Origin of the sequence: Legionella maioricensis (assembly GCF_023618015.1) — a bacterium.
GTDB lineage: Bacteria > Pseudomonadota > Gammaproteobacteria > Legionellales > Legionellaceae > Legionella > Legionella maioricensis.
The window spans coordinates 1-57,671 of the sequence record NZ_JAJKBJ010000020.1 but is presented as its reverse complement, the minus strand read 5'-3'; the positions used below and the strand labels follow the sequence as shown (position 1 = coordinate 57,671).

Genomic DNA, 57,671 nt, shown 5'->3' with positions numbered 1-57,671 from the left:
CCAACCATCAAAATAACAAAAGGGGATTCATCCGCTGTTTCCAAGGTCAAAAGCGGTGAGTTTTGGCCTAACAGATTCTGCAAATGAATTTTTAAGGCCTCATATACTGAATCACCGTTAGATAATTCTTTGCGCTCCAAACCGTCTGCTAATTGCTTCAATACCGTCTGGGTAGTATCAATCCCAATATCAGCACTGATTAATAGAGTTTCCAACTCCTCCATCAACTCAGGGCTAATTTCTTTTTTACCAAGCAATAAACGACCAATGCCATCACCTAATTGATGGCGCGTTTTACTTAAACCCCGCTTCAGGCGTGCAAAAATACCTTCTTTAGTGACCTCTGGCACAAGTTGAGCCGGCTCATCGGTTTCAGGTATCGTTTCAATGCCATTTTCAGCAGCGTTTTCTTGATTCTCTTTAGCCTCTGGGGCTTGATTTCGTTTAAACCATTTAATCATTTAGTGTACAAATCCTAAGAAATGTGAAATTCTATCACCTTTTTAGCCATGAGGTTAAGTTGTGCACAAAATACTCATTACCTTATTGATGGTACTATCTTGCCAGACCTTCGGCCAAGTTCAAGAGTTTATCTTGAATAATGGGTTAAAAGTATTGGTTAAAGAAGATCATCGTGCCCCCATTGCTGTATCAATGATTTGGTACAATATTGGCTCGGCAGATGAACCCGGAGGCATAACCGGTGTTTCACACGCGCTGGAACACATGATGTTCAAAGGCACCCCCAAATTTCCCTTAGGTGTATTTTCCAAAACAATCGCTGCACAAGGCGGCCAGGAAAATGCATTTACTAACAATGATTACACAGCTTACTTTGAAAAAATAGATGCGTCACGACTAGCAACCAGTTTTGAACTGGAAGCAGATCGCATGAATAATTTACTACTTGATGCAAACGAATTCGCTAAAGAAATTAAAGTCATTCAAGAAGAACGCCGCTTGCGTACCGATAATAATCCCCAAGCACTTGCCTTTGAACGTTTTTTATCCACTGCTCATTTAACAGCTCCTTACAGCCACCCGGTAATTGGCTGGATGAGTGACCTGAAACAAATGAACACGGAAGAACTTAAAAAATGGTATCAACGTTATTATGCCCCCAACAATGCTACCTTGGTGGTAGTAGGAGATGTAGCGCCAGAAAAAGTACATGCCTTGGCAGAGCACTACTTTGGCGCCATTCATAAGGGAGCAATTGTTGAGCGCAAACCACAAAAAGAACCTCCTGCTTTAGGTAAAAAAACAGTAACCATCCATGCCCCAGCAAAATTACCCCTGCTCATGATAGGATATACTGTACCTGGCGTGAAGACGGCGAAAAACGCCTGGGAGCCTTATGCGCTGGAAATTATCACGGGAATTCTCGACGGTGGTGAAGGTGCTCGTTTTGCAAAAAATCTAATCCGAGGGAAGCGTATTGCTACCGGTGCCGATGCCTATTACAACTTATACTCAAGATATCAGACGCAATTTATTTTGTATGGTGCGCCCAATCAAAATCACCAGATTAAAGATTTTCGTAAAGCACTTCTTGCCGAGATCAATGACTTAAAAAGTCATCCGGTAAGTGAACAGGAATTGCAACGAATTAAAAACCAAATCATAGCACAGAAAACCTTCGAAAAAGATTCAATTTTTGGCCAGGCAATGGAGTTGGGCCTATTAGAGACCGTAGGTATTGGCTGGAAAAATACAAAAAATTACGCTGATGCAATCAACAGTGTGACTCCAGCACAAATTCAGCAAGCGGCACAACGCTACTTTCAAGAAAACAACATGACTGAAGCGGAATTAATCCCCTTGAGAAACAATGAGGTGAAACCATGAAAAGATTCAGCACATTGATTACTGCTGTCATTTTAAGCATCTCTCACCAAGCATTAGGGAACACCTTCAAAACAGAAAAATGGCTGACCAATAATGGCGTTCAGGTAGTTTTTTATCAAGCTATGGAAGTACCCATGCTGGATATCAGCATCGCTTTTGCCGGCGGTTCTGCTCATGACGGAAATCAATACGGTTTAAGCGCTTTAACCACTCATATGATAAACCAGGGCAATTCGGGTAAAAATGCCACCGCCATAGCTGAGGCCCTGGCGGATACTGGGTCTCAATTTGATGCCGAAACCAGTCGAGATATGGTGACTCTAAGTTTGAGAACGCTTACCCGCAAAGAGGCGCTACCCCAATCCATCACGACATTTAATCAAATTATTAACCACCCAGACTTTCCTGATGAAGCCTTTGAACAAGAAAAGAAACAACTGCTCATGGCTATTGAGCAAGCAGACGAGTCTCCTGATGAAATAGCAAACATTGCTTTTTTTCAAGCTTTATACAAACAACACCCTTACGCTCATCCCGTCAATGGAACAAAAGCGACTATGAGTGCCATCAATAAAAAACAGGTTATTGAGTTTTATAAACGCTATTATGTTGCGAGCAACGCGGTATTAGTCATGGTAGGCGCAATTGATAGTCCAAAGGCACATCAATTAGCCGAACAATTAACTCAAGACATGCCCAAAGGCACGCCTGCAACAATGGTAGTCAAAGCAGCGCAGTTAACCAAAGCAGAAGATATTCATATTCCATTCCCGTCCTCTCAAACCATAGTGCGTTTGGGGCAAATTGGTATTGATCATCAAAATCCCAATTATTTTCCATTAATGGTCGGTAACTATATTTTAGGCGGCGGGGCTTTAACTTCCAGATTAGCTATAGAAGTAAGAGAGAAGCGTGGTTTAACTTATGGAGTATCCAGCCAATTTACTCCTATGCCCGGTAACGGTCCATTTATTATCAGTTTATCAACCAAAAACAACCAAGCGACTAATGCCCTTAAAATTACCCAAGATACATTGAGATCATTCATTGATAATGGTCCCAATGCTCAAGAGTTAGAAGCGGCTAAACAATACCTTACCGGTAGTTTTCCGCTATCTCTTGCGAGTAATCGGGCGATTGCCAGTTTGATATTACGTATGGCTTTTTATCATTTACCTGATAATTATTTAGACAATTATGTTGCCAAAATTAATGCGGTTACTATCGATGAAATAAAGCAAGCATTTAAGCAACAAGTGAATCCTGATAAATTACTGCTGGTTACGGTTGGTCGATCTTGAAACAAATCATTCGCATCATAGGCGGTTTATATCGAGGTAAAAAACTGCACTTTCCTGAAGTAGAGGGTTTAAGACCAACCCCAGATAGAGTGCGTGAGACCCTTTTTAATTGGTTAATGAACGACATTAAAGACGCCCGCTGCCTGGATGCTTTTGCCGGCAGTGGTGCGTTGGGTTTCGAAGCATTTTCAAGAGGTGCTGCAAAAGTTACTTTTATAGAACAGTCACCTCAAGCCCATGCCAATTTAAAAAAAATAATAACTCAATTTAACAGTCCTAACTTAAATCTGATTAAAGCGGATACCAGACTTTATCTTCAGCAAGGTACTGAGCAATTTGATATTATTTTTTTAGATCCGCCCTTTGCTCAAAATTATATTCCCCAGTGTCTGGATGCCATCGTGCAAAATAAACGGGTACCCTCTGGAGGATTGGTCTATTTAGAATCGCCTACAGCAATTGAAATAGAAACCAAGCAATGGCAGCAAATTAAATTAAAACAAGCAGGACAAGTAATATACGGATTATTTGAAAAAATTTAATCAAGATTGCCTCAGAAAAACCGCTTGTTTTTGTGGCACCGCCTAACTATATCTTGACAAGCAGCCCTGCTCCTGTTTCAATCAAACCAATACTCATAGATATTAAAGAACATTGAATGAACAACAAGATTGTCATAATGTTTATTGTTTCAGCGCTACTAACAAGTTGTGGTGGTACCTTTAGGAAACCTCCAGTGAATAACCCTAGTGACGACGCTACTATAAAATTAGCAGAAGCAGCTGTTTCAGTAAGTGATTCCATGCTCGAAATGGCCCGCATTGAAAAGGTAGTTACCCCTCCTCATCGAGACAATACGTTAACGATACCCAATGCATACAATCTGCAAGCAAGAGCTAGTGTGGACTGGTCAGGCCCCATAGAAGAGTTAACAGCCCGTATTGCTAAAGCATCGCACTTTAAGTTACGAATCTTAGGCAAGGCACCATCACTACCCGTATTAATTAGTCTAACTATTAAAGATCAAAGTCTAGCAGAAATCCTTCGTGATATTGACTACCAAGCAGGTAAGAAAGCCTATATTCACGTGTATCCTAACAGTCAGGTTGTAGAATTACGTTATGCCAAAATTTATTCCTAGTGTAGTAGTTATTATATTATCAGTCTTGCTGGGTGCTTGTTCTTCTTCTCGAGTAAACCTGGGAGATACCGGTTCATTGGCTGGAATACAGGCCATGGCCAACGGCAAATACAGCCGTGCCCAAAAGAAACAAAAAATGAGTAAAATTCGTGAAATGGCCCTTAAGGAAACAGCTTTAAGTCTCGGCGCTCAAGGAGGGCTGGCATGGAGAGCAAAACAAATTGATGAGGCACTTACGAAACAAGCCAGGAATCTGGATACCATCTATGATTTTAATGCCCTAATCCTGGAACATAATATTTTACCTCCGGTATTACTCGAAGGCAGAAACACGCTGAATCTGGCAGATGCTCAAAGCATACGCATTTCTGATCGTACCTATAAAGTAGCGAAACAGGCACGTTTTGTAACCACCCCACCTACTTGGCGCCAGTATCTTTGGATGGATTATTTAAAACCAGAAGCTCCTAACATTACTCTGCTGCCTAAAACCAAAGCGGAAAAGAAATTATGGTGCATCTATACCGCTCGAGGATGGAAAAAAGGTATAGACCAAGCCAATATTATTCTGGAAGAAAGCATCTCTCGGGTAAAAGAAGATTTCGGCGGGATGATTCTCTATAGAAAATTATTAGCAATGAATATGGTTTCGCCTCCTTATGTTTCCCATACTGATTTGGGCGTTACTGGTGATGCCTCTGAAATCCATATCGATGATAGAGTATTAAGGATCACTGCATTACCTGCACTTAATATCAACAGTAGTGAGTGGAGAGCCGCAGTCGCAAAAGATGAAAATGCTCTGGAACAGTTTAAAAACATGGAAAAAATTGCTAATCAGTCTAGAATTATAATTACCAATAAATCCTGGCAGCCTGTGATCGCTCCAGTAAACTGATAGTAAAAAAATATGACTAATGTTCATTTGATGCCTGACGAACCAACCCGTTTCACTCCAGTATTTATGGATAGAATGCTGGAGCATGCGGAAAGTCTAAATGCCTCGGATATCACCATACAAACAGGGGAGCCTATCTTTGCTGAGGTGTATGGAAAGCTGCTCAAAATTACTAACCGTCGGTTGTCTAATACGGAGTTGGGTGATTTAATCAACTCGATTTATGGCCCCAACGGTACAACTCAGCTGCTTTCTGGTAAGGATATAGATACTCACTATGAGTTTCGCCCCAATCGTGGCGTACGCTATCGTTATCGGGTTAATGGCACAGCTTGTCTGGTGGAAGGACATGATGCAATTCAGATTACTTTAAGAACTATTCCCACAACCCCACCCAAACTAAGCACAATGAATCTTCCTGATAATATTCTCGAGGCCATAGCACCACAAGAGGGAATTGTATTCATTACCGGAGCAACAGGTTCTGGTAAATCAACCCTTCTTGCCTCCATTATTCGCGAGCTAATAGAAACCTCGGATTCAAATAGAAAAGTATTAACTTATGAATCACCAATAGAATTCGTTTACGATGAAATTGAAACAATATCTTCAGTAGTAAGCCAATCAGAAATTCCACGCCACTTACCCAGTTTTGCTGATGGAGTGAGAAATGCGTTACGGCGAAAACCTCGTTTGATTATGGTGGGAGAGTGTCGAGATGCTGAAACCATTAGTGCTGCTCTGGAAGCAGCCCTGACAGGACACCCTGTATATACCACCTTACATACCTCTGGTGTAGCAGAAACCATGCGTCGCTTGGTTACCTCATTTGCAGGAGAGGAGCGTCTTGGAAGAACCATCGATATTCTGGAAACGATTAGACTGTGTATCTGGCAAAAACTGGTTCCCACTGTGGATGAAAGGCGAGTCGCCCTTAGAGAATACTTGGTATTTGATGAAGAGGTAAGAGACATCTTATTGGACGGAGATCCTAATGAAGTAACCTCTGCGACACGTAAGCTGGTAAGACAAAGAGGCCAATTAATGACTTTAGATGCCAAGATGAAATTTGAACAAGGCATTATTAGTGAGCGTGTTTATAAATTAATTATCGCGGGCGCTAAAGACTATCAACAACAATAGCATGCATATATAACCTCCTTCCTAATCGGCATTATCCTAAATAATAAAAAAAGATAAAATAATCAGGATTGGTGATAATGACCAAGGTACAGTGATTAAATACATTAAGCAGCTCCCCAAGCCTTCTGCTAACCGCCTAAGTTAAGAAAAACGTCATCTCGAGCATGGCGAGAGATCCCCTGAATATTGGGAGATCCTTCGTCGCAAGCTCCTCAAGATGACGAAGAAATTCCTTAACTTAATGGCAATGAGCCTTTGCTGTGGCAATAGAGGGCAGAATAAAAAATATAAGTCATTCGAGATAATGTTCCAATCATGGAGCTATAAAATAGGGGTTTGAATAGTAGGTGAAGGAAGGATAATATTCCCATTGGTAATAAGAATATTATTTGATATTTAATCAATGATTTAATGAGGGGCTGGTGGCCATTAATCCGACGTCCCGCGGCTTGTCTACAGAGTCAAAGAGCCAGGCACAGAGCAAGATTTCTAGATCCCGCGGACTAGCCGCGGGACGTAGGTGGGCTGGAATTGATTAATGCTACAACGCCGGCTTAAAATGAGTTATCAGCTGCCTAATAAAACAATAAAAGAGAAGCCATCATCGATAGAAATGCAATATGTTATTACAAAAGCGCACAAGCCATGTTTCTACCGGTAATCCCGGTAGATGAAATTAATGGATTTGCTCTAAAACTAGGTAAACATTCCTATCTATTTTGTGAGAATGAAACGCCATTTAATAGTAGCAGCAGCGCTCGTATTTCTGTTAATAAATACGTCAGTAATAAATTGCTGGAAATGGCAGGACTCCCCGTACCAAAAGCAATTGCTATACACGTGGATGAATTTAAGCAAAATAAGACCGAGGAAATGATAGCTCATTTAAAATTTCCCCTGGTGATTAAACCGGTGGACGGTTCGCTTGGTATTGGCGTCTTATGTAATATTCAAACGCTGGAACAACTTTTATTTTTTTTACCAAGCTACTTTTCATTATATGATAATTTGCTAATTGAAGAGTTTCATGGAAAATTAAAATCATATCGGGTATTGGTTTTTAATAAAAAAGTAATTGGTGTTGTTCAGCGCCATCCTGCTCGCGTAACTGGCGATGGCAAGCATAATATCCAGGAGCTGATTGACTTGACGAATATCCAACGTAAAGAAATTAATCCGTTCTTAGGTCCCATAAAGATAGATGATGAAGAGCAAATCAGGTTAAAAGAGCTTGGTATAGGCATAGATTATATTCCGTCAACTGGAGAACAAATCGTTTTATGCTATACCAGCAATGCGACCAGAGGCGGCAGCTACGAGGCTTTAGGCACGCAAATTTGCAAAGAAAATCGTAAGATAATGCGCCGGGTAGCCTCAGTATTAGACTTGGGACTTACCGGTATTGACCTTGAATGTGCCGATATCAATAGTCCAATGACTCAATCCAATGGGGTTATCCTTGAGGTAAATCACCGTCCAAGTATCAGGATTCACGAATTTCCACTCGCTGGGACGCCTCACTTGGTTACCAAACAGATCATGCGCTCATTTATTTTCCGTCATCCCCTATCCTATGTGTATTCACTCTATTCCAATAAGCCTACTGCATTTTATCTCAGAACGTTACTTACCCTCAGTATTATAGGAATGGTTTATTGGTTAGTTGCCTGACCAAATTAAATTCATAATCATCTTTTTACAATTATTTGACTCAAGATTCTAAGCTTATTGTCCCTATTTGTATTAGAATTATAACTAGAAGTATATATATTCGGGGTCATTCAATGAATTCAATTCAACTTTTAGATGCCTCATTAAGAGATGGGGGGCACCGAACAAATTTTCACTTTTCGGATGATGAACTACAAGGAGTTCTACGGCCTCTTGATAATTCAGGAATAGAATACATTGAAATTGGCTATCGAAATGGTTCCTTGCATCCCATAGAAAACCTTGGCAGAGCAGGATTTTGCGATAAAAACTATCTTCGCTTATGCCAATCATTGATTAAAAAATCAACCATTGCGGTGATGGCTCATCCTAACAATATTACTGAATCTGATCTTATAGAATTAAAAGATTGCGGCGTCGGTCTGTTGAGAATCTGTGTGCCTAAAAATGGTTTAATAGAGGCAATACCCACACTGCAACTTGCAAAGAAAATGAACTTGCCCGTTTCTATGAATTTTATTCATATGACTTATTACACTGACGACGAATTAGATGAGGTGGTTGACCAGGTGAGTAAGTACCAGCCTGAGATGATCTATTTTGCCGATTCAAACGGCAGCATCTTGCCACACAGAATCAAAACCATTTACGAAAAATATACCCATAATTATACAATCCCTTTTGGCTTCCATGCCCATGACAACATCGGTTTAGCCCAAATGAATGTTTTGACGGCAATGAGTTCCGGCGCTCAATTTATTGATGCCTCCCTAGCCGGTATGGGAAAAGGCACAGGCAACTTGAAAACAGAATTTTTGATTGCTTATTTACACGCAATTAATATAAAAAAATACGATTTACAAGCAGTTTTAACTGCAGCAAACTATGTGCGAGAAGCATTGAAGATAGGTCATGAAGCACTTGAAATGGGCGAGTTTATCAGGGGGATTTCCGATCTTTCAACAGCTGATCTCAAACTATTTAACTTGAATACTGAGATAAAATCATAGCGATCCGTTGGGTTATAACCCATAGTCGGCAGGCTAAGGATTTGTGTTGTTTAACTGCAAACAAGTCGCATGAAAATGTGTCATCCCCGCATAGGAGGCGATCCATTTATGCATTAGCATTGTACTAAAACAGCAATGGATTACCGCCTGCGCGAGAAGGACAATGACCTAAATTGTCTTAGACCACTGTGATTTATAACCCAAGCAAAGCGGTGGCGATTTGTGATTAAATTTATAGGATAAAAATGCAAAAGAAGAAGATATTAGTTATTACACCCGTTCAACACTGTCCCTCTTTCATTGAACCCATTATCAAACCTTTATCCTTTCTAGATGAAGAATACAGTATTCACCCCATCGACTCCCTAGCCCAAATGGACGATATTCCTAGTCAGGAGTATTATCATTATTGGCAGCAAGAACTAGCTAAATACATACCTCATTATGATGCCTTTTTTGGATTTTCCTTTGGCGGGATTATCCTACAACAATGCTTTTCTTTATTCACGAACAGCAATAAGCCCATTGTGTTGTTTTCAACCCCGACTTTTGCTGACCATTCCCTAACTAAAAAACTGGGAGAGGTGATCGCTTTGTGTCAGGAAAGCAAAATAGATGAAGCCCTTTCTGCTCTGTATCAACATGTCTATTACCCTAATAAAATACCCCCACAAGAAACGCAACCTTTCGATCCGGTAATTGCTGCAAAACGCATGATTTTTGGCTTAACTCGCGTATTAGAAACTGATTCAACTTCCGTTTTAAAAGAAAACGAAGTGAATCACCTGCATTTAATAGGAGAACTCTCTCATCTGGTGAATAAAGACAATGTGACTGCCGCTCCCAAAGGAAGGTTACTTAGCGTACCGGAAGCAGGTATGAGGATGCTGCGCGACAATCTCCCGTTTTGCAAAAAGGCTATATTGGAGACTTTAAATAGTGAAGCCTAAAGACAAGCTAAAGATAGCAGTTTTACCTGGTGACGGAATTGGGATTGAAGTAACCTATGCAGCTATACCTATAATTGAAGCACTTAATATCCCTTTCCAACTGACTTTTGGGGATATTGGCTGGTCTTATTGGCAAAGTGAGGGTAATGCATTCCCGGATAGAACATGGCAACTCATTGCAGAATCCAATTCAGTCTTGTTAGGGGCAGTAACCAGCAAACCCCTACGCGAAGCCAAGAAAGAATTAGCAACAAAATTTCAAAAAAAGAACCCCACTTATATATCGCCCATTATTCAATTAAGGCAAAAATTAGATTTATTTGCCAATGTACGTCCCTGCTTTTCTCTTAAAAATGGAGAAAAGAAATTTAATTTTTGTATCATTCGGGAAAACACCGAAGGTCTGTATTCCGGATTTGACTATTATCCCTTACCCGAGCCAATACAAGGATTGCTGGTCAACAATCAACGTTGGCAGTCCATTCCTGCAGATGAAATCAGTTGTGCATTACGTCTGCAATCCCAAACAGGATTATCACGCCTCTTCGAGTTTGCATTTCAACATGCCAATGCTAATGGTGTAACACGAGTAACTTTTGCAGATAAGCCTAATGTCTTGCGTCAAAGTAGTGAATTTGCCCGAGAAATTTTTGAAAAGGTATCGAGTTTATATCCTCATATTAATGCCGATATTCTAAACGTTGATGCAGTAGGCTTATGGATGATCCGACGACCTGAAGAGTTCGGTGTTATCGTGACCGAAAATATGTTCGGTGATATTTTATCAGATGTTGGTGCTGGCATCATGGGTGGTTTGGGCTTTGCACCCAGTGCCAATATTGGCCTCAAAGGCAGTTATTTTGAGCCGGTACATGGCAGTGGACTACGAATGAAAAATAATAGCGCCAATCCTAGCGCCATGTTTTTATCGATTAGCATGCTATTAGATCATTTTGGTTATCAAAAACAGGCAAAAAAAATTATTCATGCCGTGGCTGCGGTAGTGAATAAAAATCGTTTCGTCACTTATGATCTGGGCGGAAATGCTACTACCGCTGAAATGGCCAATGCCATTATTGAGCAATGCCTTAATTCTAACCAAGATCTTGATATGGCTTCATTTTCCATAAAAAAGGATGGCCTGAATATGATAGAACAGTTGCAAAAATTACGCTCGTTCAGCAGCGCAGAGATATCTGATGCACTCGATTCATGTGGTGTAGAGGGCGCCTTATTAGATATAAAACCGTTACTACAGGGAATGAAACTCATTGGGCCAGCATATACAGTGCAATACAAACCTAATGAAGAAAAAACATCCACTTTTAAAAATGCAGCGAACTATATTGATTCTATCCCTGCCAAATCAGTGATTGTTATTGACAATAATGGACGTAGTGATTGCACTGTTTGGGGCGATATTCTAACTCAGGTCGCCCTACAAAAAGATATTGCGGGCACCGTAGTTTACGGAGCTGTTCGAGATGTAGACGCTATCCGCACAACAAAGTATCCGGTCTTTAGTACCGCGGTATATATGCGTTCGGGTAAAAATCGTACCCATAAAACCAATGAACAATGCCCTCTAATCATCAATAAGGTGACTATTTATCCTGGTGATATTATTTTCGCTGATGATAACGGCGTATTAGTAATCCCTCAACATCTGGTTCTTGAGATCATTAACAAAGCAGACGCAATTAAGTTAACTGAAAATAATATCAAAGCCGCAATTAAATCAGGCTCTACACTGGAACAAGCAAGGACAGACTATCGCTATGACCAACCTTGGTTAGGTGCTGAAAAAAAATAGAGGTTCATGTGCACTCACTTTCTGATTATAAATTTATTGATATTCATTACCACGCATGTCCTGATCTTTATGACCGTCGATGGAATGCCATTAAAGCAGGACAACTTTATGACTCCCTGCATGGGGCCGTAGTTTTAAAAAGTCATTTGGGAGCGACAAGCGTGCAGGCAACTCTTGCCCAAAGACTGGACCTACCGGTTTTCTCTTCCCTGGTTTTAAATCATATTGCTGGAGGAATAAATTATCGAGTCATTCTACGTGCATTAAGTGAATATCAGCCATTAATTGCGGCAAAAATGATCGTTCATTTCCCAACCATTACCGGGCGTGCCTTTCAATCTAAATTATCGCGAACATTAACCCATCGCTGTCTAAGTAAACACAGTCTTAAAAGTGAAACACTTTTTAATACGAAGCAAAAATTACGAAAAGAAGTAATCGATATTTTAAAAATGGCTCAGGATTATCCCATTGTTTTATCAACCGGACACGCATCAAGAGAGGAAGTATACAGCCTGATTGATGCCTGTATTCAGTATCATGTTCCCGCATTATTATTAAATCAACCGGCTAATCCTCTGACTGGATTAAATGCGCAAGCACTCAGTTTACTGACCCAAAATAAGTTTATATGGGTCGAACAAACCGCTTTGACTTATTTATTAAATCATCAAGATAAAAAGGACTTCTCTACGGTTTTAACGTCCATACCCAGAGTCATTTATAGCTCTGATCTTGGTCAAACCGATCAAATGGATGTAGCAGATTGGCTTGCCTTTTCAAAACAAACTTTTAGTAAGTTAGGATTATCTGAACAAAGACAAGACGATTTAATGCGAGCGAACTCGTTGGCCTTACTTAGTTTATAACAAAATTTCTCGTAAAAAAGATGCCGTACTTTCCCAAGATCGAAGATCAGCCCTTTCATCATAATGCAACCCCATCTCATCATCATTTGCTTGCGGATTTGTAAAAGAATGCTGAACAAGGCCATACATATGAACTTGCCAATCTACCTTGCGTTCATTCATCTCAGCAGCAAATTGTTCTATCTGATCAGGGGGTACCAAGGGATCATCGTAACCGTGTAATACCAGTATTTTGGTATTTATGTGGGTATTAATCGCGCCTTCAGGCGCGGCAAGTAAACCATGAAAACTGACCACACCTTTAACATCAGCACCTGTGCGAGCCAAATCAAGTACGCATAGTCCCCCAAAACAATAACCTATGGCCGCAATTTTATCTTTATCAATTTGAGGTAGTTGAGTCAGGTGATTAAAGGCGGCAGTAATACGAGCTGCTAATTTTTGCCGATCTCGCATCAGAGGAGTCATTAGAGCCCTTCTTTCCGTCTTATCCTGTCCAAGTTGAGCGAGTCCATACATATCTATAGCAAAACCAACATACCCCATAGAGGCAAGCTGCACTGCCTTATTGCAAACAGCCTCGCCTCGTCCTCCCCAGTCATGGGCAACCATGACACCAGGTAATTTTTTTGCCGAACTGTTATACGCCATAAAGCCCTGACATACAGTTTCTCCATCGCTATAATTGATTTGCTCAGTGATTATCACTTTGATTCCTCAATGAAAAAGACTTATGAAAAACTGCAATGAATGAAACTATATCTATAAAATAATTGAGATACAAGCAGGCTATTTACGCCGATACAAAATCGAAACTGGAGACTATGCGAACAAGAGTCTCCACTCGCTCGCATAGTTTACCCTTCTGGAGGCGGTTCAGATTGTGGATTTTCCCCTGAAAGTTTGGCTTTTCCAGAGCCCCCAGGTTTGGAGATTCCTCCAAGTGCTTTCTGACCATAGCCGCCCAACTTATTGCCCATTTGCCCTTGAGCATCTTGAGTTGCTTTACCTGCTTCTCCGGTTTTGGTCTTCACTTCCTCGCCCCATTGGGTAGCTTCTTGACCGATACTTTCTGGGGTACCACCTATCCAACGTAAGACTTTATCAGGCAATAGGGAAATCAAAGTAAAGGACTTCTGCACAATCACTAAATACATGGTGGTATAGATTAATATGGAGAAGAAGTACGCATAAATACCTGCCCAGTCATTATATTGAGTACCCTGATAGACACCCGTTTGAGTTGCTGTTCCTGAACCTGGAGCGTTCATTGAGTTATTTAAATTAGGGTCCTCCCACGAGCCGTAGGAACCAGTCCAGGTGCTCTTACACATGCCCCAGGCAGAAGTTTTACACGCATTAGGATCCGCACTCGGACTACTTTGGATATAACTAATCGCATGATCAAAGCCTGCATTAAGCAGCCATACTCCAACGTAACAAAGAGCTATTGCTGCAATATAACCAATAATCATCAAAGCGGGTCTTAAGAAGATATTCATTAAGATCATAATTGCCGCCTCACCCTTACCAAAGGCATCATGTCCCTCAGGATGAGTAACCCCTAACGCTACTATAGGCGCCGCAACCATAGCCTCTATTACAGAAATCATCCAGGCTAAAGTTCCAAAGGTAAAAATCATATACGGCAAAATAGGAATATAATAGGCTGTTGTAAACCCGACACTGACCATAATACCAATCCAGGCTAGCAAAAGAGGCATGGCCAAGGCGATTAAGGCAAAAATAAACAAGCCGAAAAGCGGGATGATGGCGCTGGTTACTGCTAAATTCAATAGCATCAGCCACAAATTAGCAGAAAAGTTAATATACATCACACCCATATTGGCCAAGGCGACAATCGGATTAACTCCCGGAGCGTTTACCGTTTGTAATCCCTCTTGGAAAATACTTGCCATTCCCTGTAGTGGAATCATCAAGAAAGCCATAATTACTTGATTAATAATCTGGGAAAACATAGCAAGGAAAGCGTTGTATATATAACGGAATATGACGTTGTAAAACAAGTTCCCCATCATCCTTCCCAGACAAAATGAGAAAAATACAATTTTCACAGAACCGCAATCAAAATTCTGTTCTTTTAAATAATAGGTTTGGGGATCCACACTAAAATGAATCATATTGGCAAATTGTAAGGGAGCCAATCCGGGTTGCCCCTGTACCTGCATCATCATGGAGTTATTAATAAAGCCATACACGGATGAAGAAGCAAGCGTGTTTACAACACTGCTTGACGCAATTGAATTGGTATCTAACTGGGGCGCTGGTTGGGCTGTTCCTGCAACAGGAACTCCATTCACCGCTGAAGCATAAGTCCCATCCAATGCTGCCTGTACCTGAACAAGGAGAGTAGTACTATTGCCAACCCAGGTACATAATAAAGGATAAGTCCCATTATTACAGGTACCCGAAGTAACCCCGTTAAAACCAAAAGTACTGGAATCAAGGCCGGTACCGGTATCTGTTTTAGCGGAAGTATCCGCAGCATTTCCATTTAAAGCAACCAAATCAAAAAAGTAAGAACCAGCCATTATCCAGCCCTGATTGGTGGCATTGTTAATAAAGGCACGAGTGTTAGTTTGATTTGAGGACTGATTTGCCATGTTCATCAAATTGATGGTGGGGGTCATGATGCCGTTATAATCACTAATTGCCCCCTGAAATTCTGTCCCGTTAAATAATACACCGCTACCCGAAGTAAGAGGGCCCCAAATAACACAAGTATCACTATACTTATTACAAATGGTGCCTCCAGAAGTTAGCGGTACGCCAAATTGCTCTCGGGCGATCAATGAATAATTGTTATTAGTAGTAGAAGTCGTGCTACTACTTGTGGTCGTAGGAGTAATTGCCGGGTTATTATTAATCATTACCTGAGCAACTGAACCCAAATCAACATACATTTGCTGGATGGCTATTGCTCGAGACATTTGCGCTGTTTTAAACTGGGACCCAGTTACCCCAAGACTGCTCGCGTTGCCCAAGCCGTCTATAGCCTTCCATTTAATAATCCCGCAAATCCCGTTTAAATCTTTGAAAGGCGACGACTTGGGAAAATTAGGCATTTTTGCCTCGAAGTCTTTGGCATTTGGATCATTTTTCAGCTTATCATTTTGAATCGTCACGACATTTACTGAACTGATGAAATCAGGAATAGTGGTGTTGCAAAAAGATTTTAGGGTAGTAGCATTACATGGGGCTGCTGAGCTGTTGGTATTGCTTTGGCTCATATCCAGATAGGTTTGTCTTTGGCTTTCTAATTGTTTTTGCAAACCAAGCATACAGACTTCGCCAGAAAGGATGGCCATCGCTCCCCCAGGCACTCCTGACGATTGGGGATTGGTCAGATTTGCCGTTGGATTTGACTGTTGGGCCTGAATAATCACCCCGCCTCGATTCAAATAACCTAAGGCAGCTTCCCAAACTTTATCCGCAGCACCAATTCCCTGCACCACTATCCACATCACAAAAATCTGCATCAAACAATAACCGGATGCTTTAGGAATCAATAAGGCTAAGCCTAATGTTGAACGAACGGGAATCCAGATGGAGGACCATTTTTGACCGAGCATTTGTCCTTCATGGGCAGTATTCATAGTGGAAACCATCAAGGTATACATGATGATAATTCCACCCACCGCTAAAACCGCAGAATTAAAGACAGCAAACATAGTCCCCATGATTTGGCTGCCAGTACCATGCAAAACACCATCGACCACGCCGAATAAATTGCCCAGAAATACTACGGAGTAATCACTCGCTGGAGGCGCGAAACTTAAGGTACTATCAGCTAAAGCCAAAACAGGAAACAAAGAGAGAAGCACAGTTACAACCAGTTTATTCATTCTTTCTCCCCCAATAAGCCCTGGCGATACCATTCATCAAAGGTACAACCTAATTTACGATGTTTAATCTGGAAATACCAAAAATGATAACGGAAAGCCAAAACCAAGGCGATCAAGGTAACGACCAGACTAACGATAAACGCTTTATATGAACCATAAAAAAGTTGATATCCAGAATACCCTAGTATAAGCAAAGCCGCCGTGAGCATGACTAGGCTTAAGCGAAATAAAGCCTTCTGTTTTAACAACAGATCCGCATCACTTAAATGCATCTTGGATTTTGCTGATTCAAAAGATTCGACGGTAGTAATTTGTTCCGGAATGAAAAAATGCTTAATGCCATTTTTCAAAGCAATAGTAAATGCTTTAGTTCTATCCCAGTCAAACCATGTGCGGATGTTTATAATCCGTGTAAAGACTCTTACAACTCTTGACCTTGATTTCTTTTTCATATTTTTTACTTTTTTAGTAATGGACTTTTACCCTTCATAATATACTATAGTAGTATGTAGTGGTTTCGTCCATCAATCTATCACAGTAAAAAAAGAGTAAATAATGCCTGATTTAAGCCATGAAGCGTCCGCCCAATATTGGTTTGAGTACATAGACCCGATGATTTACCGGGTTATTACCTTTATGGAGAATGTAGAGGACTGGACCCTTGATGGAAATCCTGAGTTTGAAGAAGCCATGGCTCAACTGGGAAAAGAACTTGATGACATAGAAAAAATAGACATGGGATTATTAGCTGAAGAAGAAAAATTCATTCGTATTGTTGGAAATATCAAATCAGGGAGGGGGCTACGTTTACTGCAAGCGATAGATACTGTTCATCCAGGCAGTGCTTCTCGTGTTTTAATCCATGCAGAGGAAACGAGTTTAGGCAGTCATGATCCTGCAGGATTTTTTCTCAAGCGAAATATAGTATTTGAACGATTACGTTTATTATCTCGAGTTTTTTGCCAGTATCGCTTAAAGCTCGTTTTACGTGCACTTGAAGGGGATGAATGATGAAATTAGTATCCAGACTTGTCTTAATGAATCTGCTTTGCCTTAGCGCCTTACCTGCAGCCGCCGAAGATCCTAGCGCTCAATATAATCAACAAACCAGCAACAACACTCAAACTATATCGCAGTATTTACAATATTTAGGGGGGTATTTAGGTTACGATTTAACTCAGTCCCCTACAGCAAATAATCAAACTATTAGTCAACAATTGCTTAATTTGAAAGCGACCAGACTCGACCAAATGTCCGTGTATAAATCCTTTTTTGGCGCCATGCCGGTTAACTCGGCCACTTCAGCCTTATCACAATTTGTGCCCACCTCTTTCCCAGGTGCTAATTTCATTAATCAATTGGCGAATGCCACCTTTGTCACTCAAAACTACTCCAGCCCTTCTAATGGAGGAGGAACCTTAAGCGTATCGAAATTAATTGATCAAGAAACTTATCAGCAAGACCCTGTCAGCCAAGCGGTATTAAATATTTTATCCACTCCTGACTATACCTATTGCATGCTTTTTGATCTTAGTGCCTGGGATCAGAACTGTAAGTTAAATTTTCAAAATAAGGTGATAGCTCAGGTAGTAGGTTTTGTTCCAACGATTAATCAATTTTATACTTACCAATACAATCAGGATCTTATTAGTCAACTGAACAGCAATGCATTAATGGCGCCATTAATGTACTCCAGTGAAAGCACTGGCCAAGGGACAGGAAGCCCAACCCCCAGTACTTCAAACCCCGGATTACAGGCTCAAACTCAGATCGAGGAAGCAGCCAATTTTATTCGCTATGTCTCAGGTGCAGTCGTCCCGGGCAACTTACCCTCACTACAAGCGTATAACAGCTTGTACAATACAGCCTACCCTACAGGTAAAACAACCACTACCCCTATGCAACAAATACAGGCTCAAAATACGTTACTCACTTATTTCGCCAATCTGCGTATTTATGCAGCTCAAAGTTCAGTAGGCATTGGAAATTTGTATTACATCCTGTCAAAAAGACTGCCTCAAAAAGTGGGAACGAATACAGATAATAGCGATATCTTATCCAGTCAAGCGATGAGTGAGTTTAAGATGGCAAGCTGGAGATTGTTTAATCCGGACCTCACCACAAACAATGAATGGATTAAAGGAATAAATAATGCCTCATCTGCGACGGTACAAAAAGAAATTGCGACCTTATTAGCGGAGATTAATTATCAAATGTATCTAGAGCGTCAAATACAAGAACGCCTCCTGCTAACCAACTCTATTATGCTCATTCAAAATACCAGATCAGGTCAGCCCAGTGCAGACTTTGGAGCAAATAGTAGCACTGGTGGTGGTAGCAATAGTACCGGCGGTAATCCATAGTATTTAATATTCAAACCCTCAGAACGACGTTCTGAGGGTTTTATTTTTATTCCTGCCACAACCATTACACTAAATATCAATTTACTGCTCTCGACGTTTATAAACTTTATAAACATAATCAATTTCTCTTGCTGATTTTTTAGAGGACAGCTTATATATCCAGCCTGATTCTAAAGTAATAATTAATTGATACTGGTCAAAAAAATGCTTTCTTTTTAACATCTCAAAGGGATAATTACCTTGTAATAGAAGAGGCTCATAGGTGGTAATAACCCATTCCGGCTTTACCTGAGCAGCTATATGTTCTGCATAGAGATTTAAATCATTGTTGTACGGTGCCTGGGTTAATTCGGCATTGTTTAAACAATCTGAGTCAATAAAGCGAATATCCTTGCGCAGACTCACTTTAAAAGGAACAATTCCGCAATCACCAAACAGTACAGTAGATCCTTTTGCTGCTTGAGTATTAATAATTTTAGCAACTGCTAAACGAATTTGAGTTCTTTCCTGATATTGTTTCAAAAGTGCTTGTAAATAAAGCGACTCATTACCCGGAATAAACAAAACCGTTAAAAGGATAATGCCCCCTGTTGCTAATAGTTTGGGATCCATTTTATGCTGCTTAAAATAGCCAAGAAAAACAATCACACCTAAAACCGGTAACAAAGTAAAAAGAGCAAATGGCCCCAAAAATAAGCGGAGAAAATGAGCAATAACCGGATTTGCCTCCCACAGCAGCAATGCATAAAGAACTGAAGGGGACCACAATAGCCAATGTCGGCAATCCTTGACGGACAAAAAATAAGGCAGAGCAGCAATAAGTAAAGGGAAAATAACCCGTAAATAATCCAGATCCACAGTAAAAATCTGTCCAGGTTTGAGTGCTTTACATCGATAACTATTAGGAATCCAGTGACCAAAATAGTCCAGTCGCCATATAAAATAGACTGCGTAAGGCAACAGGAAACAAATAAAGAAAACCGCCCCCCAAATATAGATTGTTCTAGACTCTGCAAATACAGTTCTTACTCCATGCTGCTTCAAATGACAGCAGACGAATAATAATACCGGTATCCCCCAAATAGCCCCTTCAAATCGAGTCAGGCAAAGTAATAACAGAGCCACACTAGTAAGCGCCCATGCCCTGGTTGAAACCTTATGGATTCCAGCGGCCGGATTGTTCTCTTCAACAGGGTGATAACCCAGAGCTACAGCACATTGCCATATCAATAATAGAGACAAGGCACAATAAAACATACTTTCCATACCACTAACCGTCCACCATGCAACACCAAGAAAATGGCTAAATATAAAAATGGGGAGCATGGATAATAGTGGGCTAAAAAAAAGTCGTCCTATTCGATACAAGAAAAATAGCCCAGCACCTAAACTAAAACAGGAGATAAATTTTATAGTGGTGATTAAAGGTAATTTACACTTGATGACGAATGCAGCAATGATAATCCACAAAAAATTGGAATACCCTTCAACGCGAGGCAGATCGACATGCCAGTGCAATCCATTCCCATTAACCAACTGACGAGCATAAACCCAGCTAATATAAGCATCATCCGTGGTGAAATCCCAAATTGAAATTATCGTTGCGATTAAATCATAGGCGCAAAAAACAGCAATGACTGCGGCTAAAAAAAGTTCTTTTCTTCTTGATAAAGAATTCAAAATTAAATACTCTCCGAACTTGGGACTGTCGACAACTCGTCTTTAAGGTCCGACGTGCCGCGCCAAGTACCTAGCGCTCCTTCAAAATTATTTCTAGCCATCAAATGGTGGCCATAGAAATGATGAAAAAAAACCATAACCAGGAGCGAAAAAATTAATGAGTTTATTATACTGACTATTGTGATTCCACTGTCTTTTTATCATAGTGTTATTACTATAAATTAATTTAACGTTCATAAAAATTACTGGTTAAAAAAGGTACCTCACCTTTAGTTTTTATATGTCTCATTGAAGGTGTAATATATAAGTAATTTAATCTTTGTGTGGTAATTTAGCGCTTACTACCCTAATATTCAGCAATAATTTCCCTCAAAAAATACGCGCCATCAGGAATTAAACATAATGACAAAACAAATAATTTTTCAAGACTCTTTCTTAGTCTCCGGGATTATGTGCCACGCAGGCTGCGGAAATACCATTCAAAGTTTACTCAATAATTGTTTGGATGAATGTAAAGAGTCAGAGATGTTGCCTGAAAATGCGCAATTAATTATGGATGCGGAACCTCAAGCGCTGGGCGTTCACCGCTTATTTATAACCATCGAAGGTAATGAACACCGATTTAATCAAGGTGAGACCAGCCGTACCCAACTTCTTACCCGACTTAAAGCAAGTTTAAGCTCGTCTTTCGATCTCATTGATAACCATCCAGACACCCCAACCAATGACTCAACTAAAATCAATTGGATAAATATTATAGTCAACCTGTTAGCAATGGGGGCAATCGTTGGTTTATCAGTCCTATTCCCCCCCTCCTTACTGCTGACCATTGGATTAACCTCGCTAACCTTTTTAACCACTGCATTCACGGCCAGAGAATATCTTATTAATTTTTTCCAGAATCTTCGTAACAATAATAATCTGGCGAATATGACCACTACAGTCACTTTAGGCTGGAGCTTATCTTTAGCACACACTCTTTTCCATGCGATTTCCATGCCCTTGGCAAGTAGCTTTTCCATGATTTTCATGAGTTTTGTCATGCCGCTCATACTGATAACCATTATTAATGGCATGGATGAAATTAAACGTCAGGTTTTGCGCAAATCGACAAAGATGCATTTACAAGGAGTGAAGGCATTATTCCCGCAAATGTCAGAGGAATACCCCTGTTATCAACTCTCACAAGAACAACAGACCCAATTGGATCAACAGATCGAGCTCTTTTCTAATAGGAAAAAATATCAAGAGCAGACTCAATTGACACAACAAGTCGTGAGCTCTAATGAAAACACGAAAAAATCCAATGAGTTTTTCCAATCCATACAGGTGCAATTGGATAATGATAATGTACTGATGGAAAAGAAATGCGCCATCAAGAAAGGAATGATAATTAAAGTAAACCGTGGCGAATGCTTCCCTGTTGATTGCATTCTTATTAAGGGAAGCACTGTTGTTGATCCCTCATTGCTAACTGGTGAATCGCAACAAAGTAAGCGATGCATGCACTCTATTCCTGCTGGGGCAATTAACCTTGGTCATCCTGTCTCCGTTTATGCCACTGAGGACTCTTACAACAGCACCGTCAATAAATTATTATTTCGCTCGAATCGCGCTCGTGAAAACATTACCTTAGAATCAAACCGCAAGTTTACTTATCTCTATACTGCATTGATTGCTGTTGGTATTGTGGCGTCAATTACGATTCCATTTGCCTTAGGAATACTGACTATCCCTTTATTATTGCAAAACGTCACCGGTATTTTATTTGCAGTCTGCCCCTGCACCATGGCCATAGCCCATCAATTACCAAGCGTACTTAATATGTACCAGCGTAATAATAAAGACATTACAATACGCGATGAAAACTTATGTAACCACTCTCATGACATCCATACTATTGTATTTGATAAAACAGGTACTCTAACTACAGGTAACAGTGAAGTAGAATCATCTGAAGGTATTTCTTCCTCACTATGGGGCAGAGTTTATCTATTAGAAAAACAACATGGAGCAGAGCATCCCCTGGCTAAGGCCATTACTAATTATTATGAAACTAGAACTATGGGAGAAAGCATTTTTCAGGATATTGCAGAAGCATCCACGGATTCAAGGAACAGAGGTTTATCAGGGATAGTTCAGGGCAAACAGATTCATATAGGCAATGCAAATTACTTACGTCATTCGGGTATAAAATTACCACCTCTCGATCTCCAAAAAATAGAGCAAGGACTTTCACCGGTGTATGTGGCTGAAGATAAGGTTTATCAAGGCGTAATTTATATTAAACATGAGGTTCGAGAAGACATATTAGTCGCACTTAATCGTTTAAAAAGAGAAGGCAAAAAAATAATTATGCTGACCGGGGATAGCCAATTGTCTGCCATAGGCTTTAATCAACAGAATGGAGATATTTTTGATTTAGATGATATCTATGCCGAACAAACACCGCAGGACAAAGAAAATTTCCTGGCAAATTTAATGAGCTCTGAACAGGTAAACCCCAAAGGAGTTTGGTTTGTTGGTGATGGCTTAAATGATGCGCCCTGTTCCAGAATGGTCAGTGAAAAAGGCGGTATTAGCTGCGCCATAAGGTCTGATAATAAAGCTGCTTTTTTCACCGACATCAGTTTGAACGGTTCCTTAGATTATCTTTTTGAGCATAATAATCTCAATCAATTTTTGAAAAAAAATGTTCTCCAAAATCAAATGCTATTGACTTATGGAGCCATAGCTTTCTTAGCTTTTATTATTTCTTTCTCTATTGCTGGCATTGCTGTTTCCCCCATCATTCCTTTATTTATAATGGCCTCAACTACCTTGTTTGTATTATTTAATTCTTATCGGGTACCGCTGTCAATTGACCATGCACTAGACAAAAAAACGTCATGGTTAAAGGGACTTTTGGCGTCTGATTTATCCATTAGTTTACTTGCGGGTGCCAGCGCTCTGTTTATTTGTGGCCTATTAATCTCAACTGTAGCAACGGGAGGTTTAGCACTTCCGGCTATTGTATTTACTGCCGGCGCTGCTGCGGCAATAAGCAGTGTTTGCATATTGGGGGCAGGCACCTTGTTTGGCTTATTTACATTATTAACTGCTACTTATTTATTTGCTGATAAGTGGGTAAACTCACCGGTAGCAGATAATGTGGATTTAGTTTCCCCTATCCCTCTAGCAAATAAGGAATTATCCTCTCCTGCATTGCCGACACAAGAAGAGCAGCATGATTCTGCCTTCAATTTTGCGCTGAGCACATTGAATAGGAAATCCCCTAATGAAGAAGCCTTGAGTGACAGTGAAATACAGGAAGAAGAGATACCTGTGAGAATGGCACGTTATAATTAATCGTCATAGGGATGCTGCGAGCAAGTCGCAGCACGTAGGCGTGAGAAGAAACACCCGAGTGTAGCTATAACGCGGGAATCCCATTTGGCCATTGTAGCCAATTGTTTTTCGGATAAGGTAACGTGGTATCGACCAGATGCAAGGTATAGGCATGTCTTGATTTTCCGGACAAATTAGCCTTACTTTTATGCGGTACTCGCCCGTGTAATAAAATCAAAGTTCCTTTTTCAACAGGTAAAGCAATACTTGTTTCTTCTGGCCAGGGGGTTGCATCATAATCTTCAAAATAAATTTCATCCCCTTGGCGCAACATTCGCTGTTTTAAAGGTGTCGTATCAGGGCTTGGAATGACCTCCAAACACCCGTTTTCCAAAGTAGCATCCTCAAGCGCAAACCAGAAACCTAAGGTATCAGTATCCTGTCCAAAAATATAACTGCTGTCCTGATGACATAAGACTTCCGCACCTATTCCCGGTTGTTTAAAAATATACATCGATTGCACTAGGCTTACTGATTTTAATCCGAGCTGGTGACTGATATTTTTGATACGTGCATCACGTGAATATTTTTTAAATACGGGATCTAACTCATGCAACGCATGTCCTATTTTATTTATGGATTGCTCAAAAGGATGGATACTTTCACCATTGACGTCAAAAGCGCCGGGTTCAAAGAAATAGTGGATTTTATCTCCAGACTCCAGGAAATATTGTTTTTGAGCATGCTCATGAGTTTGAGTGGAAAAAATTGTTTTAGGAATAGTATCCTGATTATTTTTAATCAGCGTGCTGATTCTTTCTCTTAAAATATTGCACACTTCTTTAGTAAAAAAATCAGGTAAAACCAAATATCCATTAGTGAAGAAAAAATCACATTGTTGATTAGAAAGCTGCATCCCTATGCTCCGGTATTTAAATTTGATTCAGATAGAATCCCCCAATTGAAGCAAAAATTTTAATGAATAAGTTTAAATAAACAAAGGATTAATTAAAAATTTTTTAACTCAAAGAGAGCTCGGACTCATCAGGTTTATAAAAAATTTCAGCCAATTTTTTTATTACATCATCAACAGATATTAACTTCATCGCTTCCTCTCCATGGACATGAGTGCCCCAAACGTGCTGCTCCATGGTGAGTCCTAAAACTTTTTCTACTGCTTGGGGATATCGATTCACGACCAAATGTTGAAAAATATAAGGGCCCGAAACTGATGGGTTGGTAACTGCATGTAAGGCCACTACTGGAGTATTTACCGCTGCAGACATATGAGAAGGTCCCGTATCAGGACAAAGAACTGCGGTTGCTTTACTAATCACCGCTAATAATTGTTTGGGTTTTGTTTTACCTACCAGATTGGTCGCAGGAATCTTCTGAAGAATTTGCTCGGCCAAAAGTTTATCGTACTCCCCAGGGCCGCCAGTTAAAACAATTTGAGCCCCCCATTGATTCTGAGCTTGCTCCAGCACAGTGATGTAGCGTTCGACTGGCCAGCTGCGTTCGGGTTTACTGGCAGCAGGATTAACCACAAGGATTGGCCCCTGTTTGGGTAAATGATTTTCTGCCCACTCATAATCAGCAGCAGCAATGGGTAAGTCCCAACGAATTATTTTTTCACTGACTCCCAAAGGTTCTGCGAATTTTAAAAACCCGTCTAAGGTATGATCCAATCCTGGCGTGATCCGTTCTTTTACAAACCATCCATGTGCATCATTCGCCCGATGAGCATCATAACCAATTTTACGTTTTGCATTAATTAATGGGTAAAGCAAATTGGTCCTCAAACTCGCTTGAGGCGCTAATAAAACGTCAAAGTGGCGAGAACGCATTTGTTGTTTAAACCGCCATAAATCAATGAGGCGTTTAGGTTTCTCAATGACGATAAACTCAACGCCATCCATTCCCTCCACCAAATCAAATGCAGGTCTTGAAATAATCCAAGTCAATTGGGTATCAGGTAAGCAAGCTTGCAGAGTACGGATTAGAGGAACCATCATCAGAACATCCCCTAAAGCGGAAAGTCTGACAATACAAATAGAATTAATCATTCTGCAACACAAATCGAGAGCCACAATAAGGACACACTTCAACCCCTGTTTTTTCTATGGGCAAATACACTTTAGGGTGAGCGTTCCACAGGATCATAGAATCTGTAGGACAACAGAGTGGCAATTCATTTCGGTGCACAACATAATTTTTTTTAGTGCTTGCCGGTTCTTTGTTTGATGTTGACATGATTTTCCTTTACGGCATGGCCAGAATTTAAGAAGCCTCATTATCCAATATTTCCCTGCTTTTCGCTATAATCTCATCACTAAAAGTCGGATTTTGCGGATCATAAAACAGAGCATCATCCCAATGTCTGAGCCAGGTTAATTGACGTTTCGCTAATTGTCTTGTTGCAGCAATGCCTTTATCACGCATGGTCGCATAATCATATTCACCCTGAAGATACTCTAAAACCTGCCTGTAACCCACACAGCGCATCGCCGGCAAATTCATATGCAAACTCCATTTTTCCTGTAAATGACGAACCTCATCAACCAATCCTTCCGTCAACATTTGTTCAAATCGTTGAGCGATGCGCTCGTGCAACCATGATCTTTGTTGGGGAAAGAGAGCTATATTGATAAAACGATAATTCGAGTCCCTCTTTTCTTCTGCAAGCAGCGTGGATAAAGGTATCCCTGTTAAATAATATACTTCTAAAGCTCTTTGAATTCTTTGTGCGTCATGCGCATGAATACGGGCAGCCGTATTAGGATCAATCGCCGTTAATTTTTGATATAACGCAGGCCAGCCATACCGAACAGCCTCATCTTCCAGTTGCTTACGTACGACTGCATTGGCTTCTGGCAGAACAGATAATCCTTTTTGAAGTGCATTAAAATACATCATCGTCCCCCCCACCAATAAAGGAATTTTTCCTTTGCTGAGAATAGAGTCACATAATGAAGATGCATCGGTACAAAACTGTGCTGCTGAATAAGATTCTATAGGATCTTTGATATTAATCAGATGGTGAGGAGCTAATTGCAGCTCATCGCTGGAAGGCTTGGCGGTGCCAATATTCATATCCCTGTAAATCATTGCGGAATCCACACTAATGATTTCAAAAGGATAATAGTTCACTAACTCACAAGCTAAAGCCGTTTTCCCTGAAGCAGTTGGTCCCATCAAACAAAAAACTAAACTAGACATGTAATAACATCCTGCAATCATCTACTGATAAAGCTTTATAAATACCTTCTCCTTTATGTTGATCGCTCAATAAAAAAAGATTCAACTCCATTCGCTCTTCAACACTTAAAAATTGGGGATCAAAACGTTGGCATTGACTCATCACTTGCCTCACTTGATCGAGTTGAAAAGATTCTAACTCAGCTACAGATTCTGCAAATAAACGAATATCTAAATAAGGAACTTTAATCGGTACCGTTCGAATCAGTAATTTGTCTTCTTTAGACCATTCCATACGAACGCCTACTTGCTCAACGCTGGATTGGAGTTCATGTATTCTCTCTTTTAATTTTGCTGACACCCCGTAGCTGACAGGTACTAATAAAGGTCGACTCTCCAATGGCAAATTATCCGAATTCAACTGGTTTAATAACCATTTTTTCTGGAGAGCGATAAGATCGACAAGGTGAGGTTGTTGCTCTAAGAACACCAAAATATATTGATTATTTAGAATAACCCACCATGACTCATCCTCAACAGGAGGTAAGGATTTTCTGGGTGCAACGCCTCGCAGTGCTCTATTGTCATTCCATGGCGCAGGAGGATGGTCTCTTTGAGATAAATCACTTTGTTCCTGGATGGAATTTTTTAGATCAGCATCGGATAGCGCGGTGGATGATAAAATTAGATCCGGCTCGGTTGGTCTCGTAGGCTTCGGATATAAATAAGGTTCACAAACATCCGCAGACTCTGCTGAGTAAGACTCATACTCATAGACTTTTTCTTCATTTTTCGACCCTGCTGATTTTAAAGCGGCACTCAATTGCGAGGTAAAAAAATCATGAACCAAACGAGGTTGTTGGAATCGGACCTCATGTTTGGTGGGGTGCACGTTCACATCCACTTCAGCAGTATGAATCGTCAAATACAGCAGGCAAGCGGGAAAACGTCCCGGGTAAAGCAAACCATCGTAAGCTTGTTTTAAAGCATGATTAATTAATTTGTCTTTAACCATGCGCTGATTAATATAAACCCACTGCCTGTCGTTTTGGCTGCGTTGATAATTAGGACCACTTATCCAACCACTAAGACGCATCGCCCCTCGCTCTGTATCGAGATAGATCGCATCTTTCGTAAAAGCACTGCCAAATATCTTGGTCATTCGGATCTGTTTCGCTTGTTCATTAATCGCTGCGGGTAAGGATAGGACCAGTTTATTATTATGTTTTAAAGATAAACCAATGTGCGGCGCGCTCAAGGCAAAACGTTTAATAACCGTTTCTATGGCTTGAAACTCTAATTTTTCATTCTTAAGAAATCGCTTACGCACCGGGGCATTAAAAAACAAATCAACAACATCAATTGTGGTTCCCACGTTTCGTGCGCAAGGAGCAAGGGTACTCCTGGAGTCATGGACATGCAGCATCATGGCGTGTTCTTGTTGCGCAGGTCTTGAGCTGATGGTGACTTTAGCAACTGAAGCAATACTCGCTAAAGCCTCTCCTCTAAACCCCATGCTATCAATTGCATATAAATCATCAAGTGTTGTAATTTTACTGGTCGCATGCGCCGCAACGGCCAAGGGCAAATCTTCGGCAACAATGCCTACCCCATTATCACTGATTTTGATTTGATTCAGTCCACCGTAACCTACTTCAACGGTAATGGAATCAGCGCCTGCATCCAAAGAATTTTCCAATAACTCCTTAACAACAGAAGCCGGTCTTTCTATTACTTCTCCTGCAGCAATTTGATTTGCTATTGCAGGAGGCAGCTGATGAATTCTCATGCCCATGTGGAAGGTATTGCCAGTTTTTGCCCAGGTCTCAATCTCGCATTACCCGGCAAACGATTCATTGCTTGCATTGCCCCCACAGAAGTATGGTAACGAGCAGCTATTCCTGGCAGCGTTTCTCCTGCCCTTACGATATGAAATTTATTGCTGGTCATTGCTTCTATACGAGTACCATGAGGAGGATTATCCCAAAAATAGGCTTTGACCCCTTGAAATATTGCCTGACTCAATCGAGTTTGATAAGAGGGGTTGGTCAGATTTCTTTCCTCTATGGGATTAGAAATAAATCCTGTTTCCACTAAAATTGAGGGGATATCAGGGGATTTTAAAACCATGAACCGTGCCTGCTCTACCTTGCTATTGTGCAAGTTGGTAAAACTGCCCAGTTGTCCCAGAACCCGTCCTCCCATTTGCAAACCTGAATTTATAGTTGCCGTTTGGGATAAATCAATTAATACTGAGCGCACCACGCCATTGGAGTCATCCAAATCTCCCAAATTCACCCCGCCTAATTCGGAGTAGTTTTCTTTTTCCGCAATCCAACGTGCCGCTTCGCTGGTTGCTCCGCTTTGTGATAAAGCAAATACTGAAGCGCCATTAGAGTGCGGATTATTAAAAGCGTCTGCATGAATAGAAACAAATACATCACCATTATACTTTCTGGCAATAGCTAATCGTTCTCTAAGCCCCACATAATAGTCGCCCGAACGAGTCAAAACAGCTCGCATACCGGGTTGTCTGTCTATTAGTTGCTTTAACTTTAGAGTGATTGCCAAGACGACATTTTTTTCCTGGCTGCGTCGAGGACCTTTTGCCCCAGGATCCTTGCCTCCATGACCCGCATCCAGGACCACAACTACATCGCGCAAGTATTTATTAGATGGACTGTGAGGCACGCTAATTGGCATTTTATGAGTAATTATAGGTTGTTGCGGTGGTTGCTTCGTTAATTGAGTTTTTATTGGTGCTTTAGCTTGCTTAATGATTCTGTTTGTTGGTTTATTAACAATGGATTTATTAATCATCGCTTTATTCATCATATGAGGTTTTGATTTATTTGAAGCAAGATCATTCTTGCCTCCTATCAAATCCAAACGGATGCCATTAACTTTTCCGTTGTATAGCCAGGGAGCGGATCTCACTTGCACAGTTTGGCTCATATCAAGAACCAATCTTAAGGACCTAGCATCAGCCGAGCCACTTCTTATTTTTTTAATAAGGGAATTGGTAATGTTTAATTGATATAAATTGACTCCCAGCGTAGTGGTGGTTAAATCCAACACAACTCGATTAGGTTGGCGCAACGTAAATAGTTTATGCGTGAATGGGCCATTAATCGTGAAATAAAGAGTTGTGGTACCTGTCTGCTGTGACACAGTAACATTTTTTAACTGTGCCGCAAATGCAGCAACAGAGCTGATACACATGATTACCCACAAACCCCATGCGCGCATGATCATTGTTCACCTGCCAGGCAAGCTAAAATTCTTTTGCCAGCGCCACTTGATGCGGTAATTTGCATGTTGCGTCCAGCCCCTTTAATACTTAAGTTAAAACGAATATCAACTTGCGGCAAGGCTTTTCCAGCGTTTTCTGCCCATTCGATGAAACAAATATTTTCATTAGAGAAATAATCTCTAAAACCCAGATATTCTAACTCATCCTCATGATGGATTCGATATAAATCAAAATGATGAATATGCAAGTTACGACAAAAATAGCTTTCTACTAATGAAAAAGTAGGACTTTTAATTGCCGACTGCACTCCCAGGCCTTTAAGCATGGCGCGAACAATGGTTGTCTTACCTGCGCCAATATCTCCACTCAAAGTAACGATTAAAGGAGCACTTAAGCATGATGCCAATTGAGTTGCAAATTGCTCGCTGGCTTTTTCATTAATCAGTTCCAAAGTTATTATTTTATCGTATCCACTATTATTCATTTCTTTTTATTGCAATTCAAAATATTAGGCAAAATATCAAGCAAATCACTGGCTAATATTCCAACCTGACCCAAAGTCTCTGCTGCCGTATCCCCGGCAGCGGCATGCACCCATACACCCAGCTTTGCTGCCTCAGATAAAGATAATCCCTGAGCACAAAGACCAGCAATTATACCGCTTAATACATCACCCATTCCAGCCGTAGCCATGCCAGGATTGCCTTTTGGACAAATAAAAGTCTTTTGTTCATCCGTCTGGATAACAGTACCGGTTCCTTTTAATACCACCACACCACCGTATTGCTGTTGTATGTTAGCTACAGATTGATATCTATCGGCTTGTATTTCTGCCCCGGAGCAGGAAAGGAGACTACCTGCTTCCCCAGGATGCGGAGTTAAAACCCAATTATCATCTATTTGTGGATACTCTGATAATAATCTCAATGCAGAAGCATCAATTACCATGGGCAACTGTGAAGTAATTGCCGCTAAAAATAAAGTTTTTGCCCAATCACTTTCACCAAGCCCAGGCCCAATAACACAAACTGTCGCTTTAGCTAAAAGTGGTTTTAAATCCTTAGCTGTTTTAACGCCCCAAATCATCGCCTCAGGAACCAATGGTAAAACACTGTGAGCATGCTCAGGCCAAGTCGCGACATTTACGGATCCAGCGCCAGTGCGCATTGCAGCTTTAGCAGCCAAACTCACAGCACCTGGCATGCCAGGTCCTCCACCTATAACCAGGACGCTTCCGTAATTCCCTTTGTGTGAGTTCTTTTTCCGTAAAGGTAACGGCAAAGGCAGGGTGTCATGATTCAGCAAAAAGGCGCACGGTTTTAATTTTGCAAGACAAGCTTCAAGTTGTAAATGTCGGCAATGAATTTCACCACAATGATCAGGACCATCTAAAGTATACAGGCCTGCTTTAAGACCAATGAAAGTCAGCGTCGCATTGGCCTTCACACAGAAATTCTCTACTAATCCCGTATCCGCATTCAGTCCCGAAGGAATATCCAAAGAGACTACTGGTAATCCACTGGAGTTAATCTGATGAATCGCCGTAGCAATCACACCATGAACAGGTCCTTTTAATCCTATGCCCAACAACGCATCTATAATTAATTCAGCCTCGGTTTCAAGAGGCTCATCTGCAGATTGACAATCAACTCCCGCAGCGAGAGCTAATAAAGCAGCATTTCTTGCTGCTGAAGGTAAATCTTCTAAAGCTTTACATTGATATACTGTAACCGACAAACCATGTTCATGGGCTAACCTTGCCACAACATATCCATCACCGGCATTATTTCCTGAGCCGCAAAATACTGCGATATGGCGCACTTGAGGATATAAACGCTGCACGAAAAAAAATGCCTCAGTTCCTGCTTGAGACATTAAATCATTTTCATCCAATTGATACACACGCAAGGCTTGTTGCTCACAAGCTCTGATTTGATCGCTACGGTAAAGGACATGATCTGACTTAGCCATCCTTTGCTCCACACTAGTTATTGGGTACTGCGCATTTGAGTACATAGCTGTCAAGCTAAGGAGATTGGCCCAACATTGCCTTAACTCAAGAACCTTTGTTGGGCCAAGAGGCCCAACCTACGATTATTTCGTCACTTAATGATGATGGTGCAAAACAATCTACTTTACCAATTTTAATGATGGCTTATTTTTTGTGCCCGCTTCAGGCTCAGAAGAATCGGGAGAAGGAGGAGGATCTTCATCTTCTTCTATTGCAAAAGCAATTCCTCTACCATTTTCTTTAGCATAAATCTCTAATACTGAATTAGGAAGAACAAAAATTTGTTCGGTCTGTCCTGAAAAACGAGCCGTAAATACAATGCGATCATTTTCCAGTAAAAGTCCCCTCGTTGCAGATGGAGATATATTTAACACAATACGCTCATGCCGAATATGCTCCTTAGGCACCTGGACGCCAGGATACGTCGCGTCAACCAGTATATAAGGGGTTAATTCATTATCTACAATCCAATCGTAGAACGCGCGAATTAAGTAAGGTTTATTTGATGTCATTGCCATAATATTAAGCCGCTCTTATTTGTCGCTCAGCATCTGTCAAACTCGTTTGAAACGATTCACGTTTGAACACCCTCTGCATGTATGAAATTAATCCTTGAAATTCTGGCGCAATTTCCAAACCTAATTTAGGCAAGCGCCATAATAAAGGAGCTAAGGCACAATCCAGTAAAGAAAACTCATCACTCAAGAAATAAGGCTTGTCAGCAAAAACCGGATCAAGGCTGGTTAAACTTTCAAGTAAATTAGCTCGAGCCTGATCAGCATTTTCATCTCTGTTAATGAAATTCATTAAATAATACCAATCCTGTTCTATTCGATGCATCATTTTACGGGTTTCCGCACGAGCAACAGGATAAACAGGTAACAAGGGAGGATGAGGAAAACGTTCATCCAGATATTCCATAATGATCCGAGCTTCATAAAGGACGAGTTCTCTGTCAATTAATGTTGGAACGGTGCCATATGGATTTAAGGCTAGAAGATCCGCGCCTGGCTCATCTTGCTTTACAGCTAGAATTTCTACATTAACACCTTTTTCAGCCAACACGATACGGACCTGATGACTATAAACATCATCAACATCAGAAAATAAAGACATTATGGTGCGCTTTGCGACAATTGCCATTAGCAACTCCTATGGATTCATTAAAGCCTGCATCAATAGCATTTCTATGCTACAGAGCAAAGAACAACATTCTATCACATTTTTACCCCTCTGGGTTACTTTGCATCTAAATCTACTTATTTATACAAATAAAGTACAGCTCAAATTTTTATTTATAACCTTCGCCAATAAATTTTTTTTAAGTAATACGCTGCTATTAATAAAATAGTCAAAAAAAGAATAACAAAAATACCCAGGCGATAGCGAATTAATTTTGCTGGTTCACCAACATAAACTAAAAAAGTCACTAAATCCTGTAAAGCGTTATCAAAATCGACAGGAAGCATTTCCCCCTGTTTTGTTAATAACAACGAATCATGTGATTCATTGTTAATGACCAATGCTTGTTGTCCCATTAATGGTTCCAGGACATTAGGCATGGTAACATTCGGTACCAAAAGATTATTTACGCCAAAGGGTCTGGAATCATCATTATAAAAATTTTTTAAATAAAGATACAACCAGTGCGCACCTCTTTCTCTTGCAGATAATGATAAATCTGGGGGAATAATCCCAAACCATTGTTTGGCATCTTCCGGAGGCAGAGCGATTTGAACGGGATCAGAGACCGTTGCCTGAGTAAAAATTAAATTATTTAATAAATTTTTATTTATCTGGCCAGCAAAATCAGTTAAACCCAAATCTTCTGCCATGCGGTTATAACGCATATATTTCAAAGAATGACATCCAGAGCAATAATTCATAAATAATTTTGCCCCTCGCTGTAAACGCTCTTTATTATTTATATCTATAGAAATGGATTGCGCCGCAATCTCCATCGCCAAAGCAATGGGGGTAGTCACGGCTAACAAGATACTGACAAAAAATACCGTAACTTTTTTTATCATCATTGACCTATTCTTTTAGGGACGGAACGGCATGATTCAAGGCGACTATAAAATGGCATGAATAAAAAATAAGAGAAATAAAATATCGTACTGGTTCTGGCAAGAAACAATCGTACCGGATTAACTGAGAGGGTGCCTAAATAGCCTAAAAGCACTACGCTTATAACAAAGAGCGTCAAGCTCGCTCTTGAAAGTGCTCCTTTATACCTCATCGAGCGAACAGGGCTGCGGTCGAGCCAGGGCATAAAAAAAAGAAGCACGATTGCTGCGCCCATACAAACAATACCTAATAGCTGATTGGGTATCGCTCGTAACATCGCGTAAAAAGGTGCCATATACCATACTGGAGCAATATGATCTGGTGTTATCAATGGGTTGGCAGGAGCGAAATTAGAGCGCTCTAAAAAATACCCCCCCAATTCTGGAGCAAAAAATACTACAGAAAAAAATAAGATCAAAAAAAACACCACCCCAACAAAATCTTTAACGGTATAATAAGGATGAAAAGGGATGCCATCCAGGGGATTGCCCTGCTCATCAATTGTATTGCTAATTTCAATTCCTTCAGGATTATTTGAACCTACTTGATGCAAAGCCACTATGTGTAAGAACACCAAAAATAACATCAAAACAGGAATTCCAATGACATGTAAGGCAAAAAAACGCTGCAAAGTGACATTGGTAACTGAATAATCACCTCTCAACCAAATAACCAAACTTTTACCAATATAGGGTATCGCACCAAACAAGGAAGTGATTACTTGAGCCCCCCAATAAGACATTTGTCCCCAGGGTAATAAATAACCAAAAAAAGCCTCAGCCAACAGTAAAAGAAAGAGAAACATCCCCAAAAGCCAGACCAGCTCTCTTGGTTTTTGGTATGAGCCATAAAGCAAACCACGAAACATATGTAAGTAGATCACAATAAAAAATGCAGAAGCCCCAGTAGAATGCATATAACGCAACAACCAACCAAAATTAACATCGCGCATGATGTATTCAACCGAAGAAAAAGCCTGATCCACACTTGGCGTATAAAACATGGTAAGCCATAAACCCGTGGCAAATTGATTGGCCAACACGACAAAGGCCAGAGAACCAAATAGATAAAAGAAGTTTAAATTTTTAGGTAGGTAATAATGACTAAAATGGCTTTTCCAAGTGCTGATCAAAGGAAAACGAGCGTCTATCCAATTTAATAATCCTTTCATAATTTAACCTTCATTGGTATCTTCGCCTATCACAAGGGTATGCTCGTTTATAAAGTGATGGGGAGGAACTTCCAAATTTATAGGAGCAGGAACACCTTTAAAAACCCGTCCGGCGAGATCAAAAGTTGAACCATGACAAGGACAAAAAAAACCACCCTGCCAACCAGAACCTAACTCCCCAGGTACAGGTTTATATTTAGGTGAACAACCAAGATGAGTACAAATCCCAATTAATACTAAATATTCCGGATTGATGGAGCGGAATTCATTCCTGGCATATTCCGGCTGCTGCTCAACTAAAGATAGAGGATCTCGTAGTAAGCTTTCATTATCAGTTAAATGCTGGATCATCTCTTGAGTTCGTCTGATAATCCAGACAGGCTTACCTCGCCAAGCAACAACAACTTGTTCGCCCGGTTCCATTTTGCTTAAATCAACTTGAACTGGCGCCGCTGCTGCCCGGGTTTTAGCGCTAGGGAGCCAGGAAGAGACAAAAGGAGTCAGTGCGCAGGCAGCGCCCACCGCAGCCAAAACACTGGTAGAAGCTAATAAAAATCGACGTCGTTCCTCATCTAAAGGTTTCTCTTTATCTTTATCCACTTCTTGATTGAGATTAGTAATTTCATCCACCATTATATAAACATTGCTCTTTTTTTTAAATTAATTAGGATTTATTAGTATTTAAATCAACATCACAAGGTTTGTTATTAAATCTCAAGAGGTACTTGGAAATTGAGAAGAGATTTCAAGGCAAAGCCTTCGGATGCAAATGGCAAGCACCGACGTATTCTATTGATGAACACTCTAGTGTTCTTCACATGTGGAGATTAACACGAGTCTGTTTGATTTTGTAGAGGTCGCTGCAGTCAAAGTTAGATTGATACAGCGACTTTTATGAGGCAAAATCTATAAGGTTTACTGTATTAAAACATTGGCTTGAGACGTAGTGATTTCTGCATCACGCAACATTGTTTCAAATTCAGAAACGCTATGGGGTTGAGCCCAAAAATGCAAGATATTGCGTTTTTTTGCACATACGGTACGAATATCAGCAATGCATTGATTGATATTTATAGCGTCAGGATTTGTTGATTGCATCGCCTGTTTGATATCAGTTAACAAGTCTGCTTTCCATTGACTGTTTCTTGTTGTTTGACGCCCATTTTGTTGTGTTGACATATTCTCTATAAGCTTATCTATAATTGCCATTAGCTTTTCAGAATCTCGAACAGGTTGCTCTGGCTCATTTATAACCGGCACATCGCGAACAATTGATTTGATGTCCGGGACAATCTTCTTTATGCCGGTTTCGTCAGGCAGGATGTCACCTGGAAGAATAGAAACATGAGGAAGAGTAGCCGGTAATGTGCTGTTCGAACGACCCGAAACAAAGGAAGGTGCAATAGGTTCCGGGTTCTGCTCAGGGTTGCTTTTTATATTTAACAACTGCTCTGCTGTTATTACCGCCCAATCTTCTACAGTTAACAACACTCCATTAAGTTTGCTAACAATTAAGGCAAATAGATCGGCATTAACTTGTTGCCACATAGCAACGTCATGAAAAAGAGGCCGATTATTAATTAAGTCATGGATTTGTTCTGCGCTTAAAACAGGCGTCTCTACAACTTCAACTTTATACTGTTTTTCTTCTACTGGTACTTCTTTTTTTACTGGTTGTTGAATGGGAGTCTTGGGAGCTAACTTTAAATCTTTTATTGGGGTAAAAAAATAAACTTCCGCGTCTTTGGCTTGATCTCTAACTATTTTGGTATCTAAATGAGCAACCATTTCTTGAGGATTTTTGGTAACCGACAAATCACCAGTCAAAGAATCATAGCTGTAATAAGTATCTCCTTTCTTTACTAAGGAAATAGTATGCCCTGCCATTTTTATGGTAATCCCTTGAGAATCCAATTGAGTAATAATCGGCAGAAATTGTTGTGCCAGAGGCGGAGTATTATCTGGTCTAACAATCCTTCGCAACTCATCTACGGTAATTGTGGCCCAATTAATCTGCGTATCTGGAGCAAGCTTTTGTATGGCTGCTGTTACATCAGCATTTTGCTCAATAAACAATATAACAGCCAGCTCAACACCTTCTAAACGATTATCTCGAATAAAACCATCTCGATTGTCTAATATGTCTTCAACATTGAGGCCATCAATAGGTGCTACCAGACTCTGTTTCTTTGGATTTGCAAATACGGATGAATAATATCTTGCGTAGGCTTGCGTTTCCAATAGCCCTGTGCCATTGATAACGGCGGGAAAATCTTGTCTATACCTCCGTTGTGAATCCTCATGAGCTAATTTTACCCCTTCGTAGATTTCTTGCTCATTTTCAGCGCTTAAAATAGCATTAATTACGGCAATACTGATTAAAGTGCATGCGTTAGCTGTTTGGGCAGTGGCAAGAGATATATGTCTCATAAGTACTGTTCTCAAGATAGAATATGATGCAAGAGTATATCATAAGACCATTAAGATATTATTAAGAGCACTCTGATGGAGTAAAAATCAGAGGTAATGTAAATTACACTTGTTCAAAAGAAAAATACATGGGCTGTAATCTTTGAGTATAATTGCAAATTGTTTAAGCGTGTTAAATAGCCCCCGCACAGCGGGGTTTCTATTAATCGATAGATGATTAACGTTTTGAGTATTGAGTAATTCAACGAGCTTTGGACAAGCGCACTTTATTGCAGTTCTTCCCGATTATCATCAAGCTCCCTGTAATCAGCTATGCAACTCTACTCCCTGATTGACTTCATCGTTAACAATCATTAATGATTTTGCTTGATTGATGCCGGCTCTCCCCCAAAATGTTATAGGAATTAGCCGTTGTATATTAAGAGCCTGATACAAGGTTGAGTTCTGATCCGTAAGGACTTGCTCAAGATTATCATTTTCCTGAAGCGATTGAATTGCATCTATAATACATTCAAGTTTTGCACCACTATTCATCCAATAAGGATTCCAATGGTTCTTCTGGCCATCTCGTAGACGGTTCATAGCCGTTATTATTGCTTCACCAGCTGTACCGTGATTTTTTATAATATTTACCGCGCGCTCAAAAGGGGAGGCCACACTGTCTGTTAAGGTGCAGTCAGCAGTAATTGAAGGAATATCGTTCTGCCCGTGTGTTTCCCCCTCTTCTTGTTCAAAAGAATGCACTACATTAGAGCTATTTTCCGTGGTGTCTCCTGGTGCCATCTTAAGTAAAGTCACTATGTTTTCAGAGAGCGGGATATGGTTACGAGCATGGATAAAATCGTAAAAATAGTGGAAAATAAATAATTCAAAAGCACTATTGGGAACCGATTGTTTGTATTCACTCGCGTATAAGTTAGCTTCAAGCTGAGCTTGATTAACACCTAATCGATGAAACGCAATTTTATCCATATGGAATAGGATATCGATCATATCACTCATGTCCATATTATGATCTTGTGCATTACCCTCGAAAACAAATGCCATCTTATTTTCAGCAATAAGCGGTACATTAGGTAATCCACAGAACGAGCGAGTAACATTTTTTTGGGGAACAACTCTAAGGTCATAGGGAATAATTGCAGTGTATATATCACACGGGGTTTGCCCGCTTTTATTTTTTAAATGGCGATCGGCTCCAGCAGATAATAATGCTGCAATTAATCCCTCGTGCCGGAAAAAGCAAGCCCAATGCAGCGGGGTCATACCGTAGTTATCCGCCTCATTAATATTTACTCCCAGTAATTGATGTTTTTGAAGTAAGGCCAAGGCAGCAAGACTATTGCCAATTTTACAGGCTAATACCAAAGGTGTATTCCCCCAACTTTTAGTGCTCAATGATTCCTTATCTATAGTGGAGAAATCATACGATTGTTGAAGTTTTAAGATTTGGGTGTGTGCCGGCTCATTTACGTTACAGTAAATGGGATTTGTATAAAAACTTATTTCTTTTTGTTCCATTTGATTAGGGAACATTAAATTAATATATCGGGCCAAATTTGCTGAAAAGCCTATTTTATTCATATCAGTGTCAGCGTTAAAAGCTAACGTTCCATGTAAAAAACTGATACAAGAAGAATTTAAAATTCTATCTTTTTGCTCATCAGAGATTTGATTTCTTTGAAAAAAGTCAAAAAGATACTTTTTCAACTGGCGTTGGAGAAAGCGCTCTAAACTATTATTTGCATAAGCCTCTGAAGCCTCCAAAAAATTAATTAACTGTAAAAGAGTTTTAGATTTGAACTCCTTATAAAATTCAACACTGAATAAATTCATTTATTGTCTCTACAATTACTTAATCGCAGTATTATACTTAAACAGTATTAACATATAATTAACATAAACAAATATATCAGCCAGATCGATGTTCTCCAAAAGTTTAACATCAAATCACTTTCATCAAATATAATCTACAATGGAATACGCAGCTTATTGATTTTTATCACGATCAATCTATTCTGTCTTTTTTAGTAACAACCAGGCATTTCTTGCGCTATCTGTTATCGCGCTTTATTTTTAATCTTCAGTGAGAGCGCCGTGATAAAGTCGCAGCGCATTTTTAATAAAAAATAAATTGAGGGTGTGTATCTTGGAATGTATTGGAAAAATCTTAAATAAAAAAAACCCCGCAATGCGGGGTTTTATTAATCGATAAACAATTAACGTTTGGAGTATTGAGTAGCTCGACGTGCTTTGTGCAAACCCACTTTCTTTCTTTCTACACGACGTGAATCACGAGTCAGCAGACCACGCGCACGAAGTTTTCGGCGAAATGAATTAGGATTAGGTTCAGCATCTTCAGCCAAATCTTTTTCATCATACGCAACTAATGCTCTAGCTATTCCTAAACGAACTGCTCCAGCTTGACCAGCAATTCCACCACCAACTACGGTGACAAAAATATCAAACTTGTTGACCAGCTCAACAGTTTCCAGAGGTTGCATAACCACCATGCAAGAAGTTTCACGACAGAAATACTCTTGCAAAGTACGGTTGTTAACTTTGATCTCACCTTTACCGGGACGTAAAAAAACGCGAGCTGTTGAACTTTTTCTACGACCAGTGCCGTAGTATTGCTTCATTTCAGCCATAGTACTTATTCCTCAATCTCTAGTTGCTTGGGTTGCTGTGCAGTATGTGGATGTTCACTGCCCACATATACTTTCAATTTGCGATACATCTCTCTACCCAATGGGTTTTTTGGTAGCATGCCTTTTACAGCAAGTTCGATAATTTTTGCAGGATTTCTACCTTGCATTTTTTCGAAAGTAACCGATTTGATACCACCAGGAAAACCAGTGTGATGGTGATACATTTTGTTATTAAATTTACGGCCAGTCACAGTGACTTTTTCCGCATTAGTAACAATGATGTAATCCCCAGTATCAACATGAGGTGTGTACTCAGCTTTATGTTTGCCACGTAAACGACGGGCAATCTCAGTTGCTAAGCGACCCAAAACCTTATCGCTGGCATCGACCACGAACCAGTCACGTTTGACTTCATGGCCTTTGGCACTAAATGTCTTCATTAAATAAACTCCGAACCGCCTAAATTGGTAATCTTTCTATCATGGACGGGCGATTTTAACCAAAACAGAAACATCCTACAAGTAAAAAGGATAAAAATTTATGAACAATTAATTAAATCCCTGTAAAAACATCAAATTCCACCTGCTGAAGTGGAAACTCCTCTTTTTTTATAACCAATCGATATACTCAAACAAACCTTTTAAAATAGCAATATAGTTATCGGTCAATTAAAAGTTGTTCTACCGTTTCTCCTGCAATCAAATGACTATCAATAATTTGATCAATATCAGAGAAAGACGAATAAGTATACCACACCCCTTCGGGATAAATTACCAGACATGGACCCGATGCACAACGACCTAAACAACCTGTTTTGCTTACACGAATCTTCCCAGGGCCATGCATGTCTAATTCCAATAGCCTGGTTTTCATGTAATCAAAAAAAGGTTCACCACCAGAATTTGCGCAACATTGTTTCCCGGCGGGCTTCTGATTAGTGCATAAGAGTACGTGCTTGATATAATAAGTCAATCAGCTATTTTCCTATTGCTTCAATTTTTGTCTTTAATTTTAAACCAGGCTTAAAAGTAACCACTCTTCGAGCCACCACTGGGATTTCCTCACCAGTTTTTGGATTTCTACCTGGTCGTTGTGGTTTATCTCTTAATGTAAAATTACCAAACCCAGATAATTTTACATGCTGCCCATGCTCCAAAGCATAGCGCAACTCTTCAAAAAAATTTTCTACCATTTCCTTTGAGACTGGCTTAGACAGCTTTAATTCGTCACACAAGGTTTCCGACATAATAGCTTTGCTTAGTGCGCTCACGATTACTCCCTCAATATGATTGAAAATTCATTTTGCAATGTTTTGATTATAGCACCAATTAATGAATTGATCTCAGCATCAACTAATGTTCGACTATCATCTTGCAAAGTCATCGCTACTGCTAAACTTTTTTTACCCTCGGGAATCCCTTTTCCTACATACACATCAAATACATCAAAGGATTTTAACCAGTCTTCTTTGACGCAGGTTCTAACTGCCTCTTCAATTTGCATGGCATTAATCTGGGTATCAACCAAAAAGGATAAATCCCTTCTGATTTGCGGATATTTTGAAATTGTTTTATAGCGTGGCGCATGAAGATTAATTAATTGCGCCAAATTCATTTCAAATAATATCACATCATGAGGCAGATCCAATGCATCAGTCAATTTTGGGTGAAGCACACCTAGCCACCCAGCAGGCAGATCATTGATCATTATTTGCGCCGACTGACCAGGGTGTAACGCATCATGCGTTGCTGGAACGAAAGCAACATGCTCTAATTTTAATAATGAAAATAAGGACTGTAAATCTCCTTTGAGATCAAAAAAATCAAAGTAGCGGATAGTCTCGCTCCAATTTACCCCACCTTGTTCCCCCATTAACAAACCAGCAATACAGGCTCGCTCATTTAACTGGCCTTGTTCCACATCAAACACCACACCTATTTCAAAAAACTTAATTGCATTTTGTTGGCGGTGAATATTATACATCATGGATGCAATTAACCCAGGCCACATACCAACTCGCATTTGCGATAACTCAGACGAAATTGGATTCAGTAGCTGCATCACTTCATGTTGGGGATAAATTGCATCTTGTAGCTCGGGATCGACAAAACTGTAACTTATCGTTTCATTATATCCTCGACTTCTAAACCAAACTGCGAGTTGCTGGGCAATACGCTCATTAGCACTGGCCTTACCTGCCTGAACCAATGCATTCATTGGCTGAGCTTTTAAATTATCATAGCCATACAGGCGAATGATTTCTTCAACCAAATCAACATCCTGTTGCACATCAAATCGATGAGAAGGAACCTCTACATCAAGAATGCCTTTCTTATCCTGAATAATTTTAATACCTAGGCCTTCTAACAAACTCTTCATTTCTTCCAGTGAAATAGTAAGGCCAGTTAGTTTCTTCACCTTATTGGTATCAAAAGAAATTTGAGCTTTTGCAGGAACATGCGCCGCATTGCTGGATTCGACTATTGGGCCAGCCTGCCCACCCACAATGGATAAAATCAATGATGTTGCACGCTCCAGAGCTTTGATTTGCAGATAAGGATCGACACCACGCTCAAAACGTTGTGATGAATCACTGAACAAACCATATTTTCTGGCAACTCCAGCGATAATCACCGGATTAAAATAAGCACTTTCTAAAAATACATCTTGAGTATGGGCTTGAACTGCGCTGTCCGCCCCTCCCATAATACCAGCCATAGCCAAGGGCTTTTCTTTATCAGCGATCACTAATACTTTGTCGCTTAAGGTTACTTCCTGACCATCTAATAGTTCCAGATGTTCTGCTTCATTGCTAAAACGAACAGTAACTTCCCCTTTTAACTTAGCCAAATCAAAAGCGTGCATAGGTTGACCTAACTCAAGCATCACATAATTCATCACGTCAACAACCGGATGCAAGGCTCTGATTCCACCTCGACGCAATCGTTCAACCATCCACAAGGGAGTTGTTGCGGCAGAATTAATATTACGAATAATACGGCCACAATAACGAGGACATGCCTCAGCATTTTTTAAATTAATGGTTAGTACATCATCAATTGCAGGTGCAACAGTACTAATGGAGGGTTCTGATAGAGGCAGTTTATTTAATACGGCTACTTCACGAGCAATACCTAAAACACTGAAGCAATCAGCGCGATTAGGCGTTAAATCAATATCCAATATATGATCATCAAGAACCAGATACTCACGTAAATTCATGCCCACGGGAGCATCTTCTTCTAGCTCCATAATGCCTTCAGATTGTTCCGCCAGCCCCAGTTCGGTCACTGAGCAGAGCATTCCTTGTGATAATTCACCGCGTAGTTTGGATTCTTTAATTTTGAGACCACCAGGTAATTGGGCTCCAATCATTGCCAAAGCAACTTTTAATCCTGGTCTCACATTCGCAGCACCGCAAACAATTTTCAACGTTTGATCGTTGCCGGCCTTAACGTCACATAAAGTCAATTTATCAGCATCTGGGTGAGGTTTTGTGCTAAGTACTTCAGCAACAACCACATGACTAAATTCCCCTGCTACAGGGCTTACGGCGTCTACTTCCAAACCAGCCATAGTCAATTGAGCAGCTAACTCTTGTTCAGTTAACGAGAAGTTAACCCATTCACGTAACCATAACTTACTTAATTTCATCTATCGTCCCCATCACTTATACAACCACTTGTCTTGCGACGAGTAAATTAAAACTGACTTAAAAAGGTTAGATCGTTTTCAAACATCATCCGTAGATCATCTATTCCATAATACAACATGGCTAATCTATCCATACCCATACCAAAAGCCCATCCCTGATACTCATCAGGAGAAATATGAACTGCTCGCAACACGTTTGGATGCACCATGCCACAACCCAGTACTTCAAGCCACCCAGTAAATTTGCATGAACGGCATCCCTTACCACTGCATTGGGTACACTCTATGTCTACTTCCGCAGAAGGTTCAGTAAAAGGGAAATAGGATGGCCTGAATCTAAGCGCTAATTCGCGACCAAAAAAATGGGCAAAAAAGTCCTGCAGCAATCCCTTTAATCCGGCTAATGTAGCCTGCTGATCAATCAATAATCCTTCAACCTGATGGAACATGGGCGTATGAGTGAGATCAGAATCACAACGATAAACCCTTCCAGGAGCAATTAAGCGAAATGGTGGTTTACGCTGTTCCATTGTACGAATTTGTACTGGAGAGGTATGGGTGCGCAGTAAACGTCCATCACCAAAATAAAAGGTATCATGCATTGCACGAGCTGGATGATGTCCGGGAATATTTAACGCCTCAAAATTATAAAATTCAGTTTCGATTTCAGGTCCGTCAACAATATCAAAACCCAAACGACTGAAATACTCATTAATTCGGTGTTTCACTTGAGTCACGGGATGCAATGAACCAGACTGTTTGTTGCGTCCAGGAAGGGTTACATCTATTTTCTCTGCTGATAATTTCGCTGCTAATTGTATTTCTTTTAATTCCAGCATTTTCGTTTCAATCAATGCACTGATGTCACGTTTTGCTTGATTGACTAATTGCCCCATTTTAGGCTTTTCTTCGGCAGATAAACCAGCCAGACCTTTTAAAATCTCAGTCAGTTTGCCTTTTTTTCCTAGGAAGTCAACGCGAATTAGTTCCAGAATAGCAATATCTTGTGCGTTATTAATTGCTTCAGAAGCCTGTTCTTGTATGGTGATGATATCCTGCATATTTATACCCACAAGTAAAAAGGAGGCCTTAGCCTCCTCGATATTTTTTATTTTGTAACCACTTTAAATTTAGTTACGCTGGGCCTATTACAAATGAATTTAAGATCTAAAGTCACTTACATCAAACTAAGACCCATCTAATAACAAATTAACCTGCTAATGCAGCTTTAGCTTGTTCAGCCACTGCAGCAAAGGCTACTTTATCATTAACAGCCATGTCTGCCAGTATTTTTCTATCCAGCTCAATTGATGCTTTTTTCAAACCATCAATCAAACGGCTATAAGACATACCACATTCACGAGCTTGTGCATTAATACGAACTATCCATAGAGCACGGAATTGTCGTTTTTTCTGACGTCTATCACGATATGCATATTGACCAGCTTTAATTACTGCTTGTTTCGCTACGCGATAGGTCCGGCTACGTGCACCGTAATAACCTTTAGCTTGATCTAAAATTTTCTTGTGACGGGCTTTCGCTGTCACACCACGTTTAACTCTTGGCATTTTTTAATCCTCCCCTTAACTACCGTGCAACATACGCTCTGCCAAACGCGCATCGCATGGCTTCAAAGTACTGGCACCTACGCGTAAATGGCGTTTTTGCTTAGTAGACTTCTTGGTGAGGATATGGTTTCTATAAGCGCCACGACGTTTAATCGCACCACTCGCTGTCTTACGGAAGCGTTTAGCTGCTCCACGATGTGACTTTAACTTTGGCATAACATAATACTCCGCATTGATATTTGTTTTTCATAACAAATATTATTTAGCTACTTAGTTTTTTTGGGTGATAATACCATCAGTAATTGTCTTCCTTCACGCTTAGCATGCTGCTCAACAACCGCAAATTCAGCCGTATCCGCCTGGATGCGTTCCAGAATTTTCATACCGAGTTCTTGATGAGCCATCTCACGACCACGAAAACGCAGCGTAATTTTGACCTTATCACCATGATTGAGGAAACGGATCAGGTTGCGTAGCTTGACCTGATAATCTCCATCTTCCGTTGTTGGACGGAATTTTAATTCCTTAACCTGAATTTGCTTTTGCTTTTTTCTTGCTTCAGCTTGTTTTTTATTCAGTTCAAAGACAAATTTACCATAATCCATAATGCGGCAGACCGGGGGTTTGGCTGTTGGTGATATCTCAACCAAATCCAATCCATCCTCTTCTGCTGCACGCAGTGCTTCTCTTGTTGATACAATTCCTGCCTGGTTACCATCGACATCAATTAAGCGTACCTCAGGTACAGTGATCTGTTCATTAATTCGTGCGCGATCATTTTCACGCTTAGTTGGTGCACTAATGGTTTATTCCTCCAGCTCGTTATTTATAGAGATCCCTTACGGACAATTTCTTGCGTCAAGGTATCACAAATTGTATCTATTGTCATCACACCTAAATCCGCACCTTCACGAGTTCGTACAGCGACTTGACCAGCTTCAACTTCTTTGTCGCCTATAACTAATAAATAAGGTACTTTTTGTAAAGTGTGTTCACGGATTTTAAAGCCAATTTTCTCATTTCTCAAGTCAAAATTTGCACGAATACCTCTTTTTTGCAAAATTTGACTCACTTTTTCTGCGTATTCATTCTGTTTTTCACTAATAGTGAGTACCGAAGCTTGTACTGGAGACAGCCATAACGGTAGTTTCCCAGCATAATGCTCTATTAGAATACCCATAAAACGTTCAAAAGAACCTAATATTGCTCGATGCAACATGACCGGAACTTGTTTATTACCATTTTCAGCAATATAACTGGCGTCTAAACGTGCAGGCATGGAAAAATCGACTTGTATGGTTCCACATTGCCATATCCTGCCCAGGCAATCAGACAAGGAACACTCAATCTTTGGACCGTAAAATGCACCCTCACCAGGGGCATCTATCCATTCAATATTTCTTCCTTTCATGGCAAGTTTCAGGGCATTTTCTGCTTTATCCCAAACCTCATCAGAGCCTACGCGTTTTTCAGGTCGCAGCGCTAAACGATATTTGATCTCATTAAATCCAAAATCAGTATAAACTGATTGGACCAGCTCCAACATCATCGCTACTTCTGATTGAATTTGATCTTCCGTACAAAAAATATGGGCATCATCTTGCACCATATTGCGAACCCGCATTAATCCATGTAATGAACCAGAAGGCTCACAGCGATGGCAGTTACCAAACTCCGAAAGTCTTAATGGCAGATCTCGATAACTTTTCAAACCTTGATTGTAGACTTGAATATGGCAAGGACAATTCATCGGTTTTACAGCATAGTGGCGATTGTCTGTTTCCGTAACAAACATTTCATCTCTAAAGTTATCCCAATGACCTGATTTTTCCCAAAGTACTCGGTCCACCAATTGAGGGGTTTTAATTTCCTGATAACCAAAATCAGCCAATCGCATGCGCATATAACGCTCTAACTCTTGGTAAATCGTCCATCCTTTGGGATGCCAAAAAACCATTCCCGGAGCAATATCCTGGAAGTGAAACAAATCCAAAGCTTTGCCTAATTTACGATGATCACGCTTTTCCGCTTCTTCCATTCTGAATAAATAGTCAGCCAAGGACTTTTTATCTGCCCAAGCGGTACCATAAATTCGCTGTAGCATTTCATTATTAGAATCACCACGCCAATACGCACCGGCTAACTTAGTCAGTTTGAATGCTTTTAAAAATCCGGTTGAAGGTACATGGGGACCTCGGCACAGATCTTCAAAGTCACCTTGCTTATATAGAGAAAGCACTTCATCGGCGGGAATATCAGCAATAATTTTTGCCTTATACTCTTCCCCTAAACTTTTAAAATATTTTATTGCTTCATCGCGTGGTAATACCCTACGAGTAACAGGATAATTGGCTTTAGCCAGTTCATGCATTTTTGCTTCTATTAATTCCAAATCTTCTGGAGTAAATGCTCTTTGGAATGCGAAATCATAAAAAAAGCCATCATCAATAACTGGACCTATGGTCACTTGAGCAGTGGGAAAAAGAGATTTTACGGCTTGAGCGAGCAAATGAGCAGTAGAATGACGAATAACTTCCAAGCTGTCCTCTTGCTTTTCAGTCACTATAACTAAGGAACAATCGGTTTCAATAAGATAAGTGGTATCTACTAAACGACCATCTACACGACCGGCCAATGCAGCCTTGGCTAACCCCGGGCTGATATGATGCGCTACATCATAAATGGTTAAGGGCGCTTCAAAATGTTTTACACTTCCGTCAGGCAATTTAATGTTGGGCATAGTTTTATCCGTCTTTGCGTCCGTAAAGCACTTCTTTTTTCAAAAAAAAACCCTGCATAGCAAGCAGGGTTTAAACCTTAATAATCTGTGCAGTAGTTGCTGTTTTAGATTCTACTATATAATTCAGGTTATATGGTAGGCACGAGTGGGATCGAACCACCGACCACCACCATGTCAAGGTGGTGCTCTACCACTGAGCTACGTGCCTATAATTCGACCTGCATTCAAATTGGCTTGAATTATATAATAAGGTAGTATTATAAAGCAAATCATTTAAAACGATTTTTGGATTAAATTTATGTGGTGCAAAATAGATGAACAACATGTTTCACTCAATGTGTATGCCAAACCTAATGCAAAAAAAACGGCTCTTTTGGAAATAACCAAAGACGCATTACATATTGCCCTGCATGCCCAACCTAAAGAGGGTGAGGCTAATAAAGAACTCATCCTCTTTATAGCAAAACTCTTTAAGATACCTAAAACACAAATTACTTTATTACGAGGCCAGGAAAGTCGACACAAACAGCTTAGAGTTCCTTTAACAGAAACCCTGCAGAAATTTATCAATGACGCGCCATCCTTTAGCTAAATCCCAATTACCAGAGTCACGGGATAGTGTCATCCCGTCACTCCTCAAATGATCCCCTCTCCAGGAAAGTAAGAATTAACTTCTTTGTTTTTGCATGATTCATAATAAAAGTATGCGTGGAGTTGATGACCATAGGCTCAGTTTGCCCTTGCAACCAGGCCGAGGAAGGCGGAACTTTGGCGTCAAACCGCCCAGCGATTATACCCATCTTAATATTTGGCACCGGCACATGATGCACGTAGGACTCTTTGTCTGAACTTAGCTCAGCCAATGGTTTTATTGAGGAGGTGATTAGGGGAAACATTTTTGTAGATAGCTTGGCGAGCAAGGAACCCTGGTTAGGAGGTGCCAGCATCACCAGGGTGCCAATATGTTTCAACTGATCGGGTGGCCATCTAGATAATGCCTCTCTGACAATGATGCCCCCCAGGCTGTGAGTGACAAAATGAATTTTTATCCCTGAATGGATCGCTAATATACGATTGATGTATTGGTTCAAATAAATTGCATGTTCGTGAATCGTGTATTTTGCCGAAGGGTAATTATAGTAATATACCTGATAACCTTGATTTTCCAGATAGAGTTTTAATGGCCTCATACTCATGTAAGAACGCAGTAAACCATGGATTAACACTACGACTTCCCGGTGATGTTTTACTTTAACCTGAACTCCAGGGGAAACCGGCTTCGTTTGCGTGTTATTGTTGGGTAAAAATGCAAATGTTTGAGTCATCCACGTCATCCCGATGAAGAACAACAGAATGAACTTAGTGATTTGAACTTTATTAGGTAAAAATTCCAATTTCTTTCCTGAACACCACTTGTTAGAAAACGATACTATTTAAACTTTATCCTCTTGCTCTATCAATTAGATTTAAGCCTTAAAAGCTTAAATCTAATTGCCATAACCCTCTTCAATAAGGATAACCTATATCGTCATCTGAATCATCAGCGAAAGTGTTCTCCTCAACCATCTGTACTGACTTAGTTCGATTAATGCCGAAAGCACCTAAAAAGGTTAATGCACTAATCCGTGGCTGGTTAACCGCTTTATAAAGATTGGACTCTTTATCATTGAGTACTTCATCAAGCAAGACTGTCGGCGGAAGCGCTTCAAATTCGGCTATGATGTTTTTAAGTTTGGTGCCACTATTCATCCAATAAGGATTCCAGTAATTTTCCTGACCTTCTTTTAGTCTGCTCATCATGTCAATCATTCTATTGCCTATTTCACCATAGTCTTCCAAACGTTCTATGGTGCGATAATAAGCTTGATTGGTTTCCTTATCATGAACATCCTGAACACGTCTCCATAAGTTTTGGGTGTGTGCATCCTGTATTTCCTGGCCTTCAATCCAGCTCATAAATTTAGCTAACGCTGCGACTCGATCAATAATAGTTTCCGAGGAGGAAGAGGCCATTGAAAAAATCTGCACTTTCTGAAACCGGGCTGCTGGAATATATTCATCCAATCCTAAAACTTTACAGGGAAATTCTGTCAGAAATGGCGACCGTCTAATATCCAGTTTATTTTGAATATGCCAATTTTTTACAACCTTTCTATATTTAATTAAATCATCACCATACATCTCTTCATAATCTATGCCTTTATCAAGGGGAACATATTTTCCCCAATGGAGTTTGGCTTTGAATTTTCTAATAAAATAATGAACCATTTTATCGCGAAACGCTTCAAAACCTACCGCACCAGGACTGGAAACCACATCAAATCCACAGGTAAATCTTTTCTTATTGTGATGAGTACCTGGAGCGATACTAAAGGGGTAATCCTTATTAAGAAACACTCTGGCATAAGCACCAAAGGTCACCGGCGCCTCTCCTTTATCTTTTGCTTTCTGGGTTTCTTTAGCCACTTTTATAAAGGAATCAATCATCTCTTGAAAATTATCGCTGACTGGAAACAAGCAATCAAAATCATTGATGTCCCAAGGATAGCTCACTTGATAATGGTAGATATCTGGTGCAGGGCCAACGGATATGACCTGCCCCCGCCCTATTGCGAAACGGGTTACCACATATTTCATATAAGCAGGAACTAATTGAGGAAATAGAGCCAAAATATCCGTAACTTTTAAACCCTCTTCTATTTCGACTTCCAAATCTTGTTCCATTTGTCTCGCCAGGACATCAATATTCCTGTCTTCGGAATTTAAAGGGACTGATCGGTACTCCATAACTTTTATATTTTTGATTTCAGTATTAGTGAGATCATGCTCGTAGGTCGGTGCATAATAAACACTGAACATAGGGTATTCTTTACGAGGCAATTTGCCCGTTTTTACCGCGTCAATGAACTCAGGAAGGCTCATTGCTGTCTGGACGCACTCCAGTTTCTCAGCGGGTTTACATTCCAGCTCCATCTCAACAACGATACCGAAAAGACCTAAATGTGCCGAAACAATGGTATCAAAATCCTCTGGATTGGTAGTTCTATCGATTTTTTTAAGCTTCCCATCCATTAACAGGAAAGTGATTGATTTTATATTATCAGCATATCCGCCATTGCGCATATCAGTTCCGTGCCCCCCCACTGCGGCAAGACCGAAAGGAGTTACACGATTAATAAGACTGGGGGGATTTTGAGTGGCCAATTTGAATGTTCTGTCCAGTATTTCATCAAATGCCTTGATTTGAGGACCGGGTATTATTTTTACAGTAGTGGCATCTACTTGCTGGATGGCGTCAACATCATTAGCAAGAACAAGGTTAATCACAATATCAGCACTAACCAGATCGGTTAGGGAAAATGACTTATTGTATTTTTCATTATCAGTTTCCAATAACTCTGATGATCTGTAATCTTCCTCATCCTTCCCACCAGCAGCCACACGGCAGGTAATACGATCTTCAGGATTTTTTTGCTGATTAAGCTCATAAATTTTCTTAATGACCGCTTGTGCCGATTCCAAATTATAAACTTTCAGCACCAGAACATCTGAAAGATTGACGGTTTTACAGAAATTGCTCCATTCAGTATTTTCGCTGTAATCGATATCAAGATTATTGTCTGTTATCAAGCGAACAATTTTGTTTTGCTGTTTAGGGGTTAACGCCATTAGAATTCTCCCTGAAATCTAATTAGTCAGAATTCATTATACACATCGGCAAAGAAAACCAAATTCTTTAAGCAAAGATTTCCTATTTTGATTCTCATCAATCACGTTAACGCTTAAGCCCCTTCTGAGCCGGACTGGTGCCTGAATAAAAATCAAATAAATAAGAGAAATGCCAATATGAATCACGTTCCATTATTTGATCTTTTTATCGAAAAAATATACACTTCATGGTAATTAATCATCATGAGCAACATTATGTCACACTCTGAAAACACTAACCGCATCGCGCTAGATAGAGAATTTACCGAACGTTTTATCACCGCGCTTACCGATGATATACATTCAAGCAAACATGGAACAGAAACGAATTCGCAAGTATTAGCTGTCGCTAAATACCTCCTTAACCATCCCGAGGTATGCCCTACATTAAGTTTAGAGCAAATTATTAGAGGGACATTGAATATGGCACTTGCTCTTGAAGACGCTAAATATCGGATTATCTTTGCAGAGAATGTTGGTGAAGACAAATTCAAACAATACAGAGAGGAAAGGGCTAAATGGTTTGGTGATTACGATCAGGGAGTAGACGCAGCAATTGGCGATCTTGATAGCTTTTGGCCAATAGCTATCCCTGTTATTAAACGAGCAGCCAAAAGTCCTTTATTTATGATGTCTTCATGTGTCCCAAAAACTTTAGCTGTATATTTTGAATATGCAAAACAACTGGACAATGATTTTGAACCACCAACACTTCCTTCTCCAGACCGTTCACATTTTAGTGTGCCAAGAGATCGCCAGGGGTACTTGGAATTTGAAATTGATACCCGAAAAGTAAAAAAATCTTCTGAAGATGAGAAAATCTTCTTAAAAGCAATATTACAAGATTTTTCGAATAAAATTACCCAAGTAAGCGGTAACGAAGGTACTATATTAGTAGCTGAAAAATTGAAAACGAAGCTGAGAGAAGCCGTAGACATCTACCTCGATGGCCAACCCACCAAGGAAGCGAAAGAACTCTTTATTACAAGCTGCAGCGCTGCAATAGAAGAAGCAAAACCATTACTGGAAAAGGAGTTGGGCTGGGGTGACTATCTCACCAATTTATTAAAGTCCCTGGTAAATGCGGTGATTTCTGCAACTAACTCCGCAACTCGCTCTAATTTTACTTTATTCTCTAAAGCCAAGGCCTCTTTAGTACCAGAGGTAGAAGATATAGAGCAAAATCTCAGAGATAACATGTCTCCTTCCAATTAAAACTCATCAAAACTAGTGAGGCTATAATTAGCCTCATTTTCATATTTAGCCAATTAGAAAAGCAATGTAATTAAGACATTCTATAAGGATGAAGACATTACTATGAGAGATTAAGCCAAACACCCTCAGACCATTAGGGCATGGCTTTAATTAAAATAGCTTATGAGTCTTATTCCAGCCCATTAAACTACTCAATAAACAGCAAAACTAATAGAAAGGTCTGAACAGAGGGGATCTATTCAGACCATAATATTGCGAGGCAAGCTGCTATGGTTATGCCACTTTTCCTCTTGTTGGACTTTGAGGTGATACCTGTTCCATCGCGTATCACCAGCTTCCGTGTTTGGACGTTTTGAAACCGTTTCCTTTCGTTTCGCTAAAAATTATACTAAATCAGTTTCCATTGTCAACAATTAATTTCAAAAGGAAACTTTAAGTTTCCAAAATGCCTTTATTTGCAGGTTTTTTCTCCCTTTGTTACACTCTACCAAGTTCTCAGCATTCAGGTTGTTTGTATCTCCATGGAAAAAGTTAACTTAACCAAACAGTTTGCTTATCGTCTTCGTGATGCAATGATTGCCGTGGGATTTAATTCGCAACGCTCTGCTTCTGGAGTATGCATTCACAAATTGGCAGAGATAACCGGGTATTCAGCGCAGATTTGTCGAAAATATCTTCGCGGGGAAGCCATACCCGAGCCCATTAAATTAATGGAGATTGCTGCGAAACTACAGGTTTCTCCCGGCTGGTTATTATTTGGTGATGCTCATAATGATCAAAGTACTTCGCAAAATAAAATCACAATAAGCAAAAATTTACTTCACTATATTTTCACAAGAGCAGCTTGTCTATATAATGGCGAACTTAAGGAACAAGAGGTGCCTGACTTTTTGATGGAATTGATTAATGACATCAGTCTAATCAATGCAAACGAAGAGCAGTCTAAAAAAATTATAGACTTGGCTTTATCTTCAGTGAAGCATTTTAGCCATCCGCATGGAACGTAGGACAAAAACGAGTCATGGAATATAACCATAATGATTTAATGCCACATCCCCAGTTTTTGGAGCTTCTTTTTGCCTTCAAAAGCAAAGTTTCAACTGTATTCAGAGATATACTAGGAATACATGAAATTCATCATATGGCTTTAACGCGCATCAATACCAATAACCAGATACTCACTTTTTCCTCTACTCCTTCCATGGAGTTTAATTTATTTAATAGTTCTCTCTGGCGTTACGATTTATCTTATAACCCTCTATGGTTTAATTTATGCAGCCAGGCGCCTTGGCAAACGTTATATAATCCAACGCGTTATGATGAGCTTTATTACCTTAAACAAATCAAACATGGTTTTCCAATAGGTTTAGCCCTTGCTGCAAAGATAGACGAACATTGCGTTATTTATTCTTTAGCAAGTCATAAGTCCTGCCCGCATACACGTGAACTATTCTCGACTCAACAAGAAGAGTTTTACCAAATAGGACAATATTGCTCCAATATGTTAAATCCTTTGTTTAATCACTGTGATATGTTGGCCTCCCAAGCATTATCGAAGCAGGTTGAATATGAAACATCAAAATAAAGCCATATTAGGCGGACTCATGGGTAATATAGTAGAAGCTTATGATATGTCCATCTGTTACTTTCTCTCTTCTGAGTTATCCCGTGTCCTTCTGGGAATTAATAAAGACAACCCCACCGTGATGTTGTCTCTTATTTTCATAGCCTATTTAGCAAAACCTATAGGTGCTTTTATTTTGGGTTTACTTTCAGACTTATATGGCCGAAAAAATGTTCTTATGGTTTCAATTATTATTATGGGGGTTTCCACAGCCTTAATAGGAGTGATTCCGGGCTATGATCAGATTGGCCTGTTTGCCGCAGGATTTTTATTAGCTTTAAGAATAATCCAAAGCATGGCGCTGGGCTCTGAGTTTTTAAACTCATCTTCGTTATTGGTGGAAAGTGGCGATGGCAAACAACGAGGCTTTAGAGGGTGCTGGTCTTCAGTTGGGGTAAAAGCAGGTTATTTACTCGCTTGCCTCATTGTAGAAGGTATCCATTATTATTCAAATCTTTACCCAGAATATGAGAATCTTTGGCGTATTCCTTTTTTAGTGGCTTTAGTAACGACCCTAATTGGATTTTATATTCGAGCAAAAATGCCCGAAAGCCTGGCTTATGTCCTTTATTATGCTAATAGAGAAAAGCCCTCCACCCTCGATATTTATAAGCAATCGCTACACTTCGTGAAAAAGCACCCTTTTATGTTCCATTTTGCTTTTTTCTCAAGCTTTTTATCGGTTACAACCGGCTTCTTTTTTTATTTATACATCCCCTTGCATGCAATTCAATATGCCCATATCTCCCGTTCACTGATTATGACTTCCAATACATTGTCTTTAGTCTTTGTAACCTTGCTTATTCCGGTTTTCGGTTGGATTTCTGATCGTCAAGACCGGCTTAAAATGCTCATTTTTGCCAGTAGCGGATTGCTGATCTTGGCTTACCCTTTTATGCACGTGATTAATTATGGCAATGCGGGATACTTTATTTCTATGCAATTGATAATCTCCATTCCATGTGCTTGCTATTACAGTGTTGCAACCGTGCTACTCACTGAATTATTTCCTTTGCAGATCCGTTGCACTGCGTTGTCCATAGTATATTCTACCGCAGCAAGTCTGGCAGCAGGCCTTCCTCCTTTAATATCAGATTATCTGGCTAGAACAACTCAAATGCCTAGTTCGCCCAGTATTATCATTATCTTTTTGGCAACCGTAGTACTGATTAATATTAAGATTTTAGCGCGGGGTTACCGGAAAGGAGAAAACCAATACATCATTTCCCCCCTTGAACAGGAAAAACCTGTTTTTACTGTTCAATATCAAAAGCCGGCAAAGATTTAGAATGAAGTATTTAAAAACTTGTTTTAATTTCTGTTATTTTTTCCAGACTCTCGGCTATCATTTCACTAAATTGTTGCATCCCCTCTCCCTGAAGAAATGCAATTTGCTCTTCAGCATCCTCATCAGTGGCCACTAAATTAACCAAAGTTTCTATTCCTTTAATCGCAGCAGTCACTTCTTTAGAAACCGTAGATAATTTCTTAACATACTCATCGCGACTGTTATTATCTTCATATACAAATGAGTTCTGTAATTTAGCATCAATCTCAGCACGTAAACCTTTCAATTTTTGATCAAGTCTAATGATATTTTCTCGTAAACTACGATCCATATTATTTATTAATAGTTTCGACTGATTTTCAGTGTTTCTAGCCATCTATTACTCCTGCTACGATTACGTGCAAATCTATTATCTATTAATTAAATTCTAGCCGAAGCTCAGTATTTCGCCATTTGTTTTAATAGTGTTATCATTGTTTTTTTTAATAGCAATGAACCTTATGTTACTCCATTATCTTTTTATCATGGGCATTTGTGTAGAAGCAGTAACGGGTGCTTTAGCAGCTGGTCGCAAAAAAATGGACTTTTTTGGTGTGATGCTTATAGCGTGCATTACTGCCTTAGGCGGAGGTGCCGTAAGAGACGTATTGTTTAATACTTATCCTCTTACCTGGGTCGCTCATCCTGAGTATTTATTATATACCTCTTTGTGTGCTTTTTTAACCATATTTATTGCTCATTCCTTAGTGAGAGTGATGAAGATTTTTTTAGTTCTCGATGCTCTGGGATTATCTACTTTTGTTATTATCGGCACCCAAAAGGTTCTCTCTCATGGTATGTCACCCAGTGTAGCAGTGATTAGTGGAATGATTACTGGTATTTGTGGTGGTATGTTGCGAGATATTTTATGTAATGATATCCCTTTGGTCTTAAGAAAAGAATTGTATGCCGTCGTTGCCCTTGCCGGCGCTCTACTTTTTATTAGCCTTGATTTTTTTGATGTTCCCAAAAATATCAATGTCCTTGTTACTTTAGCCGGTATTTTCGTTGCAAGACTTTTGGCTATTTTTTTCCATATTGAAATTCCAATCTTTGACTATTCAGAAAGTCTAAAAAGACGCCAAAAGAAATAATCCTGGATTCAGCATTTAAATTATCATTGAATTTCAGGATTATTTAGAGAATGTTGACAATTAGTCTTTCGACGTC

At 40.0% G+C, this 57,671-nt stretch carries 53 protein-coding genes and 1 tRNA gene (1 of these 54 running past the window's edge); 20 read left to right on the top strand and 34 right to left on the bottom strand.

Annotated elements, in window-relative coordinates; genetic code table 11:
• On the bottom strand, positions 1 to 461 hold the 5' end (the start) of the coding sequence (ftsY, locus tag LOX96_RS14015; protein WP_250423144.1) for a signal recognition particle-docking protein FtsY. 598 nt of this gene lie to the left of the window's left edge; the window shows 461 of its 1,059 coding nt (coding positions 1-461); it begins with the start codon at positions 459 to 461; its stop codon lies beyond the left edge, outside the window.
• A 61-nt stretch (positions 462 to 522) separates the two neighbouring features.
• Between ftsY and LOX96_RS14010 the strand changes: the two genes are divergently transcribed.
• From LOX96_RS14010 to LOX96_RS13960, 11 genes are all read left to right on the top strand, one after another.
• On the top strand, positions 523 to 1,848 hold the full coding sequence (locus LOX96_RS14010) for a M16 family metallopeptidase (protein ID WP_250423141.1): 1,326 nt from the start codon (positions 523 to 525) through the stop codon (positions 1,846 to 1,848).
• Entirely contained in the window at positions 1,845 to 3,149 is a 1,305-nt protein-coding gene (locus tag LOX96_RS14005; protein ID WP_250423138.1) for a M16 family metallopeptidase, read from the top strand. Before LOX96_RS14010 ends, LOX96_RS14005 begins: the two co-directional genes overlap by 4 nt.
• Positions 3,146 to 3,691, top strand: coding sequence for a 16S rRNA (guanine(966)-N(2))-methyltransferase RsmD (gene rsmD, locus LOX96_RS14000; RefSeq protein ID WP_250423136.1), 546 nt, complete (start codon positions 3,146 to 3,148; stop codon positions 3,689 to 3,691). The genes LOX96_RS14005 and rsmD overlap by 4 nt, the downstream gene beginning before the upstream one ends.
• Positions 3,692 to 3,807: 116 nt before the next feature.
• Positions 3,808 to 4,290 carry a type IVB secretion system lipoprotein DotD gene (gene dotD / locus LOX96_RS13995; protein ID WP_250423134.1) on the top strand — a complete coding sequence of 161 codons (483 nt, stop codon included), beginning with the start codon at positions 3,808 to 3,810 and terminating at the stop codon, positions 4,288 to 4,290.
• Positions 4,271 to 5,188: a type IV secretion system DotC family protein gene (locus LOX96_RS13990; protein WP_250423132.1), complete on the top strand. Its 918-nt coding sequence runs from the start codon at positions 4,271 to 4,273 to the stop codon at positions 5,186 to 5,188. Before dotD ends, LOX96_RS13990 begins: the two co-directional genes overlap by 20 nt.
• A 30-nt stretch (positions 5,189 to 5,218) precedes the next feature.
• Positions 5,219 to 6,331 carry a Dot/Icm type IV secretion system ATPase DotB gene (dotB, locus tag LOX96_RS13985; protein WP_250423158.1) on the top strand — a complete coding sequence of 371 codons (1,113 nt, stop codon included), beginning with the start codon at positions 5,219 to 5,221 and terminating at the stop codon, positions 6,329 to 6,331.
• A gap of 645 nt (positions 6,332 to 6,976) precedes the next feature.
• Positions 6,977 to 8,002 (top strand): UDP-N-acetylmuramyl peptide synthase, encoded by a 1,026-nt coding sequence (locus LOX96_RS13980; RefSeq protein ID WP_250423130.1) that lies wholly within the window; start codon positions 6,977 to 6,979, stop codon positions 8,000 to 8,002.
• 113 nt (positions 8,003 to 8,115) lie between these two features.
• On the top strand, positions 8,116 to 9,012 hold the full coding sequence (locus LOX96_RS13975; RefSeq protein WP_250423128.1) for a beta/alpha barrel domain-containing protein: 897 nt from the start codon (positions 8,116 to 8,118) through the stop codon (positions 9,010 to 9,012).
• Positions 9,013 to 9,257: 245 nt separating this feature from the next.
• Positions 9,258 to 9,962 carry a hypothetical protein gene (locus LOX96_RS13970; protein WP_250423126.1) on the top strand — a complete coding sequence of 235 codons (705 nt, stop codon included), beginning with the start codon at positions 9,258 to 9,260 and terminating at the stop codon, positions 9,960 to 9,962.
• Positions 9,952 to 11,775 carry an isocitrate/isopropylmalate family dehydrogenase gene (locus LOX96_RS17650; protein ID WP_250423124.1) on the top strand — a complete coding sequence of 608 codons (1,824 nt, stop codon included), beginning with the start codon at positions 9,952 to 9,954 and terminating at the stop codon, positions 11,773 to 11,775. Before LOX96_RS13970 ends, LOX96_RS17650 begins: the two co-directional genes overlap by 11 nt.
• Positions 11,776 to 11,783: 8 nt before the next feature.
• Complete coding sequence (locus LOX96_RS13960) at positions 11,784 to 12,644, top strand: DUF6282 family protein (protein ID WP_250423123.1); 861 nt, start codon at positions 11,784 to 11,786, stop codon at positions 12,642 to 12,644.
• Here the strand turns inward: LOX96_RS13960 and LOX96_RS13955 are convergent.
• The 3 genes from LOX96_RS13955 to icmV all read right to left on the bottom strand — a co-directional run bounded on the left by LOX96_RS13955 (position 12,639) and on the right by icmV (position 16,962).
• Positions 12,639 to 13,352 (bottom strand): dienelactone hydrolase family protein, encoded by a 714-nt coding sequence (locus LOX96_RS13955; RefSeq protein WP_250423120.1) that lies wholly within the window; start codon positions 13,350 to 13,352, stop codon positions 12,639 to 12,641. The two genes, LOX96_RS13960 and LOX96_RS13955, sit on opposite strands and share 6 nt — an antisense overlap.
• Before the next feature lie 149 nt (positions 13,353 to 13,501).
• Positions 13,502 to 16,510, bottom strand: a complete 3,009-nt coding sequence (dotA, locus tag LOX96_RS13950) for a type IVB secretion system protein DotA (RefSeq protein ID WP_250423117.1) — start codon at positions 16,508 to 16,510, stop codon at positions 13,502 to 13,504.
• Positions 16,507 to 16,962, bottom strand: a complete 456-nt coding sequence (icmV, locus tag LOX96_RS13945; RefSeq protein ID WP_250423113.1) for a type IVB secretion system protein IcmV — start codon at positions 16,960 to 16,962, stop codon at positions 16,507 to 16,509. Before icmV ends, dotA begins: the two co-directional genes overlap by 4 nt.
• Positions 16,963 to 17,065: 103 nt before the next feature.
• Between icmV and icmW the strand changes: the two genes are divergently transcribed.
• Entirely contained in the window at positions 17,066 to 17,521 is a 456-nt protein-coding gene (gene icmW / locus LOX96_RS13940) for a type IVB secretion system protein IcmW (RefSeq protein WP_250423110.1), read from the top strand.
• The gene (gene icmX / locus LOX96_RS13935; protein ID WP_348645853.1) at positions 17,518 to 18,873 is read left to right on the top strand and encodes a type IVB secretion system protein IcmX; all 1,356 of its coding nucleotides are present in this window, start codon (positions 17,518 to 17,520) and stop codon (positions 18,871 to 18,873) included. The genes icmW and icmX overlap by 4 nt, the downstream gene beginning before the upstream one ends.
• 81 nt (positions 18,874 to 18,954) lie before the next feature.
• Here icmX and LOX96_RS13930 read toward each other — a convergent pair whose 3' ends face one another.
• Positions 18,955 to 20,553 carry a DUF8728 domain-containing protein gene (locus LOX96_RS13930; RefSeq protein WP_250423106.1) on the bottom strand — a complete coding sequence of 533 codons (1,599 nt, stop codon included), beginning with the start codon at positions 20,551 to 20,553 and terminating at the stop codon, positions 18,955 to 18,957.
• Between the two features lie 402 nt (positions 20,554 to 20,955).
• On the opposite strand from LOX96_RS13930, the gene LOX96_RS13925 reads away from it, so the two are divergent.
• Positions 20,956 to 23,901, top strand: coding sequence for an HAD-IC family P-type ATPase (locus tag LOX96_RS13925; RefSeq protein WP_250423104.1), 2,946 nt, complete (start codon positions 20,956 to 20,958; stop codon positions 23,899 to 23,901).
• A 64-nt stretch (positions 23,902 to 23,965) separates the two neighbouring features.
• On the opposite strand, the gene LOX96_RS13920 is transcribed toward LOX96_RS13925, so the two are convergent.
• The 26 genes from LOX96_RS13920 to LOX96_RS13795 all read right to left on the bottom strand — a co-directional run bounded on the left by LOX96_RS13920 (position 23,966) and on the right by LOX96_RS13795 (position 48,835).
• Positions 23,966 to 24,796, bottom strand: coding sequence for a phytanoyl-CoA dioxygenase family protein (locus LOX96_RS13920; protein WP_250423102.1), 831 nt, complete (start codon positions 24,794 to 24,796; stop codon positions 23,966 to 23,968).
• 103 nt (positions 24,797 to 24,899) lie between these two features.
• Positions 24,900 to 25,946, bottom strand: coding sequence for a glycosyltransferase family 9 protein (locus LOX96_RS13915; protein WP_250423100.1), 1,047 nt, complete (start codon positions 25,944 to 25,946; stop codon positions 24,900 to 24,902).
• Positions 25,939 to 26,133, bottom strand: coding sequence for a zinc-finger domain-containing protein (locus tag LOX96_RS13910; RefSeq protein WP_250423098.1), 195 nt, complete (start codon positions 26,131 to 26,133; stop codon positions 25,939 to 25,941). Before LOX96_RS13910 ends, LOX96_RS13915 begins: the two co-directional genes overlap by 8 nt.
• A gap of 27 nt (positions 26,134 to 26,160) precedes the next feature.
• Positions 26,161 to 27,099 carry a tRNA (adenosine(37)-N6)-dimethylallyltransferase MiaA gene (gene miaA / locus LOX96_RS13905; protein ID WP_250423096.1) on the bottom strand — a complete coding sequence of 313 codons (939 nt, stop codon included), beginning with the start codon at positions 27,097 to 27,099 and terminating at the stop codon, positions 26,161 to 26,163.
• Positions 27,092 to 28,873, bottom strand: a complete 1,782-nt coding sequence (gene mutL / locus LOX96_RS13900) for a DNA mismatch repair endonuclease MutL (RefSeq protein WP_250423094.1) — start codon at positions 28,871 to 28,873, stop codon at positions 27,092 to 27,094. The genes miaA and mutL overlap by 8 nt, the downstream gene beginning before the upstream one ends.
• Positions 28,864 to 30,333 carry an N-acetylmuramoyl-L-alanine amidase gene (locus tag LOX96_RS13895; RefSeq protein WP_250423091.1) on the bottom strand — a complete coding sequence of 490 codons (1,470 nt, stop codon included), beginning with the start codon at positions 30,331 to 30,333 and terminating at the stop codon, positions 28,864 to 28,866. The genes mutL and LOX96_RS13895 overlap by 10 nt, the downstream gene beginning before the upstream one ends.
• Entirely contained in the window at positions 30,330 to 30,815 is a 486-nt protein-coding gene (gene tsaE, locus LOX96_RS13890) for a tRNA (adenosine(37)-N6)-threonylcarbamoyltransferase complex ATPase subunit type 1 TsaE (RefSeq protein WP_250423087.1), read from the bottom strand. The genes LOX96_RS13895 and tsaE overlap by 4 nt, the downstream gene beginning before the upstream one ends.
• A complete protein-coding gene (locus tag LOX96_RS13885) occupies positions 30,812 to 32,302 on the bottom strand; it encodes an NAD(P)H-hydrate dehydratase (RefSeq protein WP_250423084.1) in 1,491 nt (496 codons plus the stop codon). The genes tsaE and LOX96_RS13885 overlap by 4 nt, the downstream gene beginning before the upstream one ends.
• A 159-nt stretch (positions 32,303 to 32,461) precedes the next feature.
• On the bottom strand, positions 32,462 to 32,860 hold the full coding sequence (locus LOX96_RS13880) for a ClpXP protease specificity-enhancing factor (protein ID WP_250423082.1): 399 nt from the start codon (positions 32,858 to 32,860) through the stop codon (positions 32,462 to 32,464).
• Positions 32,861 to 32,864: 4 nt separating this feature from the next.
• Positions 32,865 to 33,485 (bottom strand): stringent starvation protein SspA, encoded by a 621-nt coding sequence (gene sspA, locus LOX96_RS13875; RefSeq protein ID WP_250423080.1) that lies wholly within the window; start codon positions 33,483 to 33,485, stop codon positions 32,865 to 32,867.
• A gap of 152 nt (positions 33,486 to 33,637) precedes the next feature.
• On the bottom strand, positions 33,638 to 34,372 hold the full coding sequence (locus LOX96_RS13870) for a cytochrome c1 (protein ID WP_431606644.1): 735 nt from the start codon (positions 34,370 to 34,372) through the stop codon (positions 33,638 to 33,640).
• Positions 34,372 to 35,583, bottom strand: coding sequence for a cytochrome b (locus tag LOX96_RS13865; RefSeq protein WP_250423078.1), 1,212 nt, complete (start codon positions 35,581 to 35,583; stop codon positions 34,372 to 34,374). Before LOX96_RS13865 ends, LOX96_RS13870 begins: the two co-directional genes overlap by 1 nt.
• A gap of 3 nt (positions 35,584 to 35,586) precedes the next feature.
• Positions 35,587 to 36,216, bottom strand: a complete 630-nt coding sequence (gene petA, locus LOX96_RS13860; protein ID WP_250423076.1) for a ubiquinol-cytochrome c reductase iron-sulfur subunit — start codon at positions 36,214 to 36,216, stop codon at positions 35,587 to 35,589.
• A gap of 282 nt (positions 36,217 to 36,498) precedes the next feature.
• Positions 36,499 to 38,013 carry a hypothetical protein gene (locus LOX96_RS13855; RefSeq protein WP_250423074.1) on the bottom strand — a complete coding sequence of 505 codons (1,515 nt, stop codon included), beginning with the start codon at positions 38,011 to 38,013 and terminating at the stop codon, positions 36,499 to 36,501.
• A gap of 306 nt (positions 38,014 to 38,319) precedes the next feature.
• Positions 38,320 to 39,849, bottom strand: a complete 1,530-nt coding sequence (locus LOX96_RS13850; RefSeq protein ID WP_250423073.1) for an ankyrin repeat domain-containing protein — start codon at positions 39,847 to 39,849, stop codon at positions 38,320 to 38,322.
• A gap of 383 nt (positions 39,850 to 40,232) precedes the next feature.
• Positions 40,233 to 40,664, bottom strand: coding sequence for a 30S ribosomal protein S9 (rpsI, locus tag LOX96_RS13845; RefSeq protein ID WP_250423069.1), 432 nt, complete (start codon positions 40,662 to 40,664; stop codon positions 40,233 to 40,235).
• A 5-nt stretch (positions 40,665 to 40,669) separates the two neighbouring features.
• Positions 40,670 to 41,104, bottom strand: coding sequence for a 50S ribosomal protein L13 (gene rplM, locus LOX96_RS13840; protein ID WP_250423066.1), 435 nt, complete (start codon positions 41,102 to 41,104; stop codon positions 40,670 to 40,672).
• A 217-nt stretch (positions 41,105 to 41,321) separates the two neighbouring features.
• Entirely contained in the window at positions 41,322 to 41,636 is a 315-nt protein-coding gene (locus LOX96_RS13835) for a (2Fe-2S) ferredoxin domain-containing protein (RefSeq protein ID WP_250423064.1), read from the bottom strand.
• A gap of 4 nt (positions 41,637 to 41,640) precedes the next feature.
• On the bottom strand, positions 41,641 to 41,934 hold the full coding sequence (locus LOX96_RS13830) for an integration host factor subunit alpha (protein WP_250423062.1): 294 nt from the start codon (positions 41,932 to 41,934) through the stop codon (positions 41,641 to 41,643).
• A gap of 2 nt (positions 41,935 to 41,936) precedes the next feature.
• Positions 41,937 to 44,318: a phenylalanine--tRNA ligase subunit beta gene (gene pheT, locus LOX96_RS13825; protein ID WP_250423060.1), complete on the bottom strand. Its 2,382-nt coding sequence runs from the start codon at positions 44,316 to 44,318 to the stop codon at positions 41,937 to 41,939.
• 47 nt (positions 44,319 to 44,365) lie between these two features.
• Positions 44,366 to 45,379, bottom strand: a complete 1,014-nt coding sequence (gene pheS, locus LOX96_RS13820; protein WP_250423058.1) for a phenylalanine--tRNA ligase subunit alpha — start codon at positions 45,377 to 45,379, stop codon at positions 44,366 to 44,368.
• A gap of 148 nt (positions 45,380 to 45,527) precedes the next feature.
• The gene (gene rplT, locus LOX96_RS13815) at positions 45,528 to 45,887 is read right to left on the bottom strand and encodes a 50S ribosomal protein L20 (protein ID WP_250423056.1); all 360 of its coding nucleotides are present in this window, start codon (positions 45,885 to 45,887) and stop codon (positions 45,528 to 45,530) included.
• A gap of 15 nt (positions 45,888 to 45,902) precedes the next feature.
• Positions 45,903 to 46,103, bottom strand: coding sequence for a 50S ribosomal protein L35 (gene rpmI, locus LOX96_RS13810; RefSeq protein ID WP_035889291.1), 201 nt, complete (start codon positions 46,101 to 46,103; stop codon positions 45,903 to 45,905).
• A 50-nt stretch (positions 46,104 to 46,153) separates the two neighbouring features.
• Positions 46,154 to 46,690, bottom strand: a complete 537-nt coding sequence (infC, locus tag LOX96_RS13805) for a translation initiation factor IF-3 (RefSeq protein ID WP_250423154.1) — start codon at positions 46,688 to 46,690, stop codon at positions 46,154 to 46,156.
• A gap of 23 nt (positions 46,691 to 46,713) precedes the next feature.
• Entirely contained in the window at positions 46,714 to 48,627 is a 1,914-nt protein-coding gene (gene thrS, locus LOX96_RS13800) for a threonine--tRNA ligase (RefSeq protein WP_250423054.1), read from the bottom strand.
• A 133-nt stretch (positions 48,628 to 48,760) separates the two neighbouring features.
• Positions 48,761 to 48,835, bottom strand: a tRNA-Val gene (locus LOX96_RS13795).
• A gap of 90 nt (positions 48,836 to 48,925) precedes the next feature.
• On the opposite strand from LOX96_RS13795, the gene LOX96_RS13790 reads away from it, so the two are divergent.
• Positions 48,926 to 49,219: a DUF167 domain-containing protein gene (locus LOX96_RS13790; protein ID WP_250423052.1), complete on the top strand. Its 294-nt coding sequence runs from the start codon at positions 48,926 to 48,928 to the stop codon at positions 49,217 to 49,219.
• A gap of 37 nt (positions 49,220 to 49,256) precedes the next feature.
• Here LOX96_RS13790 and LOX96_RS13785 read toward each other — a convergent pair whose 3' ends face one another.
• Both LOX96_RS13785 and LOX96_RS13780 read right to left on the bottom strand, forming a co-directional pair.
• Positions 49,257 to 49,952, bottom strand: a complete 696-nt coding sequence (locus LOX96_RS13785) for an esterase/lipase family protein (protein ID WP_431606643.1) — start codon at positions 49,950 to 49,952, stop codon at positions 49,257 to 49,259.
• Between the two features lie 181 nt (positions 49,953 to 50,133).
• Positions 50,134 to 52,296 carry an FAD-binding oxidoreductase gene (locus LOX96_RS13780; RefSeq protein WP_250423048.1) on the bottom strand — a complete coding sequence of 721 codons (2,163 nt, stop codon included), beginning with the start codon at positions 52,294 to 52,296 and terminating at the stop codon, positions 50,134 to 50,136.
• Positions 52,297 to 52,551: 255 nt separating this feature from the next.
• On the opposite strand from LOX96_RS13780, the gene LOX96_RS13775 reads away from it, so the two are divergent.
• The 4 genes from LOX96_RS13775 to LOX96_RS13760 all read left to right on the top strand — a co-directional run bounded on the left by LOX96_RS13775 (position 52,552) and on the right by LOX96_RS13760 (position 56,462).
• A complete protein-coding gene (locus LOX96_RS13775) occupies positions 52,552 to 53,550 on the top strand; it encodes a hypothetical protein (protein ID WP_250423045.1) in 999 nt (332 codons plus the stop codon).
• Between the two features lie 521 nt (positions 53,551 to 54,071).
• A complete protein-coding gene (locus LOX96_RS13770) occupies positions 54,072 to 54,557 on the top strand; it encodes a helix-turn-helix domain-containing protein (protein WP_250423043.1) in 486 nt (161 codons plus the stop codon).
• 14 nt (positions 54,558 to 54,571) lie between these two features.
• The gene (locus LOX96_RS13765; protein ID WP_250423041.1) at positions 54,572 to 55,135 is read left to right on the top strand and encodes a hypothetical protein; all 564 of its coding nucleotides are present in this window, start codon (positions 54,572 to 54,574) and stop codon (positions 55,133 to 55,135) included.
• Positions 55,119 to 56,462, top strand: coding sequence for an MFS transporter (locus tag LOX96_RS13760; protein WP_250423039.1), 1,344 nt, complete (start codon positions 55,119 to 55,121; stop codon positions 56,460 to 56,462). The genes LOX96_RS13765 and LOX96_RS13760 overlap by 17 nt, the downstream gene beginning before the upstream one ends.
• Before the next feature lie 10 nt (positions 56,463 to 56,472).
• Here the strand turns inward: LOX96_RS13760 and LOX96_RS13755 are convergent, their stop codons facing one another.
• Positions 56,473 to 56,838 (bottom strand): hypothetical protein, encoded by a 366-nt coding sequence (locus LOX96_RS13755; RefSeq protein WP_250423037.1) that lies wholly within the window; start codon positions 56,836 to 56,838, stop codon positions 56,473 to 56,475.
• 124 nt (positions 56,839 to 56,962) lie between these two features.
• On the opposite strand from LOX96_RS13755, the gene LOX96_RS13750 reads away from it, so the two are divergent.
• The gene (locus tag LOX96_RS13750) at positions 56,963 to 57,595 is read left to right on the top strand and encodes a trimeric intracellular cation channel family protein (RefSeq protein ID WP_250423035.1); all 633 of its coding nucleotides are present in this window, start codon (positions 56,963 to 56,965) and stop codon (positions 57,593 to 57,595) included.
• Positions 57,596 to 57,671 lie beyond the last annotated feature (76 nt).

Excerpts from the sequence above, each read along its gene's own strand:
- icmV (WP_250423113.1), bottom strand. The coding sequence starts at position 16,962 with ATGAAAAAGAAATCAAGGTCAAGAGTTGTAAGAGTCTTTACACGGATT.
- LOX96_RS13790 (WP_250423052.1), top strand. The coding sequence starts at position 48,926 with ATGTGGTGCAAAATAGATGAACAACATGTTTCACTCAATGTGTATGCC.
- LOX96_RS13980 (WP_250423130.1), top strand. The coding sequence starts at position 6,977 with ATGTTTCTACCGGTAATCCCGGTAGATGAAATTAATGGATTTGCTCTA.
- LOX96_RS13975 (WP_250423128.1), top strand. The coding sequence starts at position 8,116 with ATGAATTCAATTCAACTTTTAGATGCCTCATTAAGAGATGGGGGGCAC.
- LOX96_RS13895 (WP_250423091.1), bottom strand. The coding sequence starts at position 30,333 with ATGATCATGCGCGCATGGGGTTTGTGGGTAATCATGTGTATCAGCTCT.
- pheT (WP_250423060.1), bottom strand. The coding sequence starts at position 44,318 with ATGAAATTAAGTAAGTTATGGTTACGTGAATGGGTTAACTTCTCGTTA.
- LOX96_RS14005 (WP_250423138.1), top strand. The coding sequence starts at position 1,845 with ATGAAAAGATTCAGCACATTGATTACTGCTGTCATTTTAAGCATCTCT.
- LOX96_RS13925 (WP_250423104.1), top strand. The coding sequence starts at position 20,956 with ATGACAAAACAAATAATTTTTCAAGACTCTTTCTTAGTCTCCGGGATT.
- dotA (WP_250423117.1), bottom strand. The coding sequence starts at position 16,510 with ATGAATAAACTGGTTGTAACTGTGCTTCTCTCTTTGTTTCCTGTTTTG.
- rplM (WP_250423066.1), bottom strand. The coding sequence starts at position 41,104 with ATGAAGACATTTAGTGCCAAAGGCCATGAAGTCAAACGTGACTGGTTC.
- rpsI (WP_250423069.1), bottom strand. The coding sequence starts at position 40,664 with ATGGCTGAAATGAAGCAATACTACGGCACTGGTCGTAGAAAAAGTTCA.
- LOX96_RS13785 (WP_431606643.1), bottom strand. The coding sequence starts at position 49,952 with ATGACTCAAACATTTGCATTTTTACCCAACAATAACACGCAAACGAAG.
- LOX96_RS13775 (WP_250423045.1), top strand. The coding sequence starts at position 52,552 with ATGTCACACTCTGAAAACACTAACCGCATCGCGCTAGATAGAGAATTT.
- LOX96_RS13770 (WP_250423043.1), top strand. The coding sequence starts at position 54,072 with ATGGAAAAAGTTAACTTAACCAAACAGTTTGCTTATCGTCTTCGTGAT.
- LOX96_RS13920 (WP_250423102.1), bottom strand. The coding sequence starts at position 24,796 with ATGCAGCTTTCTAATCAACAATGTGATTTTTTCTTCACTAATGGATAT.
- LOX96_RS13880 (WP_250423082.1), bottom strand. The coding sequence starts at position 32,860 with ATGGCAATGACATCAAATAAACCTTACTTAATTCGCGCGTTCTACGAT.
- miaA (WP_250423096.1), bottom strand. The coding sequence starts at position 27,099 with ATGTCTAGTTTAGTTTTTTGTTTGATGGGACCAACTGCTTCAGGGAAA.
- LOX96_RS13850 (WP_250423073.1), bottom strand. The coding sequence starts at position 39,849 with ATGAATTTATTCAGTGTTGAATTTTATAAGGAGTTCAAATCTAAAACT.
- LOX96_RS13885 (WP_250423084.1), bottom strand. The coding sequence starts at position 32,302 with ATGGCTAAGTCAGATCATGTCCTTTACCGTAGCGATCAAATCAGAGCT.
- LOX96_RS13765 (WP_250423041.1), top strand. The coding sequence starts at position 54,572 with ATGGAATATAACCATAATGATTTAATGCCACATCCCCAGTTTTTGGAG.
- tsaE (WP_250423087.1), bottom strand. The coding sequence starts at position 30,815 with ATGAATAATAGTGGATACGATAAAATAATAACTTTGGAACTGATTAAT.
- rpmI (WP_035889291.1), bottom strand. The coding sequence starts at position 46,103 with ATGCCAAAGTTAAAGTCACATCGTGGAGCAGCTAAACGCTTCCGTAAG.
- sspA (WP_250423080.1), bottom strand. The coding sequence starts at position 33,485 with ATGGCAATTGTCGCAAAGCGCACCATAATGTCTTTATTTTCTGATGTT.
- mutL (WP_250423094.1), bottom strand. The coding sequence starts at position 28,873 with ATGGGCATGAGAATTCATCAGCTGCCTCCTGCAATAGCAAATCAAATT.
- dotB (WP_250423158.1), top strand. The coding sequence starts at position 5,219 with ATGCCTGACGAACCAACCCGTTTCACTCCAGTATTTATGGATAGAATG.
- petA (WP_250423076.1), bottom strand. The coding sequence starts at position 36,216 with ATGGTGGATGAAATTACTAATCTCAATCAAGAAGTGGATAAAGATAAA.
- LOX96_RS13780 (WP_250423048.1), bottom strand. The coding sequence starts at position 52,296 with ATGGCGTTAACCCCTAAACAGCAAAACAAAATTGTTCGCTTGATAACA.
- LOX96_RS13865 (WP_250423078.1), bottom strand. The coding sequence starts at position 35,583 with ATGAAAGGATTATTAAATTGGATAGACGCTCGTTTTCCTTTGATCAGC.
- LOX96_RS13760 (WP_250423039.1), top strand. The coding sequence starts at position 55,119 with ATGAAACATCAAAATAAAGCCATATTAGGCGGACTCATGGGTAATATA.
- LOX96_RS13990 (WP_250423132.1), top strand. The coding sequence starts at position 4,271 with ATGCCAAAATTTATTCCTAGTGTAGTAGTTATTATATTATCAGTCTTG.
- LOX96_RS13910 (WP_250423098.1), bottom strand. The coding sequence starts at position 26,133 with ATGTCAACATCAAACAAAGAACCGGCAAGCACTAAAAAAAATTATGTT.
- icmX (WP_348645853.1), top strand. The coding sequence starts at position 17,518 with ATGATGAAATTAGTATCCAGACTTGTCTTAATGAATCTGCTTTGCCTT.
- LOX96_RS13970 (WP_250423126.1), top strand. The coding sequence starts at position 9,258 with ATGCAAAAGAAGAAGATATTAGTTATTACACCCGTTCAACACTGTCCC.
- pheS (WP_250423058.1), bottom strand. The coding sequence starts at position 45,379 with ATGCAGGATATCATCACCATACAAGAACAGGCTTCTGAAGCAATTAAT.
- rplT (WP_250423056.1), bottom strand. The coding sequence starts at position 45,887 with ATGCCAAGAGTTAAACGTGGTGTGACAGCGAAAGCCCGTCACAAGAAA.
- LOX96_RS13855 (WP_250423074.1), bottom strand. The coding sequence starts at position 38,013 with ATGAGACATATATCTCTTGCCACTGCCCAAACAGCTAACGCATGCACT.
- dotD (WP_250423134.1), top strand. The coding sequence starts at position 3,808 with ATGAACAACAAGATTGTCATAATGTTTATTGTTTCAGCGCTACTAACA.
- LOX96_RS13915 (WP_250423100.1), bottom strand. The coding sequence starts at position 25,946 with ATGATTAATTCTATTTGTATTGTCAGACTTTCCGCTTTAGGGGATGTT.
- LOX96_RS13755 (WP_250423037.1), bottom strand. The coding sequence starts at position 56,838 with ATGGCTAGAAACACTGAAAATCAGTCGAAACTATTAATAAATAATATG.
- LOX96_RS13750 (WP_250423035.1), top strand. The coding sequence starts at position 56,963 with ATGTTACTCCATTATCTTTTTATCATGGGCATTTGTGTAGAAGCAGTA.
- LOX96_RS13870 (WP_431606644.1), bottom strand. The coding sequence starts at position 34,372 with ATGATAAAAAAAGTTACGGTATTTTTTGTCAGTATCTTGTTAGCCGTG.
- thrS (WP_250423054.1), bottom strand. The coding sequence starts at position 48,627 with ATGCCCAACATTAAATTGCCTGACGGAAGTGTAAAACATTTTGAAGCG.
- icmW (WP_250423110.1), top strand. The coding sequence starts at position 17,066 with ATGCCTGATTTAAGCCATGAAGCGTCCGCCCAATATTGGTTTGAGTAC.